Below are 52,794 nucleotides of genomic sequence, written 5' to 3'. Positions count from 1 at the left end.
GTGGTGAGTTCCTAGACAGCTCCCACCACACCGGAGGTCTTCGTCATGTTCAAGACCTGCCGAGTGTCAACAACGCTCGTGATCAATACACCTAGCAGGTGGAGCGCGTGGGACGGCCGGCGAAGCGGTCCGCGAGCCAGTTGCCGACCACCGGGGAGCGGGTGATCACGCCGCTGACGTGCTCGCCGATCCACACGGTGTCGAACTCGACGTCCGCGCCCGCCGCGCACCACTCGGAGCGCAGCCGACTGCCGACCGCGTAGGGGATCAGCTCGTCGGCGAGCGCGTGGTACTGGTAGACGGGCGCGGCCGGGGCGGTGCCTCCGAGCCGGCTCTGGTCCAGCCGGGCCCGCCAGTCGGGCTGGGCGAGCGGGTCGCGGGTGGTCAGGTCCGAGATCCGCTTGAAGGAGCCCGCGATAGCGTCGATCGCCACGCAGTTCTCCTTCATCCCGGCGACCAGCACCCTGCCCGCGGGGTTGAGGTAGGAGTCCAGCTTCAGCTCGGGGAAGGCCGCGTCCTGGCCGGCCGCCGCCATGAAGACGAGGCCGGAGCCGAAGGAGCCGTTGTTGAAGTCCGCCACCTTCAGCAGGTCGGCTGGCACGCCGCCGGTCGCGGTGCCCTTGACCTGGAGCTCGGGGGCGTAGGAACCCTGGAGCTCGGCGGCCCAGGCGCTGGCCTGGCCGCCCTGGGAATAGCCCACGATGCCGACGGGCCCGGTCGCCGACAGTCCGGCCTGCGGCAGGCGCTGGGCGGCGCGGGCGGCGTCGAGGACGGCGTGCCCGGCGGACGGGCCGACGGTGTAGGTGTGCACGCCCGGGGTGCCGAGGCCCTCGTAGTCGGTGACGACCACCGCCCAGCCGCGCAGGGTGAGTTGCTGGATGAGGTTGGCCTCCGGCGCGGTCCCGTACGGGATGTTGTTGCTCGGCGCGCAGGAGTCGCCCATGCCGACGGTGCCGACGGCGTACGTGATCAGGGGGCGGGGGCCGGTGCGGCCGTCCTGCGGGACGATGACGGTGCCGGAGACGACGTTCGGGGCGCCGTCGGCCGTGGTGGAGCGGTAGCGGATCTTCCAGGCCTTGGTGTGGGTGGGCTGGCCGGGCAGCGGGTGGAAGGCGGAGGGGGCACTGCTGACGACGTCCCCGGGCGCGCCCGGGGCGGCCGCGGTTCCGGCGCCGTCCTGGACGGCGCCGGCGGCGGTGAGGGCCAGGGCGGCCACGGCGGCGAGGGCGGTGCTGCGGAAGCGCGGGGGGTTTCGGAAACGCATGGGCGGCTCTCCCAACGGCTCGTTCCGTGCGGGGCAGGTGAGGTGAAGGTAGTGACCGACCGGTCAGGATGTCGCTGACTGCGCAGCTCACCTTTCCTGGCCCGGAGTGCGCCGACAGTCGGCACCCGGCACCCGGCACCCGACGGCCGACAGCCGACAGCCGCCGGGTGTCGGGTGCCGGCGTCAGCCGCCCGAGGCGATCCGGTAGGCGCCCGGCGTCGTGCCCGTCCAGCGGCGGAAGGCCCGGTGGAAGGCCGTGTCCTCCGAGAAGCCCAGGCGGGCGGCGAGTTCCGCGATGGGCTCCCCGCTCTCCGCCAGCCCCGCGATGGCGGCGTCCCGCCGGACGTGGTCCTTCAACTCCTGGAAGGAGGTCCCCTCCCGCCGGAGGCGCCGCCGCAGCGTCGCCGGGGAGACCGCCAGGCGCGCCGCCACCTCGCCGAGCCCCGGCAGCCGCGGCGAGCAGCGCAGTTGCCGGGTCAGGGTCCGGCGCACCTGCTCCGCGACCGTGGTCCCGTACTCCGGCCGCGACAGCAGGTCGAAGGGGGCCCGGCGCAGCATCGCGTCGAGCGCGGCCTCGTCCCGCACGAGCGGAGCGGTCAGCCAGTGTGCGTCGAAGGCGGCGCCCGTGCGGTCCGCCCCGAAGCGGACCGGGCAGTCGAAGAGCACCTCGTACTCGGCGGCGTGCGGCGGCGGCGGATAGGCGAAGGAGGCGTCCGTGAGGGGGATGCGGCGCCCGATCAGCCAGCTGCTCAGCCGGTGCCAGATGGCGAGCACGCACTCGGTCGTGAAGCGCTCCTCGTCCCGGGCGAGGTCGTTGCGCACCGTGAACCGTGCCTCGCCGCCCACCACGTCGAGCCCCAGCTCGGGCCCGCCGGGGAACAGCCCGTAGAAGACGGCGGCCCGCTCCACGGCCGCCCCCAGGTCCCGGCAGCCCAGGCAGGCGCAGCACATCATCGCGAAGGTGCCGGGACGGCTCGGGACCGCGCCCAGGCCGAGGAACTCGTCCTGGGTGACCCGGTACAGCGCCCGGAACAGCCGGGCGAACTGCGCCGGAGTGATCCGCGCCCGGTCGTCCCCCGGCAGGAGCGGCGGGATGCCCGCCTCCAGGAGCAGCGGCACGGTGTCGATGCCGCGGCGGCGGGCTCCCGCGAGCAGGGCCCGCACGTGGTGCACGGTGATCGTCCGCCTCCCCATGCCCCGACGGTAGCGGCCCGGACCGCGGGGCGATACGGACGCGGCGCCCCCGCCCGCCGCGGTGAGCGCTGCGGCCAGCGGGGCTGACGCCTCCGGTCATGCCGCCGGCCGGGCCGCGCTGCCTAGCGTCGGGGGTCACCAATCCCCGGGAGGGCACGCGATGGACGGTCGGCCGAGCACGCTGGCGGAGTTCACCCGGTGGACCGGGGAGCGCTACGAGCCGGAGCCCGCCCTGCGGTACCGGGCAGCGGCGCCGGACGGAGGGTGGCGGACCCGCACGTACGCCGAACTGGCCGCGGAGTCGCAGGCCGTGGGGCGGGCGCTGCTCGGACTGGGGGTCGCCGCGGGCGAGCGGGTCGCCGTACTGGCGCAGACCCGCCCGCAGTGGACGTACACGCACTTCGGGGTGCTGGCGGCGGGCGCGGTCCTGGTGCCGGTCTACCCGACGGCGGGGGAGGAGGAGCTCGCCTGGGTGCTGGCGGACTCAGAGGCGGTGGTCGTGGTGTGCGACGACGAAGCCCAGCGGGAGCGGGTCGAGGCACTGCGGGGGAAGCTGCCGGCGCTGCGGGCGGTGGAGCTCATGGACGGGCTGCCGTCCCTGCACCGGGCCCCGGAGGCGGAGCTGTCGGCCCGGGCGGCCGCCGTCACCCCGGAGGCGGACGCGTCGATCGTCTACACCTCCGGCACGACCGGGCTCCCGAAGGGCTGCCGCCTCACCCACGGGAACCTGGGAGCGGTCCAGGACGCGACGCTCCCGCTGGTCCGGGGCGGCCCGGGGGACTCCACGTACCTCTACCTCCCGCTGGCGCACCTGCTGGCCCAGCTGATCCAGTTCACGACGCTGCTGGAGGGCGGGGAGCTCTGCTACTACGGGGGCAGGATCGAGGACGTGCTGGCCGAGCTGGGGACCGTACGCCCCACCCACCTGCCGTCCGTGCCCCGCCTGTTCGAGAAGCTGCACTCGGTGGTGCTGTCGCTGGCGGAGTCCCGCGAGGGCGGCCGGGAGGGCTTCGAGGAGGCGGTGCGGATCGGCGTGCTGGCGGCGCAGGGCCGGCTGCCCGACTCGCTGCGGGCGGCGCACGAGGCCGCCGAGGAGTCCCTCTACGCCCCGGTCCGGGGCGCCTTCGGGGGACGGCTGAAGTGGGCGCTGACCGGTGGCGCCCCGATCGCGCCCGCGACCCTGGACTTCCTGCGGGCCTGCGGGATCGCCGTGTTCGAGGGGTACGGGATGACGGAGTCGGGCGGGGTCATCTCCCTCAACCACCCGGACGCGGTGCGGTACGGGACGGTGGGCCGGCCCGTCGCGGGCTGCGAGGTGCGGATCGGGGCGGACGGCGAGGTCCTGGCCCGGGGGCCGATGGTCTTCCCCGGCTACCACGCGAACCGGGCGGCCACGCAGGAGGCCCTGGACGCACAGGGCTGGCTGCACACGGGCGACCTGGGCGAGCTGGACGCGGACGGCTACCTGCGCATCACCGGCCGCAAGAAGGAGCTGATCATCACCTCGGCCGGGAAGAACCTGACTCCGACGGAGGTCGAGTTCGCCGTGCAGCGCTCCCGCTGCGTCTCGCGCGCGGTGCTGATCGGCGACCGCCGGCCGCACCCGGTCGCCCTGATCACCCTGGACGCCGAGGAGATCGCGGCCTGGGCCGCCCGCGAGGGAATCGACGCGGGCCCCGACCCGGCCGCCCACCCGGCGGTCCGCGCCCTGGTGGAGGGCGCCGTCGAGGAGGCCAACGCCACGGTCTCGCGGCCGGCCCGCATCCGGGCCTTCCACATCCTCCCGGAGGACTTCTCGATCGCCGCGGGCACCCTGACCCCGACGCTCAAGCTCCGCCGCGCGGCGGTCGCGCAGCGGTACGCGGCGGAGATCGAGCGGCTGTACGGGGAGTGAGGCGGCGCGGACGCCGCGGGGGAGTGCGCCCCCCGCGGCGTCCGCGTCGCCGCCGGGCCGGACTCCGCCGGCCCGCCGGTCAGCGGCTGCCGGTCACCCCGCCGAGGAAGGCGGTCCAGGCGTCGGCCGCCACCGCCAGTTCGGGGCCGGCGGCCACCTTGGAGTCCCGGACGTGGACGGCGGCGGGGCAGGCCGCGACCTCGACGCAGTTGCCGCCCTCGCCGTCGCTGTGGCTGGACTTGTGCCAGGGGAGGGCCACTTCGAGGCACTCGCCGCCCTCGCCGCTGCTGTAGCTCGACTTGCGCCAGGTCAGGGCCACTTCGACGCAGTTGCCGCCCTCGCCGCCGCTGTAGCTGCTCTTGAACCAGGCGCGGCCGGTGGCGTTCATCGGGTTTCTCCTAGCGTCTTCTCGATCAGGGCGAGGGACTCGTGGGGCGCGAGCGCCTGTCCCCGGATCGTGCCATAGCGCTCGCTCATGATCCGCACCTCGACCGGCTCGGTGATCAGGTGGGGGCGCCCGTAGGCCTCGTGATAGGCGATCTGCTGGCGGCCCTTGGGGTGCAGCAGGGTGAAGGAGCCTTCCATCGCGGTGTGCGCGCCGCGCCCGTACGGCATCACCTGGAGCTCGACCGTGCGCAACCGGCCGATGCGCAGGAAGCGCTGGAGCTGCTCGCGGTGCACCTCCGTGCCGCCGACCCGCCGCTCCAGCAGGTTCTGGTCCAGGACGAAGCTGAAGGTGGGCGAGGGCCACCGTTCGAAGACCTGCTGGCGGGAGAGCCGGTCCAGGACCCGCTTCTCGATCGTGGCCTCGTCCAGCAGCGGGCGGCGCTGCGTGAAGACCTCCCGCGCGTGCGCCTCCGTCTGGAGCAGGCCCGGCACGCCCTGGTGGCCGTATTCGTGCAGCGCCTGCGTCGCCGCCTCGGCCGCCGCGTAGCTCCGGAACCAGTCCGGGTGCCGCGTCCGCACCCGCTTCTGCGCCTCCTTGACCTCCGGGATCGCCGCCAGCAGGACGCCTCGGGCGCCGAGGACCGCGTCCGCCCGCTCCAGCAGGTCCGGCTGCGGGGTGCGCACGCCGCGCTCGATGGCGCCGATCAGGTCCTCGCCGACGTTCAGCCGGGCCGCCAGCTCCTTCTGGTGCAGGCCCGCCGCCTCGCGCAGGGCCTTGATCTGCTTGCCCAGGGCGCGGAAGAGGTGGGCCGTGCCGTCCGCCTCCACCGGGCGCTCGGGGCGCTCCTCGTGGTCCGCCAGGTCGTTCATACGCTGAACCGCCCTCATCCGTACGAGCCGTACACGCAGCCGTCGGCGCCCCTACGGCGCACCCGCGTCCCGCCGCGACTACTGGAAAGCGTAGAGCGCGGCGGCCACGCTCGGTGAGGTGACGATCGAAATCAGTGACATGGCACAGGTCTTCCGGCAGCGGTTCAGCTCCACCCGGCGCGGGGCCCGGCTCGCCCGCTGCCTCGCGCAGGCCCAACTCGTCTTCTGGGGGACGCCGTACGGCTCCCCGCTCTCCGCCGACGTGGGCCTGGTGGTGGGCGAGCTCGCCGCCAACGCCGTGCTCCACGGGCGGCTGCCGGGCCGGGACTTCGAGCTGCTGCTGGAGCACGACGCCCGGTCCGGCGCCGTCCGGGTGACGGTGAGCGACGCCCGGGGCGACGCGGAGCCGCCCGCGGAGCCGCCGCCGGTCGACCCGTGGTCGGCCGAGGGCGGCCGGGGGCTGCTGCTCGTGGCATCCGTGGCCCGCGCGTGGGGGGTGGTGGACCGGGGGCCCGGCAAGTCGGTGTGGGCGGAGCTCGGCGGTGTCGCGCCGACCGCCGACCCGGGGCGAAAAACCCCTGAGACGCGGGCAATTCGGGCGGAGTCCGCGGCGCCCTGACCGGTGGGGCGTGAGGGTCGGGTGAAGCCGAGACGAATGGTCCGTCACATCTGCCGGGGGAGCGGCGAGTCGCTCGCGAATACCTGATAGACAGTGGATATGAACGGCCCGACCGGCCGTAGAACCTTGACGGCTCCTGGGGGGATCGCCGCACTGTGAAGCCGCTTCACCGTCACCTCGTCAACACCTCGCGCAAGGTCCTGTGCACCGCCGCGCTCGCGGCCAGCCTGACCACCGCCGCGGTCGTGACCAGCCCGACGACCGCCGACGCGGGGGAGTCCGAGCCGACCCCGGACAGCCCGCAGGCCGCCGACCGCGGTGACGCCCGGCTGGACCTGCCCGACCTCGTCGCCGACCCGCCGGCGGCCCCGGGTGCTGCCGCCCCGGAGGGGGCCAGCGGCATACCCGGCACCGCCCTGGACGCCTACCAGCGCGCCGCGTCGTCCGTGGCCGCCGCGCTCCCGAACTGCAAGCTGCCCTGGGAACTGCTGGCCGGCATAGGCCGGGTCGAGTCCGTGCACGCCTCGGGCTACGGCCTCAAGGCCGACGGCTCCACCGAGAAGCCCATCCGCGGCCCGCGCCTCGACGGCAACGGCTTCGCCGAGATCCGCGACACGGACCGGGGCGAGTGGGACGCGGACACCGCGTACGACCGGGCCATCGGGCCGCTCCAGTTCATCCCCTCCACCTGGCAGACCTGGGGCGCCGACGGCAACGGCGACGGCAAGCGCGACCCCAACAACATGTACGACGCGGCGCTCGGAGCCGGCCTGTACCTGTGTGCGGGCGACCGCGACCTCTCGAACGCGGCCAAGCTCGACCAGGCGGTCCTCAGCTACAACCGGTCGCGCGAGTACGTGAACACGGTGCTCGGCTACATGCGGCAGTACCAGGCCGGCGGCGGCACCGCGGTCCCGAACCCGCCCGCCGGCACCTACCCGACGCAGCCGCCGGGCAGCCTGCCCACCCCGCGCCCGCCGGTCACGCCGCAGGCGCCGGTCACCCCGACGCCCCCGGTCAGGCCGACGACCCCGGCGAAGCCGACGACCCCGACGAAGCCGACCACCCCGACCACCCCGGCGAAGCCGACGACGCCGACCAAGCCGCCCGTGACGCAGCCGGAGAAGCCGGCCGCGCCCCACCTGTCCGAGCTGACGCTGCTCGGCGGCGCCGGGCTCACGGCCGAGCCCGGCGCGGCCTTCGCCGAGGTCCCCAAGGTGAAGCTGGTCCTCAGCGACGGCAAGCCCGCCGCCGGCCGGGACGTCGTCTTCACGGTCGAGTCGGACACCACCGGCGGCACCGCCTTCCCGAAGGCCCCGGGCAACTCCCTGGTCGTCAGGACGGACGCCCAGGGCACCGCGAGCGCCCCCGGCCTCACGGCGGGCACCAAGCCCGGCATCTTCACGCTGCGGGTCGCGGCCTACGACAAGGCCGGCAGCCTCACGGTGAACCTCACCGGTACGGTCACGGCGAAGCCGGTCGTGGACCTGCTGGCCCGGCCGAAGGGCGCCGAGCCGCTGACGGCCGTGGCCGGTGCGCGCATCGAGGGGATCGAGGTCCTCGCGACGGCGAAGGGCAAGCCGCTCGCCGTGACCGGGGTCCTCGCCGAAGTGGTGGAGAAGAAGAACGGCGCATGGGTCCCGGTGGACCCGGCGACGGCGAAGGGCCCGTACTTCGCGGGCGCCGCGGAGGGCAAGAAGGCGACCAGCCTGGAGCTGCCCGCGACCGGAGCCGACGGCAGGATCGCCCTGCCCGCCCTGCACACGGCGGCGGACCTCGCCCCGGGCACCTACCACCTCCGCCTGACCACCCCGGACGGCGTCACCCTCGTCCTGAACATCGCGGTCACCGCCCCGGCGGCGCCTGCGACGCCCACGCCGCCGAAGACCGCCTGAGCCGAAGGCCCGGCGGCCCGGCCGCGCACGTACGACACAGGGGGCCCGCACCGTGCAGACGGTGCGGGCCCCCTGTCGTACCCCGCCGCTCCGCCCCGGGAGGGCAAAAGGCAGGAGCCCCGCCGCTCTGCTCGCGCAGAGGGGACAGGGCTCCTTGGGTACTGCTTATCCAACCGCGATGAAGGTTGGCCCAGGCGACTAGGCCGGGGTGACGTTCTCCGCCTGCGGGCCCTTCGGACCCTGCGTGACGTCGAAGTTCACCGGCTGGTTCTCCTCCAGGGAGCGGAAGCCAGCGGCGTTGATCGCGGAGTAGTGGACGAAGACATCCGGGCCGCCGCCGTCCTGGGCGATGAAGCCGAAGCCCTTTTCAGCGTTGAACCACTTCACGGTTCCGGTAGCCATGAGCCCTCCTATGGGCCAAAGGGTCGCCCTGCTCCAGAACCTGCTAAGAAGTCTGAAAACTACAAAAGCCTGCGGGTCACATTCTCCGCAGGCTCCGTACTGCAAGGGAAACCGAACTGCAACTTGCGGATGAGCCTAGCATGCACCCTCGGGCCAGGACCAGAGGGAAAGATCACGTCACCCGGACGTTTGAGGACCGCCCGAACGCTGACGTGGCGCAGGGGGCTAGTCTCGCGATGTGGACGTCTATCGCAGCCGGCCCCGCGTCGGCCACATCCAGTTCCTGAACTGCCTGCCCCTCTACTGGGGGCTGGCCAGAACCGGCACGCTGCTGGACCTGGAGCTGACCAAGGACACCCCCGAGAAGCTGAGCCGGCGCCTCGTCGACGGCGAGCTGGACATCGCCCCGATCACCCTCGTCGAGTTCCTCCGCAACGCCGACCAGCTCGTCGCCTTCCCCGACCTCGCGGTCGGCTGCGACGGCCCCGTCATGTCCTGCGTGATCGTCTCGCAGGTGCCGCTGGAGCAGCTCGACGGCGCCCGCGTCGCCCTCGGCTCGACCTCCCGGACGTCCGTGCGCCTCGCCGAGCTGCTGCTTTCCGAGCAGTACGGGGTCCGGCCGGACTACTACACCTGCCCCCCCGACCTGGGGGTGATGATGCAGGAGGCCGACGCGGCGGTGCTGATCGGCGACGCCGCCCTGCGCGCCTCCCTGCACGACGCCCCCCGGCTCGGCCTGACCGTGCACGACCTGGGGCAGATGTGGAAGGAGTGGACCGGGCTGCCGTTCGTCTTCGCCGTCTGGGCCGCGCGCAAGGACTACCTCGCCCGTGAGCCGCTGGTCGTGGAGAAGGTCCACGAGGCCTTCCTCGCCTCCCGGGACGTCTCCCTGGAGGAGGTCGCCAAGGTGGCCGAGCAGGCGGCCCGCTGGGAGGCCTTCGACGCCGACCTCCTGGAGAGGTACTTCACCACCCTCGACTTCCGCTTCGGCCCCGACCAGCTGGCCGGAGTGCGGGAATTCGCCCGCCGTACCGGACCGACGACCGGATACGCGGCGGACGTCACGGTGGAACTGCTGAACACCGTCCGGCTGTAGCCGCGCAAAGCCCGGCACGGCGAATCCGGAGTTTCCCGGGAATTCCCTCCCCGGTGGCATTGCGGACGCGCTGCGGGAATGCGGACGGGGAATGCGGGACGGGTGGGACCGGGCCGCCGCGACGCCCCTGAACGGCGCGCACGGCCCCTGGCGTAGGCTGGATCGGTCCGGACCTTGACACACCGCCGAAAGGTGACGCACCGGTGACCGACCAGGCCGCTCTCCAGTCAGTCCTCGACCGCGCCGCCGCGGGGGGCCGGATCACCCCGGAAGAGGCGCTCGACCTCTACCGCCACGCGCCGCTGCACGCGCTCGGCCAGGCCGCCGACGCGGTGCGCCGCCGCCGCTACGCCGGTACCGAGCACATCGCGACGTACATCATCGAGCGGAACATCAACTACACGAACGTGTGCGTCACCGCGTGCAAGTTCTGCGCCTTCTACGCGGCCCCCAAGGACACGAAGAAGGGCTGGTCCCGCGACCTCGACGACATCCTGCGCCGCTGCGCGGAGACCGTCGAACTGGGCGGCACCCAGATCATGTTCCAGGGCGGCCACCACCCCGACTACGGCGTCGAGTACTACGAGCACCACTTCTCCGCCATCAAGAAGGCCTTCCCGCAGCTGGTCATCCACTCCCTCGGCGCCTCCGAGGTCGAGCACATGGCCAGGATCTCCGGGGTCAGTGCCGAGGAGGCCATCCGCCGCATCCACGCGGCCGGCCTCGACTCCTTCGCGGGCGCCGGCGCGGAGCTGCTGCCGGAGCGGCCGCGCAAGGCCATCGCCCCGCTCAAGGAGTCCGGCGAACGCTGGCTGGAGATCATGGAGATCGCCCACCGGCTGGGCGTGGAGTCCACCTCCACCATGCTGATGGGCACCGGCGAGACCAACGCCGAGCGCATCGAGCACATCTCCATGATCCGGGACACCCAGGACCGTACGGGCGGCTTCCGCGCCTTCATCCCGTACACCTACCAGCCCGAGAACAACCACCTCAAGGGCCGGACGCAGGCGACGATCTTCGAGTACCTGCGCATGATCGCCATCGCGCGGCTCTTCCTCGACAACATCGCCCACATCCAGGGCTCCTGGCTCACCGTCGGCAAGGAGGCGGGCCAGCTCTCCCTGCACTACGGCGCGGACGACCTCGGCTCGATCATGCTGGAGGAGAACGTCGTCTCCTCGGCCGGCGCCAAGCACCGCTCCAACCGCCAGGAGATCATCGACCTGATCCGCAAGGCGGGCCGCACCCCGGCGCAGCGCGCGACCACCTACGAGCACCTGCTGGTGCACGACGACCCGGCCGACGACCCGGCCGACGACCGCGTGGTCTCGCACATCTCCTCCACGGCCATCGAGGGCGGCACGGCGCACCCCGAGCTGAAGCTCATCTCGACGAACTGACCCCGCCGTGCTGACGCTCCACACCGCCGAACTCCTCGTCCCCGGGCCGGGCTCCGCACCCGTGCCCGGCGGCGCGGTCCTCGTCGAAGGGGACCGGATCGCCCGCACGGGGCCGTACCGGGAGCTCGCCGAGGCCCACCCGCACGCCCGCTGCCGGCGCTGGCCCGGGGTGCTCACCCCGGGGCTGCTGGTGCACGGGGCGGACGAGCTGCTGGAGCGCACGTACTACCCGGACGACCCGTACGAGACCGACGAGCTCGGCACGGACCCGATCCGCGGACAGGACGCGCTCGACGCCCTGAAGATGACGGAGCCGCGCTGGGGCAACAGCGCCCGGCGCGGCACCCAGAAGCTCCTCGCGCGCGGTGTGACGGCGGTGACCGGCCGGTTCACGATCCCGGCGGTGCGCACGGCCGTGGTCCGCTCGGGGCTGGCGATCCTGCCGCCCGCCGCGCACGGCGGACCGGCCGCCCTCGACCCGTTCGCCGGGAGGGCCAGTGCCGAGGAGGCCTTCCACGGGCTGCTGGAGCAGGGCGCCCCGGCCCGCTTCGCCGTCTTCGCGGTGGCGGACCCGCAGGAGCTGTACGCGCGGGGCGCGACCACGTGCGTGGCCACGGTCATCGCGGGACGGCTGCTGCACCGCCGTCGCTGACCGGCACGGCTCCGGCCCCGGGTCCGGCGCCGTCCGCCCGGAGGTCCTCACGGGCGAGCGCGGCCAGCAGGCAGGCCTGGAGGCGGCTGACACCGCCCAGCTTGGCCCGGATGTTGACCACGTGGAACTTGACCGTGCTGACGGACAGCCGCAGCGCGCCGGCGAGCTCGGCGTTGGAGGCTCCGGTGGCCAGGCACAGGAAGACGGCCGACTCCTGCTCGGTCAGCTGCACCCGGGCCGGGGCCGGCTCCCCGCGCCCGCCCCGCTCCCCCCGCTCCTCGTGCGCCTGGTTCCCCTCGTACGAGGGGAACCAGGCGGGGACGCTGAAGCTGACGACGCGCACGATTTCGACTCCCACCCCCCGGCCGGCCCACGCACGGGCCGGTCCCTTCGCCTAAGGGACGCTCGGGCCCGACAGATAAGTTCCACTCGCGTCGTACGGCCAGGCGTTGGCGGTGCAGCCGAGCAGCCCCCTGATCTGCTGCATCATCGCGGGAGCGGGACGGCCGGGACCGGGGCAGGTCTCGTGGTCGCGGCCGATCTCGTGCCCGACCTCGTGGTTGACGATCAGCGCCCGGTACTCCTCCACGGGCCCGCTGAACTGCGGTGACCCCTCCTGCCAGCGCTTGAGGTTCACCACGACGGTGTGGCCCGCCCGGCAGTTGGTCTCGCCGATCAGCTCGGGGGTCACCACCTCGCACAGCCGGTCGGTGGTCGTCGGCGTCGCGATCCTGATGGTGAAGTCCACCGGCTGGTCCGCGCCGACCAGGTGGAATCCGTACGCCGGATCACGGGTCCAGCCGCGCGCGTCGCCGAGGATCGCCTCGACGGAGCGCGCCGCGGTGTCGGGGTCGACCCCGGTGTTCTCCTCCACCTCCATCCGCCAGCGCAGCGCGGCCCCCGTGCCCTGGGGCTGCCCCGAGGCGCCGGAGGGCTTGAAGGTGCCCGGCCCGGAGGCCGGGACGGGCGCCGTGGCGGCCGGGGCTCCCGTCGCCCGGGGCGGCGCCGCCGGCGTGGGCGACGCCGGGGCCGCCGGCGGGGGCGCGGCGGCGGAGGAGCGCGCGGGGACGGGGGCGGCCTTGCCGCCCTGCGGGGCCGGGGCCGCGGAGCCGTCCCGCGCCGCGGGGGCCGGCCCGGTCCCCGGCTGCGCCGGGCCCGCCGCGGCGGCCGGCCGGCCGTCCGCGACGGTGGTCCGCTCGCCCCCGGGCACCACCGCGTAGGCGGTCGCCGTGACCGCGAGGAGCGCCGCGGAGCCGAGGAGCGTACGCCGCAGCCGCTTGCGGCGCTGCGCCCGGCGGCGGGCGCGCGGGCCGAGGTGGGAACGCCCGGTGGAACGGCCTGCCGGCATCGTGGAGCCCTCTGTTCGCAGTCGGCGGCGGCCGATGCCGGACCGGCCGCCCGGGGGGCCGCGATCCGGAAGGTGACCCTCACCGGGCCGCACCCGGCCAGTCAACGCGCCCGCGGGCCGCCCGCGTAACTGTCCTTCGGACCAGTTGTGCGGTTCGGGCCCGACGCGGACGGGTATAGAAGACGGCCGACGCGACCCGCCGCCGCCCCCCCGCCCGGTGGAGGCGCCGCCGAGGGGAGGGCCGCGGCCTGAGAGGATGGGACCGTACCCGCCGATCCGCATCGCACAGCGAGGGGCCAACGCCAGTGACCAGGGCATCTCTGGACAAGCAGCCGCACGAAGTCGCCTCCATGTTCGACGGGGTCGCGGCGAACTACGACCTCACCAACGACGTGCTCTCCCTCGGCCAGGCCCGGCTCTGGCGCAAGGAGGTCGCCAAGGCGGTCGGCGCCCGCCCCGGACAGAAGGTCCTCGACCTCGCCGCCGGCACCGCGACCTCCTCGCTGCCCTTCGCCGCGGCCGGGGCGTACGTCGTCCCCTGCGACTTCTCCCTCGGCATGCTCCGCGAGGGCAAGAAGCGCAACCCGTGGCTGCCGCTGACCGCGGGCGACGCGACGAAGCTGCCGTTCAAGGACGACACCTTCGACACCGTCACGATCTCCTTCGGCCTGCGCAACGTCCAGGACACCGACGCCGCCCTGCGCGAGCTGTACCGGGTGACCAAGCCCGGCGGCAAAGTCGTCATCTGCGAGTTCTCCCAGCCCACCTGGGGCCCCTTCCGCACCGTCTACACCGAGTACCTGATGCGCGCCCTGCCGCCGGTGGCCCGCGCCGTGTCCTCGAACCCGGACGCGTACGTGTACCTCGCCGAGTCCATCCGGGAATGGCCGGACCAGCCGGCGCTGGCCGCCCTGCTGCGCAAGGCCGGCTGGTCGAAGGCCGCCTGGCGCAACCTGAGCGGCGGGATCGTCGCGCTGCACCGCGGCGTCAAGGACTGACGCTGCCGTGGACGCCGCGCCCTTCGACTACGCGACGCTGCTGGAGCAGATCGCGCGGGACATCGCCCCGCTGGTCGGCAGCGGGACGCCCGCCGAGTACATACCGGCGCTCGCGTCCGTGGACCCCCGGCAGTTCGGGATGGCGCTCGCCGACCTCGACGGGAACGTCTTCGGGGTGGGGGACTGGCAGGTCCCCTTCTCCACCCAGTCCATCACCAAGGTCTTCGCGCTCGCCCTCGCCCTGGCCGGGGGCGGCGACAGCCTGTGGGAGCGGGTGGGCCGGGAGCCCTCCGGCAACCCCTTCAACTCCCTGGTGCAGCTGGAGTACGAGAACGGCATCCCGCGCAACCCGTTCATCAACGCGGGCGCGCTCGTCGTCACCGACCGGCTGCTGAGCCTGACCGGCGACGCCAGCAGCGAACTCCTCGACTTCCTGCGGCAGGAGAGCGGCAACCCGGACCTCGGCTTCGACGCCGAGGTGGCCGCCTCCGAGCAGGAGCACGGCGACCGCAACGCCGCCGTCGCCCACTTCATGGCCTCGTACGGGAACATCGACAATCCGGTGCCCGCCCTGCTGGAACACTACTTCTGGCAGTGCTCCATCGAGATGAGCTGCGCCGACCTGGCCCGCGCGGGCAGCCTCCTGGCCCGGCACGGACTGCGCGCGGACGGTTCGCGACTGCTGACGCGCAGCGAGGCCAAGCAGATCAACGCCGTGATGCTGACCTGCGGGACGTACGACGCCGCGGGCGAGTTCGCCTACCGCGTCGGACTGCCGGGCAAGAGCGGCGTCGGCGGCGGCATCGTCGCGGTCGTCCCCGGTCAGTGCACCCTGGCGGTGTGGAGCCCCGGCCTGGACGCGCAGGGCAACTCGGTGGCGGGCGTGGCGGCCCTGGACCGCTTCACGACCCTGACGGGCCTGTCGGTGTTCTGAGGGCCCACGGCCAACGGCCCACGGCCCGGCCCCCGGCCCCCCAGCCCCCGGCCCCGGCCGAGGGGACTCACCCCGCTTCGGGCGCCAGCTCCAGCACGTAGCGGCGGGCGTACCGGACGCCGTTCGGCAGCAGGAACCGCTCCGCCAGGGTCATGCCCAGCCGCTCCGCCACCGCGACCGAGCGCGCGTTGTCGTCGTTGACCATCGCGACCACCTGTCGGAGCCCCGCCTCGCGGACCCGCTCCACGGTGGCCAGCGCGGCCGCGTACGCGTACCCCTTGCCCCACGCGGAACGTCCGAGCCGCCAGCCGATCTCGATCTCCCCGACCGGCCCCCACGCCTTCTCCTCGGGCCACGGCTGCGCACCGGTGAAACCGATCACCGCGCCCTCCCCGTCCAGCAGGGTCCACAGGCAGAAGCCCAGCCGGGCGTCGTGCAGCCGCTGGCGGGCGGTGAGCTCCTCGTACACGGACAGCTCGGCGGGCCCGCCGAGGAACTCCATGACCTCCGGGTCGTCGAAGACCCGGTGCCAGGCACGGGCGTCCTCGTCGGTGGGCACGCGCAGCTGCACGGTGGGAAGCGGCCGGGTCGGCGAGGTGGTCATCGGAGGCACCCTTCGGATCGCGATCTCTCTCGCTGCATAGACTGCACATGTCCGGTGCCTTTGGGCACCCTTTATCGAGCCTTCGGGAGACCCCGCAGTGACCGAGCCCCTCTCCGAACACTCCGCGGACGTGATCGTCGTCGGGGCCGGGCCCGCCGGCTCGACCACCGCGTACTACCTCGCCAAGGCCGGATTGGACGTCCTGCTCCTGGAGAAGACCGCGTTCCCCCGCGAGAAGGTGTGCGGTGACGGCCTGACGCCGCGCGCCACCAAGCAGCTGGTCGCCATGGGCATCGACATCTCCGAGGAGGCCGGCTGGCTGCGCAACAAGGGCCTGCGGATCATCGGCGGCGGCCAGCGGCTCCAGCTCGACTGGCCGGAACTCGCCTCCTTCCCGGACTACGGACTGGTCCGCAAGCGCGACGACTTCGACGAGACCCTCGCCCGCCAGGCCCAGAAGGCGGGCGCGCGGCTGTACGAGCGCTGCAACGTCGGCGAGCCGGTGCGCGACCCGCGCACCGGCCACATCACCGGTGTGCAGGCCAAGCTGGGCGAGGAGAAGACCCCGGTCACCTTCAGCGCCCCGCTGGTCGTGGCGGCCGACGGCAACTCCTCCCGGCTGTCCCTCGCGATGGGCCTGCACCGGCGCGAGGACCGCCCCATGGGCGTCGCCGTCCGCACGTACTTCACCTCGCCCCGGCACGACGACGACTACCTGGAGTCCTGGCTGGAGCTGTGGGACCGGCGCGGCGCGCAGGACCGGCTGCTGCCCGGCTACGGCTGGGTCTTCGGGATGGGCGACGGCACCTCCAACGTCGGCCTCGGCATCCTCAACTCCTCCTCCGCCTTCAAGGAGCTGGACTGGCGCGAGGTCCTCAAGGCCTGGTGCGCCTCCATGCCGGAGGACTGGGGCTACACGCCCGAGAACATGACGCAGCCGATCCGCGGCGCGGCCCTGCCGATGGCCTTCAACCGGCAGCCGCACTACACCAAGGGCCTGCTGCTCGTCGGCGACGCCGGCGGCCTCGTCAACCCGTTCAACGGCGAGGGCATCGCCTACGCGATGGAGTCGGGCCAGATCGCGGCCGACGTCATCGTCCAGGCGCACGCCCGGGCCACCCCGGCCCAGCGCGAGCTGGCCCTGCACGGCTACCCGAAGGTCCTCAAGGAGACCTACGGCGGCTACTACACGCTGGGCCGCGCCTTCGTGAAGCTGATCGGCAACCCGAAGGTCATGAAGGTCGCCGCGCAGCGCGGCCTGACCCACCCGGTGCTGATGCGGTTCACGCTGAAGATGCTGGCCAACCTGACCGACCCGACGGGCGGCGACGCGATGGACCGCATCATCAACGGCCTCTCGAAGGTGGCCCCCCGAGCCTGACCGGCCGAGGCCGGGCCGCTCGCCGGGCAGTCGAGCGAGCGGCCCGGCTCGCGACGCGGGGCCGGGGGCCGTCACACGTTGACGATCTTCACTTTCGGCGAGCCGGGAAGCTCCTCGGCGGCCTTGCACAGCGCCGGTATGACCGGACGAGCCGCCTCCGTCTTCGCAGGGCACGCCCCGTGCACGCCGAAGGGCCGGTACTCCACCCCCGAGCGGGGGAGTACCGGCCCTTCCGGGCGCGCGGGCGCCCGGAGTACGGCTCAGAGGACGCGGACGGCGCCCGTGGGCTTGTCGTAGCTCATGGGGCGCTCCACGATGCCCGTGCCGGAGTTCTGCGCGCCGACGAACTTGCCGCCGCCGACGTAGAGGGCGACGTGGTACGCGCTGCCCTTGGCGCCCCAGTACAGGATGTCGCCAGGCTGCAGGGCGCTCAGGGACACCGAGGTGCCGTAGGAGGACTGCGCCTGGGACATGCGGGGCAGGGTGACCCCGGCCTGGCGGTAGGCGGCCTGCACGAGGCCGGAGCAGTCGAACGAGGACGGGCCGGTGCCGCCCATCACGTACGCCTTGCCGACCTGCGCGCGGGCGAAGTTCACGATGGCCGCGGCGGAGCCGGTGGCCGGGGCGGTGACGGTGCCGGTGCCCTTGGCGGGGGTGGAGCTCTGGCCGGAGCCGGACTTGGACACCGTGCCCGAGCCCGAGTCGGACGCGGGGGCCGAGACGGTGGCGAGCGAGGAGCGGGCGGCGTTGCGGGTGGCGCGCTCGGCCTCGGCCTTGCGGTCCGCCTCCTCCTTCAGCTTCTTCTCGCCGTCGGCCTTCTGCTGGGCCTCTTCCTTGGCCTTCTTCGCCTCGGCGGCGGCGCCGGTGCGGGCGCTCTCCTCCTGGGCGGTCAGTTCGCCCTCGACGGCGGCGAGGCGGGTGTTCTCGGCCGCGGTGGTGACGGCGGTGGAGACGTCGGCGCCCAGGTCCAGGTTGAGGACCGGCATTTCGAGCGTCGTCTCGGCCACGGGCTCTGCGGACGGGGACGCGCTCGCGGTGCCGGCCATGGCCAGGGTGCTGAGGACGCCACCGGCAACTCCGGCGCGGACCGCGAGCTTCGAGGCGCTGCGGCGGGGCTTCCGGTGGCTGGGTATGTGAGCGGTGTGGGACATGAGGACAACCGCTATCAGGACATCAGGGTTCCCTTCAAGAATCGTGGGGTGCGCCACAGTTGTGCGCGAGGGCCGCTAACCCGGCCCGCCGACGCTCTTATTGACGCCGTAACGGGCTAATCGGACACACCGTCACAGGGCTGTGATCATGTGGTTTCTGTAATAAGTCCGAATTGATCCACGGACTACCATCACCCCGGACAGTTGGCCAAGCCCCCTTTCGGAGGCGGCAATTCACCGTGACGCAGGTCACAGCATCGCCCCGCCGTGCGGACGCCGCGGCCCCGTTGCGGCCCCGCCGTGAAGCCGCCGGGGAGTTCGTGAACCGATGCACGCGGCCGGCGGTCCGTTCTGCCCCGCTTGCGCCCCGCGTCCACCTCGGTACGCGTGAGCTCCCCCGCCCGGGGGACGGTGATCCCCCTAGCATCCGCGCCACCACGTGGCCAATTTGCCTGCACTGGCCACCGTTTGATAGAGCGCATGTCCTCCTACCTGCGGTAACGCAGTCGGATGTCACCTTTGGTAACCGTCTGGATGCTTCACGTATGAAGATCACCACTCATCGGACTTCATGATCGTTCGTCTGGTGGTGGAGATCACAAACTCGTTGTCGCCCCCCGTGTCGCAGATCACAGACGAGCAGGCATAAGATGCGCAGCAGTCCGGCTTGTGAACTGCCTCACATGTGCACGATCTTGGCGAGGCGGTCCACGCGGCGCCGGCGGCGGTCCAACGGTCAAGGACGACTGGAAGGAGCGAGGAGCGTGAATGCGTACGCGCCCATCCTCGTGCTCGGCGCCCTCGGCGCAGGGTTTGCGATCTTCTCCGTGGTCATGGCCACGCTGATCGGCCCAAAACGGTACAACCGGGCAAAACTTGAAGCGTATGAGTGCGGCATCGAGCCGACTCCGATGCCGGCCGGCGGCGGTCGCTTCCCGATCAAGTACTACCTGACGGCGATGCTCTTCATCGTCTTCGACATCGAGGTTGTCTTCCTCTACCCCTGGGCCGTCACCTTCGACTCCCTGGGGATCTTCGGGCTCGTCGAGATGCTGCTCTTCGTGCTCACCGTCTTCGTCGCCTACGCCTACGTGTGGCGCCGCGGCGGCCTGGAATGGGACTGAGGGGCTGAATTTTCCATGGGACTGGAAGAGAAGCTGCCGAGCGGCTTTCTGCTGACCACCGTCGAACAGGCGGCGGGGTGGGTGCGCAAGTCATCCGTCTTCCCCGCGACCTTCGGCCTCGCCTGCTGCGCCATCGAGATGATGACCACCGGAGCGGGCCGGTACGACCTGGCCCGCTTCGGAATGGAGGTCTTCCGCGGCTCCCCGCGCCAGGCCGACCTCATGATCGTGGCCGGCCGGGTCAGCCAGAAGATGGCGCCCGTACTGCGGCAGGTGTACGACCAGATGCCCGCTCCGAAATGGGTCATCTCCATGGGGGTCTGCGCGTCCTCGGGCGGCATGTTCAACAACTACGCGATCGTCCAGGGCGTCGACCACATCGTCCCGGTGGACATCTACCTGCCCGGCTGCCCGCCGCGCCCCGAGATGCTGATGGACGCGATCCTCAAGCTCCACCAGAAGATCCAGGGCGGCAAGCTCGGCGTGAACCGGGAAGAGGCCGCCCGCGAGGCGGAGGAGGCGGCCCTCAAGGCACTCCCCACCATCGAGATGAAGGGGCTGCTCCGGTGAGCGAGACCCGAGAGCCGGAGAACGGCAGCAACGGCGGCGACGGCGGCGGCAGCGTCCCCGCGCCGAGGGGTCTGGGACCCGAGGTCATCGGCGTCCGCACGGGCATGTTCGGAGCCGCCGCCGGCGGCGACACCAGCGGCTACGGCGGACTGGTCCGCACCGTGGCCCTGCCCGGCGCGAGCAGCCGCCCGTACGGCTCCTACTTCGACGAGGTGGCCGACGAGCTCGAAGGCGCCCTGGAGGAGCAGGGCCTGGTCCCCGGCAACGCCATCGAGAAGACGGTGGTCGACCGGGGCGAGCTCACCTTCCACATCGCCCGCGAGCACCTCGTCCCCGTGGCCTCCACCCTGCGCGACGACCCGGCCCTGCGCTTCGAGCTGTGCACCGGAGTCTCCGGCGTGCACTTCCCCGGCGACAAGGGCCGCGAGCTGCACGCCGTCTACCACCTGCGCTCGCTCACCCACGGGCGGATCGTGCGGCTGGAGGTGTCAGCGCCGGACAGCGACCCGCACGTCCCCTCGCTGGTGGCGGTCTACCCGACCAACGACTGGCACGAGCGCGAGACCTACGACTTCTTCGGCCTGGTCTTCGACGGGCACCCCGCCCTCACCCGGATCATGATGCCGGACGACTGGCAGGGCTTCCCGCAGCGCAAGGACTACCCGCTCGGCGGCATCGCCGTCGAGTACAAGGGCGCCCAGATCCCGGCTCCCGACCAGCGGAGGTCGTACAGCTGATGTCCACTTCACACGCCTCCTCCCGGGAGACCACCGAAGGCCTCGTCTACACCGTCACCGGCGGCGACTGGGACGAGGTCGTCCAGTCGGCGGCCCGCGCGGACGACGAGCGGATCGTCGTCAACATGGGTCCCCAGCACCCCTCCACCCACGGGGTGCTCCGCCTGATCCTGGAGATCGACGGCGAGACGGTCACCGAGGCCCGCTGCGGAATCGGCTACCTGCACACCGGCATCGAGAAGAACCTCGAATTCCGGAACTGGACGCAGGGCACCACCTTCGTGACGCGCATGGACTACCTCACGCCGTTCTTCAACGAGACGGCCTACTGCCTCGGCGTCGAGAAGCTGCTCGGCATCACCGACCAGATCCCGGACCGCGCCACCGTGATCCGCGTGCTCCTGATGGAGCTCAACCGGCTCTCCTCCCACCTGGTGTGCATCGCCACCGGCGGCATGGAGCTGGGCGCGACCACGATCATGATCTACGGCTTCCGCGACCGCGAGCTGATCCTCGACATCTTCGAGCTGATCACGGGCCTGCGCATGAACCACGCGTTCATCCGCCCCGGCGGCCTGGCCCAGGACCTGCCCCCGGGCGCGGTCGACCAGCTGCGCGAGTTCGTGAAGACCATGAAGAAGAACCTGCCGGAATACGACAAGCTCGCCACCGGCAACCCCATCTTCAAGGCCCGCATGCAGGACGTCGGCTACCTCGACCTCACCGGAGCCATGGCGCTCGGCGCCACCGGACCGGTCCTGCGCTCCGCCGGCCTGCCGCACGACCTGCGCAAGTCGGACCCGTACTGCGGGTACGAGACCTACGAGTTCGACGTCCCGACCACCGAGACGTGCGACTCGTACGGGCGGTTCCTGATCCGCCTTGAGGAGATGCGCCAGTCCCTGCGGATCGTCGAGCAGTGCCTGGACCGGCTGGAGCCGGGCCCGGTCATGGTCGCCGACAAGAAGATCGCCTGGCCCGCGCAGCTCGCCATGGGCCCGGACGGCCTCGGCAACTCGCTCGACCACATCAAGAACATCATGGGCACCTCCATGGAGGCCCTCATCCACCACTTCAAGCTGGTGACCGAGGGCTTCCGGGTACCCGCCGGACAGGCCTACGCGGCCGTCGAGTCGCCCAAGGGCGAGCTCGGCGTCCACGTCGTCTCCGACGGCGGCACCCGCCCCTACCGGGTCCACTTCCGCGACCCGTCCTTCACCAACCTGCAGGCCATGGCCGCGATGTGCGAGGGCGGCCAGGTCGCCGACGTCATCGTCGCCGTCGCCTCCATCGACCCCGTGATGGGAGGCGTCGACCGATGACCGACATCCAACTGGGCATGCCGCAGCTGCCCGCCCCCGACTACCCGGCACAGGTGCGCGAACGGCTCGCGGCGGACGCCGCCGACGTCATCGCCCGCTATCCCGACAGCCGCAGCGCGCTGCTGCCGCTGCTGCACCTCACGCAGGCGGAGGAGGGGTACGTCTCGCGCACCGGCATCCGCTTCTGCGCCGAGGTGCTGGGCCTGACCACCGCCGAGGTCACCGCGGTCGCGACCTTCTACACCATGTACCGGCGCAAGCCCTCCGGGGACTACCAGGTCGGCGTCTGCACGAACACCCTGTGCGCCGTCATGGGCGGCGACGCCATCTTCGAGGAGCTCAAGGAGCACCTCGGGGTCGGCAACAACGAGACCACCCCGGACGGCAAGGTCACGCTGGAGCACATCGAGTGCAACGCGGCCTGCGACTTCGCCCCCGTCGTGATGGTCAACTGGGAGTTCTTCGACAACCAGACCCCCGCGTCCGCCAAGGCCATGGTCGACGACCTGCTGGCCGGCCGCCCGGTCGAGCCGACCCGGGGCGCACCGCTGTGCACGTACAAGGAGACGGCCCGCATCCTCGCCGGGTTCCCGGACGAGCGCGAGGGCGCGGTGGAGGCCACCGGCGGCGCCGGCCCCGCGTCCCTCATCGGGCTGCGCATCGCCCGCGGCGAGACCCCGCACACCTCGATCGTGCACCCGCGTGGCGAGGCGACCACCGAGGGAGGGGAGTGATGACCGTGTCCTCCGAGCTGGGCAACGGGGGTGCCCCCCGGTCGGACGCCGGGCACGGCACGAGTCCGGAGAAGCTCCTCGCGCCCGTCCTGTCGGCCTTCTGGGACGACCCGCAGTCCTGGACGCTGGCGACCTACCGCCGGCACGAGGGCTACGAGGGCCTGCGCAAGGCCCTCGCGATGACCCCCGACGACCTCATCGCCTACGTCAAGGACTCCGGCCTGCGCGGCCGCGGCGGCGCCGGCTTCCCCACCGGGATGAAGTGGCAGTTCATCCCGCAGGGCGACGGGAAGCCCCACTACCTCGTCGTCAACGCCGACGAATCGGAGCCGGGGACCTGCAAGGACATCCCGCTCCTCTTCGCCAACCCGCACTCCCTCATCGAGGGAATGATCATCGCCTGCTACGCGATCCGCTCGCAGCACGCCTTCATCTACCTGCGAGGCGAGGTCGTACCGGTCCTGCGCCGCCTCCACGAGGCGGTGCGCGAGGCGTACGAGGCCGGCTACCTCGGCAAGGACATCCTCGGGAGCGGGATCGACCTCGACATCACGGTCCACGCGGGAGCGGGCGCCTACATCTGCGGCGAGGAGACGGCACTGCTCGACTCCCTCGAAGGCCGGCGCGGCCAGCCCCGGCTGCGGCCGCCCTTCCCCGCCGTCGAGGGGCTCTACGCCTGCCCCACCGTGGTCAACAACGTCGAGTCCATCGCCTCCGTCCCCGCGATCCTGCACAGGGGCAAGGACTGGTTCAAGTCCATGGGGACGGAGAAGTCCCCCGGCTTCACCCTGTACTCGCTCTCCGGGCACGTCTCCGGCCCCGGCCAGTACGAGGCCCCCCTCGGCATCACCCTGCGCCAGCTCCTCGACATGAGCGGCGGGATGCGCCCCGGGCACCGGCTGAAGTTCTGGACCCCCGGCGGCTCCTCCACCCCGATGTTCACCGACGAGCACCTGGACGTGCCCCTCGACTACGAGGGGGTGGGCGCGGCCGGCTCGATGCTCGGCACCAAGGCGCTCCAGTGCTTCGACGAGACCACCTGCGTGGTGCGGGCCGTGACCCGGTGGACCGAGTTCTACGCCCACGAGTCCTGCGGCAAGTGCACGCCCTGCCGCGAAGGCACGTACTGGCTGGTCCAGCTGCTCCGCGACATCGAGGCCGGCAAGGGCGTCATGTCGGACCTCGACAAGCTGAACGACATCGCCGACAACATCAACGGCAAGTCCTTCTGCGCGCTCGGGGACGGCGCCGCCAGCCCGATCTTCTCCTCGCTCAAGTACTTCCGCGCGGAGTACGAGCAGCACATCACGGGCAAGGGCTGCCCCTTCGACCCCAGCAAGTCGACCCTCTGGGCTGACACGGAGGTGAACGCATGACCGTCACCACTCACACTCCCGCCGGTGGCGGCGAGGCAGCGGTACCGCCCGAGGACACAGTGTCCCTGACCATCGACGGCATCGAGATGTCGGTGCCCAAGGGGACCCTGGTGATCCGGGCCGCCGAACAGCTCGGCATCGAGATCCCCCGCTTCTGCGACCACCCCCTCCTCTCCCCGGCCGGCGCCTGCCGCCAGTGCATCGTCGAGGTCGAGGGCCAGCGCAAGCCGATGGCCTCCTGCACGATCACCTGCACCGACGGCATGGTCGTCAAGACCCAGCTGACCTCCCAGGTCGCCGACAAGGCCCAGCGCGGGGTGATGGAGCTGCTGCTCATCAACCACCCGCTGGACTGCCCGGTCTGCGACAAGGGCGGCGAGTGCCCGCTGCAGAACCAGGCCATGTCGCACGGCAACGCCGAGTCCCGCTTCGAGGGCCGCAAGCGCACGTACGAGAAGCCCGTACCGATCTCCACCCAGGTGCTGCTCGACCGCGAGCGGTGCGTGCTGTGCGCGCGCTGCACCCGCTTCTCCAACGAGATCGCGGGCGACCCGATGATCGAGCTGCTGGAGCGCGGCGCCCTCCAGCAGGTCGGCACCGGCGAAGGGGACCCCTTCGAGTCGTACTTCTCCGGCAACACCATCCAGATCTGCCCCGTCGGCGCCCTGACCTCGGCCGCCTACCGGTTCCGCTCCCGCCCCTTCGACCTCGTCTCCTCCCCGAGCGTGTGCGAGCACTGCGCGGGCGGCTGCGCGACCCGGACCGACCACCGGCGCGGCAAGGTGCTGCGCCGCCTGGCCGCCGAGGACCCGGAGGTCAACGAGGAGTGGCTCTGCGACAAGGGCCGCTTCGGCTTCCGCTACGCCCAGCGCCCGGACCGGCTCACCACCCCGCTGGTGCGCGGCACCGACGGGGTCCTGGCCCCGGCGAGCTGGCCCGAGGCCCTGGAGGCCGCGGCGAACGGGCTGGCCGGTGCGCGCGGCCGGGCCGGCGTGCTGACCGGCGGCCGGCTCACCGTCGAGGACGCCTACGCGTACGCCAAGTTCGCCCGGGTGGTGCTCGACACCAACGACATCGACTTCCGGGCCCGCGTGCACAGCGCGGAGGAGGCCGACTTCCTGGCCGCCTCCGTGGCCGGCACCGGCAAGGACCTCGACGGCACGGGGGTCACGTACACCTCGCTGGAGGCCGCGCCCGCGGTCCTGCTCGCCGGCATCGAGGCCGAGGAGGAGGCCCCGGGCGTCTTCCTGCGGCTGCGCAAGGCCCACCGCAGGCACAAGCAGCGGACCTTCGCCCTGGCCCCCTTCGCGACCCGGGGCCTGGCCAAGGCGGGCGGCACCCTGCTGGCCGCCGCCCCCGGCACCGAGCCCGCGTGGCTCGACGCGCTGGCCACCCGCAGCGGCCTGGAGGCCGGCGGCGCCGCCGCCGCCGACGCGCTGCGCGAGCCCGGCGCCGTCATCGTCGTCGGGGAGCGGCTCGCCGGGGTGCCCGGCGCGCTGACCGCCGCGGTACGGGCCGCCACCGCCACCGGCGCCAAGCTGGTGTGGACCCCGCGCCGGGCCGGGGAGCGGGCCGCCGTCGAGGCGGGGGCGCTGCCGTCCCTGCTGCCCGGCGGCCGGCCGGCCACCGACCCGCGGGCCCGCGACGAGGTCTCCACCGCGTGGGGCCTGGACGAACTCCCGCACCGCTACGGCCGCGACACCGGCCAGATCGTCGAGGCCGCGGCCTCGGGCGAGCTGGCCGCCCTGGTGGTCGCCGGCGTGGAGGTCACCGACCTGCCCGACCCGGCCCGCGCGCGCCTGGCCCTCAAGGAGGCCTTCGTGGTCTCGCTGGAGCTGCGGCCCGGAGAGGTCACCGACCACGCGGACGTGGTGTTCCCCGTCGCCGCGGTCGCCGAGAAGGCGGGCGCGTTCATCAACTGGGAGGGCCGGGTCCGCCCGTTCGAAGCCGCCCTCAAGCCCGACCAGATGACCCGGCGCCTGGCCCCCGCCGACTCCCGCGTGCTGCACATGCTGGCCGACGCGGCCGACCGGCCCATCGCCCTGCCCGACGTGCACGCCGTACGCCGGGAGCTGGAGCGGCTCGGACCGTGGGAGGGGGAGCTCGCGGCCGAGCAGGCCACCGACACGGTGCCACTGCCCCGCCCCGGAGCCGGCGAGGCGGTCCTGGCGGGCCACCGGTTGCTCCTGGACCAGGGTCTGCTCCAGGACGGGGACGAGGCCCTGGCCGGGACCCGGCACGAGGCCGCCGCCCGGCTGTCGGCCGCCACGGCCGCCGAGACCGGGGTCAAGAGCGGCGACGTCCTCGCCGTCACCGGCCCGGCCGGGACGGTCCGGCTGCCGCTGCGGATCACCGAGATGCCCGACCGGGTGGTCTGGCTCCCGCTGAACTCCACCGGCTCCGGCGTCCTCGCCGACACGGGTGCCCGCCCGGGCACCCTCGTACGCATCGGCCCGGCGACCCCGGCCGTCGCGGGCGACAGCACTGCGGAGGTGGGCGCGTGAACGCGGTACAGATCGCCGCGGAGGACCTTTCCCTCTTCGGCCGCGACGTCTGGTGGCTCGTCGTCGTCAAGGCGGTGTTCTGCTTCGCCTTCCTGATGGTGACCGTGCTGTTCTCCATCGTGTGGGAGCGCAAGGTCGTCGCCTGGATGCAGCTGCGCATCGGCCCCAACCGGCACGGCCCCTGGGGCATGCTCCAGTCCCTCGCCGACGGCGTGAAGCTCATGCTGAAGGAAGACCTGATCGTCAAGCGCGCCGACAAGGTCGTCTACGTGCTGGCCCCGATCATCGCGGCGATCCCGGCCTTCATGGCCATCGCGGTGATCCCCTTCGGGCCCGCGGGCAACGAGGTCTCCATCTTCGGCCAGCGCACCACGATGCAGCTGACCGACCTGCCGATCGCGATGCTCTACATCCTCGCGGTGGCCTCGGTCGGCATCTACGGCATCGTGCTGGCCGGCTGGTCCTCCGGCTCGACCTACCCGCTCCTCGGCGGCCTGCGCTCCTGCGCGCAGATGATCTCGTACGAGATCGCGATGGGCGCGGCCTTCGCCTCGGTCTTCCTCTACTCCGGGTCGATGTCGACCTCGGCGATCGTCGAAGCCCAGGCGGACCGCTGGTACATCATCCTGCTGCCGGTCTCCTTCATCATCTACGTCATCACGATGGTCGGGGAGACGAACCGGGCCCCCTTCGACATGCCGGAGTCCGAGGGCGACCTCGTCGGCGGCTTCAACACCGAGTACTCGTCGATCAAGTTCGCGCTGTTCATGCTCGCCGAGTACGTCAACATGGTCACCGTCTCCGCGGTCTCCGTCACCCTCTTCCTGGGCGGCTGGCGGGCCCCGGCGCCGATCTCCACGTACTGGGAGGGCGCGAACCACGGCTGGTGGCCGATGCTCTGGTTCGTACTCAAGGTGCAGCTCCTCCTCTTCTTCTTCATCTGGCTGCGCGGCACGCTGCCGCGCGTGCGCTACGACCAGCTGATGAAGCTCGGCTGGAAGGTGCTGATCCCGGTCTCCGTGGTCTGGCTGATGCTGGTGGCCACCGTCCGGGCACTGCGCAACGAGGCCTACGACTTCAGCGAGATCGTGCTCTACGTCGGCGGCGCCGTCGTGGCGATCCTGCTGCTCTCCTTCGTCGTGGACGTCTTCCGCGACAAGCGCGAGAAGGCCGCCGCGGAGAAGGCCGTCCACGACGCCGAGCCCTTCGACCCGCTGGCGGGCGGATTCCCCGTACCGCCCAAGCCCGGCCAGCACCTGGCACCCGTACCGCGCCGCAGGTCCCGCAGCGAGAAGGAGCTCATCGCCAGCGGCGGGACGCATTCCGACAGTGACCGAGAGGAGGCTTGAGAGATGTCCGACGACAAGTGGCAGAACCCGGTGGCGGGCTTCGGCGTGACCTTCAAGGCCATGTTCAAGAAGCGCCTCACCGAGCAGTACCCGGAGCAGCAGAAGACCACCGCCCCGCGCTTCCACGGACGGCATCAGCTCAACCGGCACCCGGACGGTCTGGAGAAGTGCATCGGGTGCGAACTATGCGCCTGGGCCTGTCCCGCCGACGCGATCTACGTGGAGGGCGCGGACAACACCGAGGAGGAGCGCTACTCCCCGGGTGAGCGGTACGGAGCGGTCTACCAGATCAACTACGCCCGCTGCATCCTGTGCGGACTGTGCGTCGAGGCGTGCCCGACGAGGGCGCTGACCATGACGAACGAGTTCGAACTGGCCGACTCCAGCCGCGAGTCGTTGATCTACACCAAGGAGCAGCTGCTCGCCGGCCTCACCGAGGGCATGGTCGAGGCACCGCACTCGGTCTTCCCCGGTACGCAGGACACGGACTACTACCGCGGACTGGTGACGGGCGCCGCCCCGGGCACGGTCCGGCAGGTGGCGGTCTCCAAGGGCGAGGTCCCGGCCGGTGCGCGGACCGAGGACGCCGCGCCGGCCGCCGCACACGGGGAGGCCGGGGCATGAGCGCCATCGCCGCCGCGGCCACCTCGCTCACCTCGACCGGTGAGGCCGTGCAGTTCTGGATCCTCGGCACCGTCGCCGTCGTCGGCGCCCTCGCGACGATCCTCATGAAGAAGGCCGTGCACAGCGCGCTGAGCCTGGCCGGGACGATGATCATCCTGGCGGTCTTCTACCTCGCCAACGGGGCCTACTTCCTGGGCGTCGTCCAGGTCGTCGTCTACACCGGCGCGATCATGATGCTCTTCCTCTTCGTGGTCATGCTCGTCGGCGTCACCGCCGCCGACTCCCTCAAGGAGACCATCAAGGGGCAGCGCTGGCTGGCCGCCCTGTGCGGGCTCGGCTTCGGCATCCTGCTGATCGCCGGCATCGGCAACGCCCGGCTCACCCACTTCAACGGGCTCGGCCGGGTCAACTCCGGCGGCCACGTCGAGGGCCTGGCCCAGCTGATCTTCACCAAGTACGTCTTCGCCTTCGAGATCACCGGCGCGCTGCTGATCACCGCGGCCGTCGGCGCGATGGTGCTCACCCACCGCGAGCGCACCGAGCGGGCCGCCACCCAGCGCGAACTGGCCGAGCGGCGCGTGCGGGGCGGCGTCCAGCTCCCGCCGCTCCCCGCCCCCGGCGTCTACGCCCGGCACAACGCGGTGGACGTCCCCGGCCTGCTGCCGGACGGCACCCCGTCCGAGCTGACGGTCAGCAAGACGCTCCGCGCCCGCGGCCAGATCCGGGACGTCTCCGCCGAGGCGCTGGACGACCTCAAGGCCCTGGAGCAGCAGTCCTCGGAGCGCCTCGGCCGTGAGGAGGCCTCGAAGTGAATCCCGTCAACTACCTCTACCTGGCGGCCCTGCTGTTCACGATCGGCGCGTCCGGCGTGCTGATCCGCAAGAACGCGATCGTGCTGTTCATGTGCGTCGAGCTGATGCTCAACGCCTGCAACCTCGCCTTCGTCGCCTTCTCCCGCATGCACGGCAACCTCGACGGCCAGATCATCGCGTTCTTCACGATGGTCGTCGCCGCCGCGGAGGTCGTGGTGGGCCTCGCGATCATCGTGTCGCTGTTCCGTACCCGCCACTCGGCCTCGGTCGACGACGCCAGCCTGATGAAGCTGTAAGGGGCGTTCACGTGGAGAATCTGATTGCGCTGCTGGTGGCCGCGCCCCTGCTCGGAGCGGTGGTGCTGCTCTGCGGCGGCCGGCGCCTGGACAAGGCCGGCCACTGGATCGGCACCCTGCTCGCGGCCGTCTCCTTCGGCATCGGCGCCACCCTGTTCACGGACATGCTGGGCCGCGGGGCCGAGGACCGGACCCTGCGCCAGTACCTGTTCAGCTGGATTCCGGTGGAGGGCTTCCAGGCCGACATCGCCTTCCAGCTGGACCAGCTGTCGATGACCTTCGTCCTGCTGATCTCCGGGGTGGGCACGCTCATCCACGTGTACTCGATCGGGTACATGGAGCACGACGAGCGCCGCCGCCGCTTCTTCGGCTACCTCAACCTGTTCGTCGCGGCGATGCTGCTGCTCGTCATCGCCGACAACTACCTGCTGCTGTACTTCGGCTGGGAGGGCGTCGGCCTCGCCTCGTACCTCCTGATCGGCTTCTGGCAGCACAAGCCCAGCGCCGCCACCGCCGCGAAGAAGGCCTTCCTGGTCAACCGCGTCGGCGACATCGGCCTGTCGATCGCGATCATGCTGATGTTCACCACCTTCGGCACCTTCGCCTTCGGACCGGTCTTCGCCTCCGTCGGCGAGACCTCCGAGGGCACCCTGACGGTGATCGGGCTGATGCTCCTGCTGGCCGCCTGCGGCAAGTCGGCGCAGGTGCCGCTGCAGTCCTGGCTCGGCGACGCGATGGAGGGCCCGACCCCGGTCTCGGCCCTGATCCACGCCGCCACCATGGTCACCGCCGGCGTGTACCTCATCGTCCGCTCGGGCGCCGTCTTCAACGGGGCGCCCGACGCCCAGCTGGTGGTCACCGTCGTGGGCGCGGTCACGCTGCTCTTCGGTGCGATCGTCGGTTGCGCGAAGGACGACATCAAGAAGGCCCTCGCCGGGTCGACGATGTCGCAGATCGGCTACATGATCCTCGCCGCGGGCCTCGGCCCGATCGGCTACGTCTTCGCGATCATGCACCTGGTCACGCACGGCTTCTTCAAGGCGGGCCTCTTCCTCGGCGCCGGTTCCGTGATGCACGGGATGAACGACGAGGTCGACATGCGCAAGTACGGCGGCCTGCGCACGTACATGCCGGTCACCTTCGTGACCTTCGGCCTCGGCTACCTGGCGATCATCGGCTTCCCCGGTCTGTCCGGCTTCTTCTCCAAGGACATGATCATCGAGGCCGCCTTCACCAAGGGAGGCACCCAGGGCTGGATCCTCGGCGGGGTCACCCTGCTGGGCGCCGGCATCACCGCCTTCTACATGACCCGCGTCATGCTCCTCACCTTCTTCGGCGAGAAGCGCTGGCAGCCCGACGCACAGGGGAACGCGCCGCACCCGCACGAGTCCCCGAGGTCCATGACCATCCCGATGATCGTCCTCGCGTTCGGGTCGGTCTTCGCCGGCGGGTTCTTCGAGATCGGCGACCGGTTCCTCAACTGGCTGGAGCCCGTGACCGGTTACGAGCACGGCCACCCGCCGGTCAGCGCCCTGACGGTGACCGCGGCCACCATGGCGGTCCTGGCCGTCGGTGTCGCGCTCGCCTGGTCGATGTACGGACGCAAGCCCGTCCCGGTGGTCGCCCCGCGCGGCTCCGTCCTCACCCGGGCCGCCCGCCGGGACCTCTACCAGGACGACTTCAACCACGTCGTGCTGGTGCGCGGCGGGGAGCACCTGACCCGCTCCCTCGTGTACGTGGACCACAGCCTGGTCGACGGGGTGGTCAACGGTACGGCCGCCGGCGTCGGCGGGCTGTCGGGCCGGCTGCGCAAGCTCCAGAACGGCTACGCCCGCAGCTACGCGGTCTCGATGTTCGGGGGCACGGCGATCCTGATCGCCGCGACCCTGCTGATGAGGGCGGTGTGAGATGAATGTCCCGCTTCTGACGGTGACGGCGGCGGTGCCCGCGGTCGGCGCGATCCTCACGGCGGCCGTTCCGGCCGCCCGCAGGACCGCCGCCAAGTGGCTCGCGCTGCTGTTCTCGCTGGCGACCCTGGCCCTGGCCGTGCTCGTCGCGGTCCGCTTCGAGCCCGGCGGCGAGCGCTACCAGCTGACCGAGTCCCGGAGCTGGATCGCCGACTTCGGGGTCCGCTACGAGCTCGGGGTCGACGGCATCGGGGTGGCGCTGATCGCGCTCACCGCGGTCCTGATGCCGTTCATCATCCTCGCCGGCTGGCACGACGCCGACCCGTCCCCGAGCTCTTCGAGCACGGGAGGCCCCAAGGAGACCAAAAACCTGCGCTGGCGGCCGACCCAGGGCTTCTTCGCCCTGATCCTCATGGTCGAGGCGATGGTGATCATCTCCTTCGCGGCGACCGACGTCTTCCTCTTCTACATCTTCTTCGAAGCCATGCTCATCCCGATGTACTTCCTCATCGGCGGCTTCGGCGACCGGGCCACTTCCTCTCGATCAGCCGCTGACGCGGCGGGCGGGTCCGAGCAGAACGCGGCCGCGCAGCGCTCGTACGCGGCGGTCAAGTTCCTCCTCTACAACCTGGCCGGCGGCCTGATCATGCTCGCCGCCGTCATCGGGCTCTACGTGGTCGCCGGGAACTTCTCGCTCCAGGAGATCACCGCCGCCCGCGCCGCGGGCACGCTCGACATGGCGACCAACACCGAACGGTGGCTGTTCCTCGGCTTCTTCTTCGCCTTCGCGGTGAAGGCCCCGCTGTGGCCGCTGCACACCTGGCTGCCGAACGCGATGGGCGAGGCCACCGCCCCGGTCGCCGTCCTGATCACCGCGGTCGTCGACAAGGTCGGCACCTTCGCGATGCTCCGCTTCTGCCTCGGGCTCTTCCCCGAGGCCAGCAAGTGGGCCACGCCGGTGGTCCTGGTCCTGGCCCTGATCAGCATCGTCTACGGCGCGCTGCTCGCGGTCGGACAGCGGGACATCAAGCGGCTCATCGCCTACGCCTCGATCTCGCACTTCGGCTTCATCGTCCTGGGCATCTTCGCGATGACCTCCCAGGGCCAGTCCGGTGCGACGCTCTACATGGTCAACCACGGCATCTCGACGGCGGCCCTGATGCTGGTGGCCGGCTTCCTGATCTCCCGGCGCGGCTCGCGGCTCATCGCCGACTACGGCGGTGTGCAGAAGGTGGCCCCGGTCCTCGCCGGCACCTTCCTGATCGGCGGCCTCGCCACCCTCTCGCTGCCGGGCCTGGCGCCCTTCGTCAGTGAATTCCTCGTCCTGGTCGGCACCTTCGCCCGGTACCCGGTCGTCGGGATCATCGCCACCACCGGCATCGTGCTCGCCGCGCTCTACACGCTGGTGCTCTACCAGCGCACGATGACCGGCCCCGTGAAGGAGGAGGTCCGCACCATGCCGGACCTGCGCCTGCGCGAGGTCCTGGTGGTCGCGCCCCTGATCGTGCTCCTGATCGGGCTGGGCGTGTACCCCAAGCCGCTGACCGACATCGTCAACCCGGCGGTGCAGCACACCATGTCGGACGTGAAGCAGACCGACCCGAAGCCGGAAGTGGAGGCGGCGAAGTGAGCACAGAAACCGCTGCCCGGAGCCTGTTCACCCTGGCGGCCGACGGACCGGTCGACCGGATTCCGGCGCCGGTCATCGAATACGCGCAGCTCGCGCCCACGCTGATCGTGGTGGGCGCGGCGATCGTGGGAATCCTCGTCGAGGCCTTCGTCCCCCGCAAGGCCCGCTACCCCGTGCAGGTGTTCCTCGCCGTCGCCGCGCTGGCCGCGGCCTTCGCGGCCGTCGTGGGGCTCGCCGCCGGCGGGTACGGAAGCGGCAAGGCGCACGTCGCGGCGATGGGCGCCATCGCCGTCGACGGCCCGGCGCTCTTCCTGCAGGGCACCATCCTGCTGGCCTCGGTCGTGGCGGTGTTCACCTTCGCCGAGCGCCGCCTGGACCCGGCGGCCCACGGCAGCCGGGTCGACTCCTTCGCCGCCCAGGCGGCGTCCGTACCGGGCAGCGAGAGCGAGAAGGCCGCCGTGAAGGCGGGCTTCACCACCACCGAGGTCTTCCCGCTGGCCCTGTTCGCGGTCGCCGGGATGCTGATCTTCCCGGCGGCCAACGACCTGCTGACGCTGTTCATCGCCCTGGAGGTCTTCTCCCTCCCGCTGTACCTGCTCTGCGCCGTCGCCCGCCGCCAGCGGCTGATGTCGCAGGAGGCCGCGGTCAAGTACTTCCTGCTGGGCGCCTTCTCCTCCGCCTTCCTCCTCTTCGGCATCGCGCTGCTCTACGGGTACGCGGGCTCGGTCTCGTACGCCGTGATCGCCGACGTGGTCGACGGCACCGTCACGGCGGTCGACCCCGCGCTGGCCGCCACCATGGGCAACGACGTGCTGCTGCTCATCGGCGGCGCGCTGATCCTGACGGGCCTGCTCTTCAAGGTCGGCGCGGTCCCCTTCCACATGTGGACCCCGGACGTCTACCAGGGCGCCCCGACCCCGGTCACCGGGTTCATGGCGGCGGCGACGAAGGTGGCCGCCTTCGGCGCCCTCCTGCGCCTCCTGTACGTGGTCCTGCCGGGGCTGCGCTGGGACTGGCGGCCGGTGATGTGGGGAGTCGCGATCGTCACGATGCTGGCGGGCGCGGTGATCGCCGTGACCCAGACGGACGTCAAGCGGCTGCTCGCGTACTCCTCGATCGCGCACGCGGGCTTCATCCTGGCCGGCGTGATCGCGACCTCGGCGGAGGGCGTCAAGTCCGTCCTCTTCTACCTGGGCGCCTACTCCTTCGTGACGATCGGCGCCTTCGCGGTGGTCACGCTGGTGCGCGACGCGGGCGGCGAGGCCACGCACCTGTCCAAGTGGGCCGGCCTCGGGCGGCGTTCGCCGCTGACGGCGGCGGTCTTCGCGGTGTTCCTGCTGGCCTTCGCCGGCATTCCGCTGACGTCGGGCTTCACCGGCAAGTTCGCCGTGTTCAAGGCGGCTGCGGAGGGCGGCGCCGGGGTGCTGGTCGTGGTGGGCGTGATCTCGTCCGCGATCGCCGCGTTCTTCTACATCCGGGTGATCGTGCTGATGTTCTTCAGCGAACCGAAGGCCGACGGCCCGACGGTGGCCGTCCCCTCGCCGCTGACGATGACGACCATCGCGGTGGGCGTCGCGGTCACGCTGGTGCTGGGCGTCGCCCCGCAGTACTTCCTGGAACTGGCCGGGCAGGCGAGCACGTTCGTCCGCTGACCCGCCCCGGTACGGCGCAGGGCCCGGCCCCCTTCGGGGGGTCGGGCCCTGCGGCTTACCCGGGGCGCCCGCGCTTCGGCGTGATGGCGGTGAGATCCAGATCGACGGGGAAGGGGACGGAGACCTTCAGGCGGTCGTGGAAGATCCCGGTGGCGACGTATGTCCGGGTGGCGGGATCGAGTTCGTAGACGTAGACCACGGCCCGGCCGTCCTTGTTCTCCACGCGCCAGAAGTGGGCGATCCCTGCCCGGGCGTACTTCAAGGGCTTGGTCTCGCGATCACGGGAGACCGATTCGGGGGACACGACTTCGATGGCGAGCCGAACGGATTCCGCAGGAAGACGCGTCTGATCCAGATCCTCGTAGGGCTCCTCCGGTACGACGATCACATCCGGTTCGGGCCGATTGTGACGATCGATGTCGATGGTGAACTCCCGCATGACCTCCAGGCCTTCCGGGGCTGCGGATCGCAGCCGACTTTCGAGGAAACTGACCGCGCGCCAGTGAAAGCGGGTTTGCGGACTCACGAAGATCAGGCTCCCGTCGATCAGCTCCGTGTGCGGAGGCAGATTCGGAAGCGCGTCCAGGTCGTCGGCAGTCCAGCCGCCTGCCGGCGGGATCGGCCAGCAAGGCCCTGGCTCCGGTACAGGCTGCGGCGCTGCGGATTCGACGCTCATCAGTGCTCCCATGAGGCGGAGTCTTGCGAGTGTGACCAGCGTATCGCCGGGAATCCGCGGCACGCCGCCCCTTCGGGTGAGTCATATGCGGGAAGCACTTGACGGCCGCGGCGGGCGCGGGCTAGTGCCCGTGCGCGTGTCCGGAGCCGCCCGCCGCCGGGGTCTTCTTGGGGCAGGTCAGCGCGGGGTTCCAGTTGTGGAAGAGGCCGGCCGGGTTCTTCTTGTACGCCCACATGTGCAGGTCGTAGTGCTTGGGCATGCCCGCCCAGTGGCCCGGCATGGGCCCGTCGAAGGGCAGCCCGAACATGCCGGGCCGGTCGTCGGCGGTCTTCAGGTCCTGGTCCCGGTCGGTGGACATCCACTCCACGGCCTGGAGCGTGCGGCGGCCGTTGCGGTCCTTCTCGGTGCTGTAGAGGAGCGCGGTCGGCTTCGCGGGGTCCTTCGAGCCCCAGTTGGCCTGCTTGACGTAGTGGTAGCCCATGGCGCCGGCCCCGAACGGGTTGGTCATGCAGCTCTCGCCCTTCGGGACGTACCCGGCCCTGAGGGCCTCCCGCTCGTCCGCGTACCGGGCCGTCGCCCGGATCGCCGTCGCCATGTCCTTCATCGCCCGGGGATTGCGCGGGTCGGGCGCGGGCCCCTCGACGCCGTGGGCCGGGGCCACGGCGACCAGGCCGAGCGACACGGCGGCGGCGCAGGCGAGAACGGCCTTCAGGCTGTGTACGGGCATGGCGGCTCCTCGGGGTGGGGTACCGGGTACGGGTTCCCGATGCGTCCGTCCACCATCGCGGGCCCCCGGGCGCGCCGCACGCGGGCCGCGCCCGAAGGGGGTGCGCGGCCCGCGTGACGGGGTGTCGGGTGACGGGGCGTCGAGCGCCCGGCGCGGCCCGCGCCGCCGTCCGGCGCCCGCGCCCCGTCCGGGCCCCGCGTCCGCTAGCGGGAGCCGGTGATGCGTCCGGTGACCTCGCCGAGGCCCACGCGGGTGCCGTCGGGGCCCGGGGCCCAGGCGGTGAGGGTGACGGTGTCCCCGTCCTCCAGGAACGTCCGCTTGCCGCCGGGGAGCTCGATCGCGTCGCGGCCGTTCCAGGTGAGCTCCAGCAGGGAGCCGCGCTGGTCCACCTCCGGGCCGCTGACGGTGCCGGAGCCGTAGACGTCACCGGTGCGCAGGGAGGCGCCGTTGACGGTCATGTGCGCGAGCTGCTGGGCGGCCGTCCAGTACATCGAGGCGAACGGCGGCCGCGAGACCTCCTGCCCGTTGATGGAGACGGTGATGTGGAGGTCGAAGCCGCCGGGCCGGTCGCTGCCCGCGTCGTCGAGGTAGGGCAGGAGCGGGAAGTCCCGGGCGGGCGGGGCGGTGCGGGCCGCGTCCAGGGCCTCCAGCGGGGTGACCCACGCGGAGACGGAGGTGGCGAAGGACTTGCCGAGGAAGGGGCCCAGCGGCACGTACTCCCAGGCCTGGATGTCGCGCGCCGACCAGTCGTTGAGCAGGAAGAGGCCGAAGACGTGGTCCTCGAAGTCGCCCAGCGCCACCGGGCGGCCCAGCTCGGAGGGGGCGCCGACGACGAAGCCGACCTCGGCCTCGATGTCGAGCTTGACGGACGGACCGAAGACGGGCGCCGGGTCGGCGGGGGCCTTGCGCTGGCCGCGGGGCCGTACGACGTCCGTGCCCGAGACGACGACGGTGCCCGACCGGCCGTGGTAACCGATGGGCAGGTGCTTCCAGTTGGGGGTCAGTGCGTCCCCGTCCGGCCGGAAGATCCTGCCCACGTTGGTCGCGTGGTGCTCGCTCGCGTAGAAGTCGACGTAGTCGGCGACCTCGTACGGCAGGTGCAGCTCCACCGCGTCCAGCGGCAGCAGGTGCGGCTCCACGGCGGGCCGGTGGCCGGGGTCGGTCACCCAGGCGGTCAGGGCGCGGCGCACGTCGCGCCAGGCGGTGCGCCCGGCGGCCAGCAGCGGGTTGAGGGAGGGCTGTCCGAGCAGCCCGGCGTACGGGGAACCGAGCGCGGCGGCGGCCGCCCCCGCGTCGAGCACGTGCCCGCCGATGCGCACGCCGATCCGGCGGCGGTCCTCGCCGGCCGTCGAGAAGACGCCGTAGGGGAGGTTGTGCGGCCCGAACGGGTCGCCCTCGGGGACATCGAGGGGGCTCTGCTGGGGCATGGGGTGCTGCCTCGCTTTCGACGCGGTCCGGGGGTGTCCCGGGGGCTGGTTGACACGTTACGTGGCTGGTGGGGCCTGCGGGAGGCCGGATTCGGGCGCTATTTGTAGGACTTGTCCAACGAGGTCCGTATCCTTGGCACGGTGACTTCCGCCCTCCCCTTTGACCTCATCGCCACCGACCTGGACGGGACTCTGCTGCGCGCCGGCGACACCGTCTCCGCCCGCTCCCACCAGGCGCTCGCCACGGCCCGCGCGGCCGGTGCCCGACACATCATCGTCACCGGCCGCCCGGTTCCACAGGTCCGGCACGTCCTCGAAGGCCTCGGCTACGCGGGGCTCGCGGTGTGCGGGCAGGGCGCGCAGGTGTACGACGCGGCGCACGGAGTCCTGCTGCACTCCGTCTCCATGGACCGGGAGCTGGCCGAGGTGGCCCTCGGCAAGATCGAGGCGGAGGTCGGCGAGGTCTACGCGGCGGTCAACCAGGAGGGGGTGGACGCCGAGATGCTCATGGGGCCGGGCTACCGGATGTGGCACCCCCACCTGCCGACGGTCCGGGTACCGCGCCGCTGCGACCTGTGGTCGGCCCCCATCACCAAGGTGCTGCTCCAGCACCCGGAGCTGGACGACGACGAGCTGACGCGGCTGGCCCGGTCGGCGGTCGCGGACCTGGTGAACGTCACGATGGCCGGCGAGCACACCGTCGAGCTGCAGCCGCCGGGCATCGACAAGGCCAGCGGGCTGGCGCGGGCGGCCGGGCTCCTGGACGCCTCTCCCGCCGGGACGATCGCCTTCGGCGACATGCCGAACGACGTGCCGATGTTCGCGTGGGCCGGGTGGGGGGTGGCGATGGCGAACGCGCACCGCGAACTCCTGGCCGTCGCCGACGAGCGGACGCTCTCGAACGAGGACGACGGCATCGCGGTCGTCCTGGAACGCCTCTACGCCTGACGTCCGCCCCCGCGGGGCCCCACCCCGCGCCCGCCCGGCCGGCGGTCCGGCCGGCCGCACCCATCGGAGCCCCGGCCGTACCCGCCCGGACGGCCGGTCAGCCCGCCGTGCGCGGGAGGCGCCGCTCCCACGTCCGGTGGAAGAGCACCTCCCCGCCCTCCCGGCACACCACCTCGTCGCGCGTCAGGAAGCCGCCCTCGTCGCACGAGATCTCCGACCGGGTCTCGACCCGCGCGTCCCAGCCCCGGTCGGGCCGGTGGAGGCGGATCCTCCACTCCGACCGGGTGGTGGCGGACAGCGCGTCGGCCTCCTGGATCTCGTACACCTCCACCGCGTCCTCGCTGAACTCCAGCCCGTCCGGATACACCCGCGTCCCCCCGTACCGGGGGTCCACCTCCAGCCGCCACGTCCCGCGCGCGACGTCCCGCACCACCAGCCGCTCCGGCCGCGGCTCGTCCAGCGTGGCCGGATACACCACCCCCAGCGGCGCGGACTGCTCCGGCGCCCCGAAGGCGATCTGCCCGTCCGCGGCGGACCGGGCCCGCACCGGGAGGGTCACCGCGCTGCCCTGCGGGTCCAGCGTCCAGCCGGCCTCGGAGCCGGCCCGCGGCCAGATCCACGGCCAGTACGCGGAGGACACCGACAGCCGGATGCGGTGCCCCGGCGCGAAGGAGTGCCCGATGCCGTTCAGCTCGAAGGTGACGTCCTCGTACGCGCCCACCGGCCACGGCGCCGCCCGGTCCCGGCCGTGGCGCGCGGAGAGGTTCAGCGCGCCCCGCGTGACCAGGGTCGAGGAGCCGTCCGGCGCCACGTCGCACAGCCGGGCCGCGACCTGCCCGTACGGCACGTCCATCCGCAGCCGCAGGGTCGCCGAGGGCCGCCCCAGGATCTCCACGGGCTCGTCCCCGCCCACCGGGAACTCGAAGCACGCCGACTTCGCGTCCTCCTCCCGCTGGTCCGGCGGCAGGTCGGCGTCGTTGCCGAAGGGGAAGAACCGGCCCGCGTCCAGCCCCGTGTGCTGGGGGGAGGCGACGTCCACCGGCGGGCCCTGGAGCGCGTACGGGACGGGGATCACGGACGCGGAGGGCCAGGCCCTCTCGCCGACCCAGCGGCCCGGCAGCTCCTCGTACACGGTGGCCGGCGGGTGCGAGTCGCTGATCCAGCAGCGCAGCAGCGGCTCGTCCAGCACGCCGTTGTCCTCGCCCTTGAGCCAGTGGTCCCACCAGCGCAGGGTCTCCTGGAGGAAGCCGATCGCCGGACCCGGCGGCAGCCCGCGGTCCGGGTACTGGTGCGACCACGGCCCGATCAGCCCGCGCACCCGGCCCGGCGGCAGGTGCTCGACCAGCCGCAGCACGGTGTCCCGGTACGGGTCGTGCCAGCCGCCCACCGCGAGCACCGCGGCGCCGACGGCCGCGTAGTCCTCGCAGACGCTGCCGTGGCGCCAGTAGTCGTCGCGGGTCTGGTGCGAGAGCCAGGTGTGGACGAGCGGCTCCACGCCCTCCAGGCGGTCCAGCCACTGCTCCCGCCAGCCCTCGCCCGCGTACTCGGGGTCCGGCGGCCGCGAGGCGAAGGCCAGCATGGTCGCCGCCCAGGCGTGCATGTCCACGGCCAGCACCGAGCCGCCCATGTAGTGCACGTCGTTGTCGTAGCGGTCGTCGGTCGAGCAGACGGTGACGACCGCCTTCAACGCCTCGGGGGCGAGCGCGGCGATCTGGAGGCTGTTGAAGCCGCCCCAGGAGATCCCGAACATGCCCACCGCCCCGCTGCACCACGGCTGTGCCGCCAGCCAGCCGACGACCTCGACCCCGTCGGCCAGCTCCCGGGCGTCGTACTCGTCCCCGGGGCGGCCGCCGCTGCAGCCGTGGCCGCGCACGTCCACCCGTACCGAGGCGTAGCCGTGGCCCGCGTACCAGGGGTGGCGCTGCCGGTCGCGGGGCGCGGTCCAGTCGGTGAGGCGGTACGGGAGGTACTCCAGCAGCGCCGGGACGGGCTCGTCCGTCACCGGACGCCAGATCCGCGCGTACAGCTCGACCCCGTCGGACAGCGGGATCCGGACGTCCTCACGGGTGGTCGCGTACGGGAAATCGGTACGGATGATCATCGGATCGGGTCGCCAATCGCCTGTGGACGGGGGCAAAACGCATTCTCCGCTTGAATCGGCTCCTCAAGAACATACCGGTGCGTATCGGGCGGTGCGCGGGTGGTGGCCGGACAGGCGCTCTCGGTGATCGAAATCGGACCGGATACGCTGGCTTGAGTGATGGCAGCGACACATCGACAATCCATGTGATCGTCAGCGTGATCGTCAGCAGACAGGAGTACCCCTCGTGACCGTCGTCGGGCCGTTCGGACTGAGCGTGCGGGACCAGGCTCTTGAGACCGATGTCCAGGCCGGACTGGCCGCCGTCGAGGCGGGTCTGCTCGAAGCCACCAAGAGCGAAGTCCCCTTCATCACCGAGGCCGCGCAGCACCTCGTGCGGGCCGGAGGCAAGCGGTTCCGGCCGCTGCTCGTCATGCTCGCGTCCCGTTTCGGCGATCCGTACGCGCCGGGGATCGTGCCCTCCGCCGTGGTCGTGGAGCTGACGCACCTGGCGACGCTCTACCACGACGACGTCATGGACGAGGCCGACGTGCGCCGCGGCGTGGACAGCGCCAACGCCCGCTGGGGCAACTCGGTGGCCGTCCTGACGGGCGACTTCCTGTTCGCCCGCGCCTCGCACATCCTGGCCGACCTCGGCCCCGAGGCGGTGCGCGTCCAGGCCGAGGCCTTCGAGCGGCTGGTGACCGGGCAGATCCTGGAGACGGCCGGCCCGCGCGACGGCCGCGACCCCGTCGCCCACTACCTCGACGTCATCGCGGGCAAGACCGGCTCGCTGATCGCCGTGTCCGGCCGCTTCGGCGCGCTGATGTCCGGCGCCGACGAATCGGTCGTCGACATCCTGACCCAGTACGGCGAGCGGCTCGGCACCGCCTTCCAGCTCGCCGACGACGTGCTCGACATCGCCTCCAACGCGCACGAGTCCGGCAAGACCCCCGGGACCGACCTGCGCGAGGGCATCCCCACGCTCCCCGTGCTGCGGCTGCGGGAGGCGGCGGCGCGCGACGGACGGCCGGAGGACCTGGAGCTCGTACGGCTCCTGGACGGCGATCTGACGGACGACGCCCGCCACGCCGAGGTCCTGACCCGGCTGCGGGCCCACCCGGCCCTGGAGCAGGCCCGCCGCGACACGATCCGGTACGCGCAGGACGCGCGCGCCACCCTCGCGCCGCTGCCGGAGTGCTTCGCGAAGTCGGCGCTGGAAGAGCTCTGCGACGCGGTCGTGCACCGCGCCGGCTGACGCCGGCCGCCCCTCCCCGCGGTGGAACGGGCCATTCCGTCACGACGACCCCTACGGGTCCGGGACGGGGTGGCCCGTTCCTTGTCATCCCACGGTCGTACGCGCAGTTGCGTCCGGGGACTGACGCGTCCGCGGCGCAGATTTGGTCAGATGGAGCCATCAACCCCACCAGATCGGGTGAGCGCGGCGACACGGCGGTCGCCGCAGTCGACACAGAGGGCAGGGCACTGACATGGCAGCGAACACGAAGACTTCTCGCAGGGTCGCCCGGTACGGCGTACCGGTGGCAGTGGCGGGCGTGGCCGCGGCGACCATCGCGATGGTCCCGGCCTTCGCCAACGCCGGGGGCCCCGACCTGCCCAAGGTGACGGCGCAGGAGCTCATCGAGAAGATCGCGGCATCCGAGGTCCAGCAGGTGTCCGGCACGGCCCGGCTCAGCACCGACCTCGGCCTGCCGAAGATCGCGTCCGGACTGCTGGGCGGCGGGGGCGTCACGGGCGGCTCCGCCGACCCGGAGGACAAGGTCGCGCAGCTGGCGAACGGCACGCACACCTTCCGCGTCGCGGCCGACGGCCCGGACCGCCAGCGGCTGACCTTCCTGGACGGCAAGGACGAGTACACCCTCGTCCACAACGGCGACGACGTCTGGGGCTACGACTCCCGGTCGAACGAGGCCTTCCACGAGAAGAACGCGGGGAAGTCCGCGGAGCACAAGACGGGTGACCGGCTGGCCGCCTCGCCGCAGCAGCTGGCCCAGGACGTCCTGAAGGCCGCCGGCCCGACCACGGACGTCAGCGTGGGCGACACGGCGCAGGTGGCCGGGCGGGACGCCTACCAGCTGGTGCTCAAGCCCAAGCAGGCCGGCTCCACCGTCGGCTCGGTCCAGATCGCCGTGGACGCCAAGAACGGCGTGCCGCTGCGCGTGCAGCTGCTGTCCTCCCAGGGCGGCAAGCCGATCGCCGACGCGGGCTTCACCCAGGTGGACTTCGCCAAGCCGGCCGCCGGCACCTTCTCCTTCACCCCGCCCAAGGGCGCCAAGGTGACCGAGGGCGCCGACGGCGCCGGCGCCGGCGAGGGCGGCCACGACAAGGGCCTGAAGGCGCTGGAGTCCTTCCCGGGCCTCGGCGAGCTGGCCGGCGGAGCGAACGGCAAGGGCGACGTGACGGTCCTCGGCGAGGGCTGGGCCACCGTCGCGCGCATCGACACCGGCGCGGGCAAGGGCCTGAAGGACCTGGAGAACGACCAGAACGCCCCGAAGGAGGCCAAGCAGTTCCTGAGCGCCCTCGGCGACAAGGTCTCCGGGAAGTTCGGCGAGGGCCGCGTCCTGTCGACCCGCCTGGTCAACGCCCTGATCACGGACGACGGCAAGGTCTACGTCGGCGCGGTCACCAAGGACCAGCTGGTAAAGACGGCCGACGCCGCCAAGTAGCCCCGCGCGCGGCCACGCGCACCGCAAGGGTGGCCCGGGACCTGTGTCCCGGGCCACCCTTGCGCCGTTGCCCTGCTGCGTACAGCGCGCCCGCTGTACGGTGGTCGCCATGTCGAGACACGTCACCATCCGCCTGAACGAAGAGTTCCACGAACGCCTGAAGGCGCGCGCGGCGGCGCTGGGGACGACGGTCACCGCGCTGATCACCGAGGTGACGGAGCGCGAACTCGACGACGACCGGAAGGACTTCCTCTCCGGCATCGACGAGTTCGCCGACCACTGGGGCTACTTCCAGGAGCGGTTCGGCAATTGAAGATCACCATGGAGTGGGCCTGGACCGCTCTGGCCCACCATCTCCCGTCCGACCCCGCGGTCTGGGACCCCTCGGGGGTCGCCGCCGCGGTCGCCCGGCACCAGAACGACCTCGTCCTGGTGCCCGAACAGCCCGCCCCGGACACCGCGTGGCGGGCCGCGGCGTTTCTGCACACCCTCGCCGTGTGCCCGGCGCTGGAGTCCCCGATGAACGAGTTCTACGCGGCCGCGGCCACCCGCTCGTACCTGCGGGTGGCCGGGGCCAGACAGCTGCCCTCGCCCGAGGTCCTCGGCGACCTGGTCGAGGCGGCCAAGTCGGGCCGGGTGGACATCGGGGCGGTGGCCGAGGAGCTGCGCGCCCGGATACAGGAGCCGCTGCCCGCCTCGTTCCAGGGCCGCGCCGAGGAGGCGTAGCCGTGGAACCGGCCGTCGGCTAGAAGGTGATCTTCCAGCTGTTGATGTACCCGACGTCCTGCGCGGCCACGTCCTTGACCTGGAGCTTCCAGACGCCGTTGGCCACCTCGGAGGAGGCGTTGACCGTGTAGGAGGCGACGACGTTGTCGGCCGAGTCCGAGCTGGAGTTCTTCAGCCGGTAGGCCGTGCCGTCCGGGGCGATCAGGTCGATCACCAGGTCACCGCGGTAGGTGTGGACGATGTTGACGTCGACCTTGGTGGTGGCGGGGGCGTTGCCCGTGACCCCGGAGACCGTGACCGGCGAGGTCACCGCGGCGGCGGGGGAGTCCGGGATGTTCACGTCCGCCGTGTTCTCGAACGACTTGCCGGGCGGGACCGGGGTGCCCGCCCCGAGGTTCCATATCGCGTACGCGACGGCGTCGGCGTTGCGGTCCAGGGCGGTGTCGTTGATGTTCGACAGGGAGTCGCAGGAGGAGTGGTAGCAGCGGTCGAAGGCCTGACCGGAGGTGCCGCCCCACTTCTGCGCCTGGGCCGCGGTCTTGCTGTTGCTGGCGCCGGTGAACAGGCCGCCGACCGGGATGCCCACGTTCTTGAAGGACGCGTGGTCCGAGCGGCCGTCGCCCTCGGTCTCGATCTCGGTGGGTACGCCGAGGCCCGCGTAGTAGTTCTTGAAGGTCTGCTCGATCGTCGGGTCGTCGTCGTAGACGAAGTAGCCCGGGTTCGGCGAGCCGATCATGTCGAAGTTCAGGTAGCCGGCGAACTTGGCCCGCTCGGCGGACGGCAGGTTGTTGACGTAGTACTTCGACCCGACCAGGCCCAGCTCCTCCGCGCCCCACCAGCCGAAGCGCAGGTGCTTGGTGGGCTGGAGTCCGGCGCGGGAGACGGCGAGCGCGGTCTCCAGGACGGCCGCGGAGCCCGAGCCGTTGTCGTTGATGCCGGCGCCCGAGGTCACCGAGTCGAGGTGGGCCCCGGCCATCAGGACCGAGTTCGGGTCGCCGCCCGGCCAGTCGGCGATCAGGTTGTAGCCGGTGGCGCCGCTGGAGGTGAAGGTCTGCAGCGTGGTGGTGAAGCCCGCCGCGTCCAGCTTGCCCTTCACGTAGTCGATCGAGGCCTTGTAGCCGGCCCTGCCGTGGGCGCGGTTGCCGCCGTTGTTGGCGGCGATCGTCGACAGCTGCGTGAGGTGGGCCTTGACGTTGGCCAGGGGGATGTCGGGCGGCGTCGGCGCCGCGGTGACCGCCGTGGGGGCGGCCAGTGCGGCGGGGGCGGTGGAGGCGATCAGGCCCGCGACCGCGAGGGCGGTCACGGCGGCGAGGCGCCGGGAGACGGACAGGCTCATGTGGGGGCTCCGGGATCCGCGGGGATGTGACGGAACGAGCGAGAGAGCAGGTGAGCGTCGGTGCGGCAGTGCGTCAGTGCGAGCCTGATGTTCAGCGAGAGCATGACAATCCGTCAAGACCACAATTCGGTCAGGGCTGTTCGGAGAACGGACGGTCCCCGGTACGGGAGTTCCGTACCGGGGACCGGGGGGAGGGCGGGGCGTCGGCGTGCGGAATGCTCAGGCGGGCTCGCGGGCCGGCGCCGCCGCGCCTCCGGGAACCTCCGCGACGGCGAGCAGCCGGGCCCGCGACCGGCGCGCGTTGCGCAGCGCGTCCCAGGTCAGGAGGGCGAGCGCGGCCCACACCAGGGAGAAGCCGACCCAGCGCTCGGGCGGCATGGCCTCGTGGAAGTACAGGACGCCGAGCCCGAACTGGAACACCGGGGCCAGGTACTGGAGCAGGCCCAGGGTCGACAGCGGGACCCGGATCGCGGCGGCCCCGAAGAACACCAGCGGGATCGCGGTGACGAGCCCGGTCGCGGCCAGCAGGAGCGAGTGGCCGGCCCCCTGCGAGACGAAGCCGGACTCGCCGCGCGCGCCCAGCCACAGCAGGTAGCCGAGCGCGGGAAGGAACAGCACGGCCGTCTCGGCGGCCAGCGACTCCAGCCCGCCCATGTTCAGCTTCTTCTTGATCAGCCCGTACGTGGCGAAGGAGAAGGCCAGGACCAGGGAGATCCACGGCGGCCTCCCGTAGCCGACCGCGAGCACCAGCACGGCCGCGAAGGTGATGCCGACCGCCGTCCACTGCACGCGGCGCAGCCGCTCGCCGAGCACGAGGACGCCGATCGCGATGCTGACCAGGGGGTTGATGAAGTAGCCCAGACTCGCCTCGACCACCTGGCCGGCGTTGACGGCCCAGATGTAGAGGCCCCAGTTCACGGTGATCACCGAGGCGGCCAGCGTCGTCAGCGCGAGTTTGCGCGGCTGGCGCACCAGCTCCCGTATCCAGCTCCAGCGGCGCAGGGCGAGCAGCGCCACCCCGACCACGGCGAGGGACCACACCATGCGGTGCGCGAGGATCTCGACGGCGCCGGAGGGCTTGAGGAGCGGCCAGAAGAGGGGGACCAGCCCCCAGAGCCCGTAGGCGCCGAATCCGTAGAGCAAACCCGTGCGCTGCTCGGTCTGTGGCTTCACGGGGCCTCCTGTGCGACTTCCGGCCAACCTCACGACCGTAGCGCCGCGCGGGTCGTATGTCATGCCCGTTCCAGGGAGATGCTCATGACACCGCAGGAGGCTCGCACGGTCGCGGCCGGCTCCGGGTCCCGGGCGGATCAGGCCGGGCCCTCGGGCCCGCCGGGCGGGCCCCGGGTCCCGGTCGGATCAGGCCAGGGCCGCGCGGATCGCCTCGGCCAGCGGGACCGTCGGCCGCCCGATCAGGCGGGCCAGGTCCCCGCTGGTGCCCGCCAGCCGTCCCCGGGCGATCGCCGCGTCCACGTCGACGATGATCGCCGCGAACCCCTCGGGCACCCCGGCGCCGGTCAGGGCCGCCAGCTGCTCCTCGGGCGTCACCTCGGTGTAGGTGACCTCGCGGCCGCTCTGCGCCGACAGCTCGGCGGTGTACTCCGCGAGGTTCCAGGCGGTGTCCCCGGAGAGCTCGTAGACACGGTTCAGGTGGCCCTCGCCGGTCAGCACCACGGCCGCCGCGGCCGCGTAGTCGGCCCGCGCCGCCGAGGCGACGCGGCCCCCGCCCGCACTGGCGAGGACCGCGCCCCGCTCCAGGGCGGAGGGGATCTGGTCGGTGTAGTTCTCGTGGTACCAGCCGTTGCGCAGGAAGGTGTAGGGGATGCCGGAGTCGAGGACGGCCTGCTCGGTGGCGGTGTGCTCGGCGGCCAGCTCGAAGTCGGCCTCGGGGCCGCCGAGGACGCCGGTGTAGGCGAGCTGGGCCGCTCCCGCGGCCAGGGCGGCCTTGAGCACGGCGGTGTGCTGGGCCGTGCGGCGCCCGATCTCGTTGCCGGAGATGAGCAGCACCCGGTCGCCCGCGCGGAAGGCGGCGGCCAGGGCGCCGGGGTCGTCGTAGTCCGCGACGCGGACGTCCACGCCGCGCTCGGCCAGGGCGGCGGCCTTGGTCCGGTCGCGGACGACGACGGCGACCTCGGCGGCGGGCACCCGGGTCAGCAGTTCCTCGACGACGAGCCGGCCGAGGGCTCCGGTGGCTCCGGTGACGACGATGCTCATGATTGCTCTCCTCGTGGGGGGGCGGGGCAGTAGTACCACCCTACGGTAAGCGCTAACTTTTCGAAAGCGCTTTCCTTTGGTGGTGCTTCCGGCGCTCCCCCTCGGCCGCGCCCGCGCCCCGGACATACGACGAGGCCCGGACCCCGGGTCGTCCGGGGTTCCGGGCCTCGTGCGGGGCGCCGCCGGGTCAGCCGACGACGGTCCAGGTGTCGTTGCCGCTCAGCAGGGCGCCGAGATCGCCCTTGCCCCGCTGCTCGACGGCGGTGTCGAGCTGGTCGGCCATGAGGGTGTCGTAGACGGGCCGCTCCACACTGCGGAAGACCCCGACGGGGGTGTGGTGCAGGGTGTCCGGATCGGCCAGCCGGGACAGCGCGAAGGCATGCGTGGGGCTGGTGGAGTGCGCGTCGTGGACGAGGACCCGGGACTCGTTCTCCGGGGTCACCGCGACCACCTCCAGGTCGCCGGTGGCCGGATCGCGGACCACGCCCTTGGCGCCCTCGGCGCCGAACCGGATCGGCTGCCCGTGCTCCAGGCGGATCACGGCGTCCTCGGCCCGGTCCTTGTCCTTGAGGACCTCGAAGGCGCCGTCGTTGAAGATGTTGCAGTTCTGGTAGATCTCGACGAGGGCGGTGCCCTGGTGGTCGGCGGCCTGCCGCAGCACCTCGGTGAGGTGCTTGCGGTCGGAGTCGACGGTGCGGGCGACGAAGGTGGCCTCGGCGCCGATGGCCAGGGAGACCGGGTTGAACGGCGCGTCGAGGGAGCCCATCGGGGTCGACTTGGTGATCTTGCCGACCTCGGAGGTGGGGGAGTACTGCCCCTTGGTCAGGCCGTAGATCCGGTTGTTGAACAAGAGGATCTTGAGGTTGACGTTGCGGCGCAGCGCGTGGATGAGGTGGTTGCCGCCGATGGAGAGCGCGTCCCCGTCACCCGTGACCACCCACACCGACAGGTCCCGGCGCGAGGTGGCGAGGCCGGTCGCGATGGCCGGGGCGCGGCCGTGGATCGAGTGCATCCCGTAGGTGTTCATGTAGTACGGGAAGCGGGAGGAGCAGCCGATTCCGGAGACGAAGACGATGTTCTCCCTGGCCAGCCCCAGCTCGGGCATGAAGCCCTGTACGGCGGCCAGCACGGCGTAGTCCCCGCAGCCGGGGCACCAGCGGACCTCCTGGTCCGACTTGAAGTCCTTCATCGACTGCTTCGCCTCGGCCTTGGGCACGAGCGACAGCAGCGTCCGGTGGGGAGCGTCGGTCACCTCAGTCATTGATGGCCTCCTCGAGGACCGTCGCCAGCTGCTCCGCCTTGAACGGCATTCCGTTGACCTGGTTGTACGACTGGGCGTCCACCAGGTATGTCGCCCGGATCAGGGTCGCGAGCTGCCCGAGGTTCATCTCGGGCACCACCACCTTCTCGTAACGCCCCAGGACCTCGCCGAGATTCCGCGGGAAGGGGTTCAGGTGGCGCAGGTGGGCCTGCGCGACGGGCCGCCCGGCCTGGCGCAGCCGGCGGACGGCGGCGGTGATGGGGCCGTAGGTGGAGCCCCAGCCCAGGACCAGGGTCCGCGCCCCGTCCGGATCGTCGACCTCCAGGTCCGGGACGCTGATGCCGTCGACCTTGGCCTGGCGGGTGCGGACCATGAGATCGTGGTTGGCCGGGTCGTAGGAGATGTTGCCGCTGCCGTCCTGCTTCTCGATGCCGCCGATGCGGTGTTCGAGGCCGGGGGTGCCGGGGACGGCCCAGGGCCGGGCCAGGGTCTGCGGATCGCGCTTGTACGGCCAGAACACCTCGGTGCCGTCGGCCAGGGTGTGGTTGGGGCCGGCGGCGAAGCGGACCCTCAGGTCGGGCAGGTCGTCGACGTCGGGGATCTTCCAGGGCTCCGAGCCGTTGGCGAGGTAGCCGTCGGAGAGCAGGAACACCGGGGTGCGGTAGGTGAGCGCGATCCGGGCCGCGTCCAGGGCGGCGTCGAAGCAGTCCGCCGGGGTCCGCGGGGCCACGATCGGGACGGGGGCCTCGCCGTTGCGCCCGTACATGGCCTGGAGCAGGTCCGCCTGCTCGGTCTTGGTCGGCAGGCCGGTGGAGGGGCCGCCGCGCTGGATGTCCACGATCAGCAGCGGCAGCTCCAGGGAGACCGCCAGCCCGATCGTCTCGGACTTCAGGGCCACGCCGGGGCCGGAGGTCGTCGTCACGGCGAGGGCGCCGCCGAAGGCCGCGCCCAGGGCCGCTCCGATGCCGGCGATCTCGTCCTCGGCCTGGAAGGTCCGCACGCCGAAGTTCTTGTGCTTCGACAGCTCGTGCAGGATGTCGGAGGCCGGGGTGATCGGGTACGAGCCCAGGTAGAGCGGCAGGTCGGCCTGCCGGCCGGCCGCGATCAGCCCGTAGGAGAGGGCCAGGTTTCCCGAGATGTTGCGGTAGGTGCCCGTCGGGAACGCCTTGGTCGCGGGCGCCACCTCGTAGGAGACCGCGAAGTCCTCGGTGGTCTCGCCGAAGTTCCAGCCCGCACGGAAGGCGGCCACGTTCGCCTCGGCGATCTCGGGCTTCTTCGCGAACTTGCTCCGCAGGAAGCTCTCGGTCCCCTCCGTCGGCCGGTGGTACATCCACGACAGCAGCCCCAGCGCGAACATGTTCTTGCTGCGCTCGGCCTCCTTGCGGGGGAGCCCGAAGTCCTTCAGCGCCTCGACGGTGAGGGTGGTCAGCGGCACCGGGTGGAGGTTGTAGGCGTCGAGGGAGCCGTCCTCCAGCGGGGAGGTCTCGTAGCCGACCTTGGCCATCGGGCGCTTGGTGAACTCGTCGGTGTTGACGATGATCTCCGCGCCGCGCGGCACGTCCGCGATGTTGGCCTTCAGCGCGGCCGGATTCATGGCGACCAGCACGTTCGGTGCGTCGCCGGGGGTCAGGATGTCGTGGTCCGCGAAGTGCAGCTGGAACGACGACACGCCGGGCAGGGTCCCGGCGGGGGCGCGGATCTCGGCGGGGAAGTTCGGCAGGGTGGAGAGGTCGTTCCCGAACGACGCCGTCTCCGAGGTGAAGCGGTCACCGGTGAGCTGCATACCGTCACCGGAGTCACCCGCGAATCGGATGATCACACGATCGAGGCGGCGGACTTCCTTGGCGCCCGGGCCGGCCGGGGCGCGCTGTCCACCGACAACCGCACCCCCGGCTCCGTCGGCCTGCTCGGCCGGGCTGCTGACCTGGCTGGTCACTGAACTGGACCTCCTTCGAGGCGTGGGCTCCCCCGGGATCCACCCTACGTCCGTAGGAGTGCGCTCCCGGGGAGCGACCACGTTCTGGACCGTCGGACCGCACCTTGAGACGATCCGACCGGTATGCCGTATCTGGCAGACTGTCAGTCGATCAGGACTTCAGGTAGGTGAGAACGGCCAGCACACGCCGGTGATCCCCGTCACTCGGCGACAGGCCCAGCTTCATGAAGATGTTGCTGACGTGCTTCTCCACCGCCCCGTCGCTCACCACCAGCTGCTTGGCCACGGCGGAATTGGTGCGGCCCTCGGCCATCAGCCCCAGCACCTCGCGCTCCCGGGGGGTCAGCCCCGCCAGCACGTCCTGCTTCCGGCTGCGGCCGAGCAGCTGCGCGACGACTTCGGGATCCAGCGCGGTACCGCCCCGGGCCACCCGCACCACCGCGTCCAGGAACTCCCGGACCTCGGCCACCCGGTCCTTGAGGAGGTACCCCACCCCGGTCGAGGAACCGGCCAGCAGCTCGGTGGCGTACTGCTCCTCCACGTACTGGGACAGCACGAGGACCCCGACGCCGGGGTGGTCGCGCCGCAGCCGCACGGCCGCCCGCACGCCCTCGTCGGTGTGGGTCGGCGGCATCCGGACGTCCGCCACCACCACGTCCGGCAGCGCGTCCTCCGCCGCCAGCTCCGCCACCGTCTTGATCAGGGCCTCCGCGTCCCCTACACCTGCGACGACGTCATGCCCCCGGTCGGTCAGCAGCCGGGTCAGGCCCTCCCGCAGCAGCACCGAATCCTCGGCGATGACCACCCGCACCCTGTCTTCCACGATTCAGCAGCTCCCGCATCCACTTCGCTCCCGCACTACCTGGCTCGGCCAAGCATCCCAGCCCCGGAGCCGGATCACGGCAGAGCCGGGACAACGGGTGTGCGTACGGGGGGAGTTTCCACATCCGGAGGGACCCGCACGCGGGGGCGGGGCGGCCGGGGGGCGGGGGCTCGGGTGGGCCTCCGGGGGGGCTCGGACGGGACTAGAGGGGGGCTCGGACGGGAAGTCAGGACTCAGGGGAACCAGGGCGGGGTCCGGGGGGACTCGGAGGGGGCTACGGCCGCCACGGCAGCTCGGCGGTGACCGCCGTCCCGCCGTCGGCGGGGGAGTCCACGACCAGCACGCCGTCCACCGCGTCCAACCGCTCCGTCAGGCCCGCGAGCCCGGACCCGTAGCCCGCGGCCGCGCCACCGCGCCCGTCGTCGCAGACCTGGATCAGCAGCCGCTCCCCGGACTTCCACACGTCCACCGAAGCCGACCGCGCACCGGAGTGCTTGCTGATGTTCTGCAACAGCTCCGAGACCGTGAAGTACGCGATCCCCTCGATCGCCGCCGCGGGCCGGGCCGGGAGCTCGACCGCCACCCGTACGGGCACCGCGCACCGCGAGGCGACCGAGGACAGCGCCGCGTCCAGCCCCCGGTCGGTCAGGACGGCCGGATGGATCCCGCGGGCCAGGTCGCGCAGCTCCCGCAGGGCGACCTTCACCTCGCCGTGGGCCTCGTCCACCATCCGCGCGGCGGCCCGCGGGTCCTCCCGCAGCTTCTCCTTGGCCAGCCCCAGATCCATGGCCAGCGCCACCAGCCGGGCCTGCGCCCCGTCGTGCAGATCGCGCTCGATGCGCCGAAGGTCGGCGGCGGCGGTGTCCACGACCACGCCCCGGTCGGACTCCAGCTCCGTGACCCGGGTGTCCAGCCGGGACGGCCCGAGCAGCGCGCCGACCATGACCCGGTCGACGGTGGCCAGGGCCCGGATCACCCAGGGGGCGGTGAGCGTGAAGGCCAGCCCGATCAGGGAGGTGGCGACGATCGCGGGGGGCGAGTCGAGGTAGAGGGAGTAGTCGTCGTTCTGGAACACCTGGAGGCCCGGCTGGTCGGTGAAGGCCGGGAAGACCCAGAACCACACCGGGTACAGCAGGAAGCCCCAGCCGTACGCCCAGAACACCAGTGCCACCACGAAGCCGAACACCGCCCACGGGAAGTGGACCAGGGAGTACAGCACGTGCC

At 72.0% G+C, this 52,794-nt stretch carries 48 protein-coding genes; 28 read left to right on the top strand and 20 right to left on the bottom strand.

Annotated features, from left to right (window positions below; all coding sequences use genetic code 11):
- Window positions 1-91: 91 nt before the first annotated feature.
- Both ACFWU6_RS23975 and ACFWU6_RS23970 read right to left on the bottom strand, forming a co-directional pair.
- Window positions 92-1,264 (bottom strand): lipase family protein, encoded by a 1,173-nt coding sequence (locus ACFWU6_RS23975; RefSeq protein WP_383982966.1) that lies wholly within the window; start codon window positions 1,262-1,264, stop codon window positions 92-94.
- A gap of 183 nt (window positions 1,265-1,447) precedes the next feature.
- Window positions 1,448-2,458: an AraC family transcriptional regulator ligand-binding domain-containing protein gene (locus tag ACFWU6_RS23970; protein ID WP_383813088.1), complete on the bottom strand. Its 1,011-nt coding sequence runs from the start codon at window positions 2,456-2,458 to the stop codon at window positions 1,448-1,450.
- Between the two features lie 160 nt (window positions 2,459-2,618).
- Here ACFWU6_RS23970 and ACFWU6_RS23965 point away from each other — a divergent pair, with 160 nt between their 5' ends.
- Complete coding sequence (locus ACFWU6_RS23965) at window positions 2,619-4,352, top strand: AMP-dependent synthetase/ligase (protein WP_383982965.1); 1,734 nt, start codon at window positions 2,619-2,621, stop codon at window positions 4,350-4,352.
- A 79-nt stretch (window positions 4,353-4,431) separates the two neighbouring features.
- Here the strand turns inward: ACFWU6_RS23965 and ACFWU6_RS23960 are convergent, their stop codons facing one another.
- Window positions 4,432-4,740 (bottom strand): DUF397 domain-containing protein, encoded by a 309-nt coding sequence (locus ACFWU6_RS23960; protein ID WP_383812953.1) that lies wholly within the window; start codon window positions 4,738-4,740, stop codon window positions 4,432-4,434.
- Complete coding sequence (locus tag ACFWU6_RS23955) at window positions 4,737-5,609, bottom strand: Scr1 family TA system antitoxin-like transcriptional regulator (protein ID WP_383812955.1); 873 nt, start codon at window positions 5,607-5,609, stop codon at window positions 4,737-4,739. The genes ACFWU6_RS23960 and ACFWU6_RS23955 overlap by 4 nt, the downstream gene beginning before the upstream one ends.
- 139 nt (window positions 5,610-5,748) lie before the next feature.
- Here ACFWU6_RS23955 and ACFWU6_RS23950 point away from each other — a divergent pair, with 139 nt between their 5' ends.
- Entirely contained in the window at window positions 5,749-6,228 is a 480-nt protein-coding gene (locus ACFWU6_RS23950; RefSeq protein WP_383982968.1) for an ATP-binding protein, read from the top strand.
- 155 nt (window positions 6,229-6,383) lie between these two features.
- A complete protein-coding gene (locus ACFWU6_RS23945; protein ID WP_383982963.1) occupies window positions 6,384-8,123 on the top strand; it encodes a lytic transglycosylase domain-containing protein in 1,740 nt (579 codons plus the stop codon).
- Between the two features lie 198 nt (window positions 8,124-8,321).
- On the opposite strand, the gene ACFWU6_RS23940 is transcribed toward ACFWU6_RS23945, so the two are convergent.
- Complete coding sequence (locus ACFWU6_RS23940; protein WP_383812958.1) at window positions 8,322-8,525, bottom strand: cold-shock protein; 204 nt, start codon at window positions 8,523-8,525, stop codon at window positions 8,322-8,324.
- Window positions 8,526-8,763: 238 nt separating this feature from the next.
- Between ACFWU6_RS23940 and ACFWU6_RS23935 the strand changes: the two genes are divergently transcribed.
- The 3 genes from ACFWU6_RS23935 to ACFWU6_RS23925 all read left to right on the top strand — a co-directional run bounded on the left by ACFWU6_RS23935 (window position 8,764) and on the right by ACFWU6_RS23925 (window position 11,676).
- Window positions 8,764-9,621 (top strand): menaquinone biosynthetic enzyme MqnA/MqnD family protein, encoded by an 858-nt coding sequence (locus ACFWU6_RS23935; protein ID WP_383812959.1) that lies wholly within the window; start codon window positions 8,764-8,766, stop codon window positions 9,619-9,621.
- Between the two features lie 203 nt (window positions 9,622-9,824).
- Window positions 9,825-11,024 carry a cyclic dehypoxanthinyl futalosine synthase gene (gene mqnC, locus ACFWU6_RS23930; protein ID WP_383812961.1) on the top strand — a complete coding sequence of 400 codons (1,200 nt, stop codon included), beginning with the start codon at window positions 9,825-9,827 and terminating at the stop codon, window positions 11,022-11,024.
- A gap of 7 nt (window positions 11,025-11,031) precedes the next feature.
- On the top strand, window positions 11,032-11,676 hold the full coding sequence (locus tag ACFWU6_RS23925) for a hypothetical protein (protein ID WP_383812963.1): 645 nt from the start codon (window positions 11,032-11,034) through the stop codon (window positions 11,674-11,676).
- On the opposite strand, the gene ACFWU6_RS23920 is transcribed toward ACFWU6_RS23925, so the two are convergent.
- The gene (locus ACFWU6_RS23920; RefSeq protein ID WP_383812965.1) at window positions 11,642-12,019 is read right to left on the bottom strand and encodes a response regulator transcription factor; all 378 of its coding nucleotides are present in this window, start codon (window positions 12,017-12,019) and stop codon (window positions 11,642-11,644) included. The genes ACFWU6_RS23925 and ACFWU6_RS23920 overlap by 35 nt on opposite strands.
- A 51-nt stretch (window positions 12,020-12,070) precedes the next feature.
- Window positions 12,071-13,024, bottom strand: a complete 954-nt coding sequence (locus ACFWU6_RS23915) for a DUF3152 domain-containing protein (RefSeq protein ID WP_383982961.1) — start codon at window positions 13,022-13,024, stop codon at window positions 12,071-12,073.
- A 305-nt stretch (window positions 13,025-13,329) separates the two neighbouring features.
- Between ACFWU6_RS23915 and ACFWU6_RS23910 the strand changes: the two genes are divergently transcribed.
- Together ACFWU6_RS23910 and ACFWU6_RS23905 are read left to right on the top strand one after the other, a co-directional pair.
- Window positions 13,330-14,022 (top strand): demethylmenaquinone methyltransferase, encoded by a 693-nt coding sequence (locus ACFWU6_RS23910; RefSeq protein ID WP_383807604.1) that lies wholly within the window; start codon window positions 13,330-13,332, stop codon window positions 14,020-14,022.
- Between the two features lie 7 nt (window positions 14,023-14,029).
- On the top strand, window positions 14,030-14,956 hold the full coding sequence (locus ACFWU6_RS23905) for a glutaminase (protein WP_383807607.1): 927 nt from the start codon (window positions 14,030-14,032) through the stop codon (window positions 14,954-14,956).
- 67 nt (window positions 14,957-15,023) lie between these two features.
- On the opposite strand, the gene ACFWU6_RS23900 is transcribed toward ACFWU6_RS23905, so the two are convergent.
- A complete protein-coding gene (locus ACFWU6_RS23900; protein WP_383982959.1) occupies window positions 15,024-15,560 on the bottom strand; it encodes a GNAT family N-acetyltransferase in 537 nt (178 codons plus the stop codon).
- A 97-nt stretch (window positions 15,561-15,657) separates the two neighbouring features.
- Between ACFWU6_RS23900 and ACFWU6_RS23895 the strand changes: the two genes are divergently transcribed.
- On the top strand, window positions 15,658-16,941 hold the full coding sequence (locus ACFWU6_RS23895; RefSeq protein WP_383807612.1) for a geranylgeranyl reductase family protein: 1,284 nt from the start codon (window positions 15,658-15,660) through the stop codon (window positions 16,939-16,941).
- A 260-nt stretch (window positions 16,942-17,201) separates the two neighbouring features.
- Here ACFWU6_RS23895 and ACFWU6_RS23890 read toward each other — a convergent pair whose 3' ends face one another.
- Window positions 17,202-18,092 (bottom strand): C40 family peptidase, encoded by an 891-nt coding sequence (locus ACFWU6_RS23890; RefSeq protein WP_383807615.1) that lies wholly within the window; start codon window positions 18,090-18,092, stop codon window positions 17,202-17,204.
- A gap of 764 nt (window positions 18,093-18,856) precedes the next feature.
- Between ACFWU6_RS23890 and ACFWU6_RS23885 the strand changes: the two genes are divergently transcribed.
- The 14 genes from ACFWU6_RS23885 to nuoN are packed head-to-tail and all read left to right on the top strand — an operon-like array spanning window position 18,857 to window position 34,729.
- Entirely contained in the window at window positions 18,857-19,216 is a 360-nt protein-coding gene (locus ACFWU6_RS23885) for an NADH-quinone oxidoreductase subunit A (protein WP_030010013.1), read from the top strand.
- Window positions 19,217-19,231: 15 nt separating this feature from the next.
- Entirely contained in the window at window positions 19,232-19,786 is a 555-nt protein-coding gene (locus ACFWU6_RS23880) for an NADH-quinone oxidoreductase subunit B family protein (RefSeq protein WP_030162005.1), read from the top strand.
- Window positions 19,783-20,523 (top strand): NADH-quinone oxidoreductase subunit C, encoded by a 741-nt coding sequence (locus ACFWU6_RS23875; RefSeq protein WP_383807620.1) that lies wholly within the window; start codon window positions 19,783-19,785, stop codon window positions 20,521-20,523. Before ACFWU6_RS23880 ends, ACFWU6_RS23875 begins: the two co-directional genes overlap by 4 nt.
- A complete protein-coding gene (locus ACFWU6_RS23870; protein ID WP_383807623.1) occupies window positions 20,523-21,845 on the top strand; it encodes an NADH-quinone oxidoreductase subunit D in 1,323 nt (440 codons plus the stop codon). Before ACFWU6_RS23875 ends, ACFWU6_RS23870 begins: the two co-directional genes overlap by 1 nt.
- Window positions 21,842-22,579, top strand: a complete 738-nt coding sequence (gene nuoE / locus ACFWU6_RS23865) for an NADH-quinone oxidoreductase subunit NuoE (protein ID WP_383807626.1) — start codon at window positions 21,842-21,844, stop codon at window positions 22,577-22,579. The genes ACFWU6_RS23870 and nuoE overlap by 4 nt, the downstream gene beginning before the upstream one ends.
- Entirely contained in the window at window positions 22,579-23,955 is a 1,377-nt protein-coding gene (gene nuoF, locus ACFWU6_RS23860; protein ID WP_383982957.1) for an NADH-quinone oxidoreductase subunit NuoF, read from the top strand. The genes nuoE and nuoF overlap by 1 nt, the downstream gene beginning before the upstream one ends.
- Complete coding sequence (locus tag ACFWU6_RS23855) at window positions 23,952-26,459, top strand: NADH-quinone oxidoreductase subunit G (protein WP_383807632.1); 2,508 nt, start codon at window positions 23,952-23,954, stop codon at window positions 26,457-26,459. The genes nuoF and ACFWU6_RS23855 overlap by 4 nt, the downstream gene beginning before the upstream one ends.
- Window positions 26,456-27,808: an NADH-quinone oxidoreductase subunit NuoH gene (nuoH, locus tag ACFWU6_RS23850; protein ID WP_383807635.1), complete on the top strand. Its 1,353-nt coding sequence runs from the start codon at window positions 26,456-26,458 to the stop codon at window positions 27,806-27,808. Before ACFWU6_RS23855 ends, nuoH begins: the two co-directional genes overlap by 4 nt.
- 3 nt (window positions 27,809-27,811) lie before the next feature.
- On the top strand, window positions 27,812-28,432 hold the full coding sequence (nuoI, locus tag ACFWU6_RS23845) for an NADH-quinone oxidoreductase subunit NuoI (protein WP_383807638.1): 621 nt from the start codon (window positions 27,812-27,814) through the stop codon (window positions 28,430-28,432).
- Window positions 28,429-29,244: an NADH-quinone oxidoreductase subunit J gene (locus ACFWU6_RS23840; protein WP_383807641.1), complete on the top strand. Its 816-nt coding sequence runs from the start codon at window positions 28,429-28,431 to the stop codon at window positions 29,242-29,244. The genes nuoI and ACFWU6_RS23840 overlap by 4 nt, the downstream gene beginning before the upstream one ends.
- Window positions 29,241-29,540, top strand: a complete 300-nt coding sequence (gene nuoK, locus ACFWU6_RS23835; RefSeq protein WP_008738417.1) for an NADH-quinone oxidoreductase subunit NuoK — start codon at window positions 29,241-29,243, stop codon at window positions 29,538-29,540. Before ACFWU6_RS23840 ends, nuoK begins: the two co-directional genes overlap by 4 nt.
- A gap of 11 nt (window positions 29,541-29,551) precedes the next feature.
- A complete protein-coding gene (gene nuoL / locus ACFWU6_RS23830) occupies window positions 29,552-31,447 on the top strand; it encodes an NADH-quinone oxidoreductase subunit L (protein WP_383982955.1) in 1,896 nt (631 codons plus the stop codon).
- Between the two features lies 1 nt (window position 31,448).
- The gene (locus ACFWU6_RS23825) at window positions 31,449-33,077 is read left to right on the top strand and encodes an NADH-quinone oxidoreductase subunit M (protein WP_383982953.1); all 1,629 of its coding nucleotides are present in this window, start codon (window positions 31,449-31,451) and stop codon (window positions 33,075-33,077) included.
- Complete coding sequence (gene nuoN, locus ACFWU6_RS23820; protein WP_383807653.1) at window positions 33,074-34,729, top strand: NADH-quinone oxidoreductase subunit NuoN; 1,656 nt, start codon at window positions 33,074-33,076, stop codon at window positions 34,727-34,729. Before ACFWU6_RS23825 ends, nuoN begins: the two co-directional genes overlap by 4 nt.
- A gap of 55 nt (window positions 34,730-34,784) precedes the next feature.
- Here the strand turns inward: nuoN and ACFWU6_RS23815 are convergent, their stop codons facing one another.
- The 3 genes from ACFWU6_RS23815 to fahA form a co-directional block, all read right to left on the bottom strand.
- A complete protein-coding gene (locus ACFWU6_RS23815) occupies window positions 34,785-35,405 on the bottom strand; it encodes a Uma2 family endonuclease (protein WP_383982951.1) in 621 nt (206 codons plus the stop codon).
- Between the two features lie 121 nt (window positions 35,406-35,526).
- Window positions 35,527-36,132 carry a hypothetical protein gene (locus tag ACFWU6_RS23810; protein ID WP_383807659.1) on the bottom strand — a complete coding sequence of 202 codons (606 nt, stop codon included), beginning with the start codon at window positions 36,130-36,132 and terminating at the stop codon, window positions 35,527-35,529.
- A 203-nt stretch (window positions 36,133-36,335) separates the two neighbouring features.
- On the bottom strand, window positions 36,336-37,559 hold the full coding sequence (fahA, locus tag ACFWU6_RS23805) for a fumarylacetoacetase (protein ID WP_383807662.1): 1,224 nt from the start codon (window positions 37,557-37,559) through the stop codon (window positions 36,336-36,338).
- A gap of 141 nt (window positions 37,560-37,700) precedes the next feature.
- On the opposite strand from fahA, the gene ACFWU6_RS23800 reads away from it, so the two are divergent.
- A complete protein-coding gene (locus tag ACFWU6_RS23800; RefSeq protein ID WP_383982949.1) occupies window positions 37,701-38,507 on the top strand; it encodes a Cof-type HAD-IIB family hydrolase in 807 nt (268 codons plus the stop codon).
- A 97-nt stretch (window positions 38,508-38,604) separates the two neighbouring features.
- Here ACFWU6_RS23800 and ACFWU6_RS23795 read toward each other — a convergent pair whose 3' ends face one another.
- Complete coding sequence (locus tag ACFWU6_RS23795) at window positions 38,605-40,608, bottom strand: CocE/NonD family hydrolase (protein WP_383982947.1); 2,004 nt, start codon at window positions 40,606-40,608, stop codon at window positions 38,605-38,607.
- A gap of 226 nt (window positions 40,609-40,834) precedes the next feature.
- On the opposite strand from ACFWU6_RS23795, the gene ACFWU6_RS23790 reads away from it, so the two are divergent.
- The 4 genes from ACFWU6_RS23790 to ACFWU6_RS23775 all read left to right on the top strand — a co-directional run bounded on the left by ACFWU6_RS23790 (window position 40,835) and on the right by ACFWU6_RS23775 (window position 44,000).
- The gene (locus tag ACFWU6_RS23790; RefSeq protein WP_383982945.1) at window positions 40,835-41,845 is read left to right on the top strand and encodes a polyprenyl synthetase family protein; all 1,011 of its coding nucleotides are present in this window, start codon (window positions 40,835-40,837) and stop codon (window positions 41,843-41,845) included.
- 232 nt (window positions 41,846-42,077) lie between these two features.
- Window positions 42,078-43,274, top strand: coding sequence for an outer membrane lipoprotein carrier protein LolA (locus ACFWU6_RS23785; protein ID WP_383807674.1), 1,197 nt, complete (start codon window positions 42,078-42,080; stop codon window positions 43,272-43,274).
- Between the two features lie 109 nt (window positions 43,275-43,383).
- Window positions 43,384-43,587, top strand: a complete 204-nt coding sequence (locus ACFWU6_RS23780; protein ID WP_383807677.1) for a hypothetical protein — start codon at window positions 43,384-43,386, stop codon at window positions 43,585-43,587.
- Complete coding sequence (locus ACFWU6_RS23775; RefSeq protein ID WP_383807679.1) at window positions 43,584-44,000, top strand: hypothetical protein; 417 nt, start codon at window positions 43,584-43,586, stop codon at window positions 43,998-44,000. The genes ACFWU6_RS23780 and ACFWU6_RS23775 overlap by 4 nt, the downstream gene beginning before the upstream one ends.
- Before the next feature lie 19 nt (window positions 44,001-44,019).
- Here ACFWU6_RS23775 and ACFWU6_RS23770 read toward each other — a convergent pair whose 3' ends face one another.
- From ACFWU6_RS23770 to ACFWU6_RS23740, 7 genes are all read right to left on the bottom strand, one after another.
- On the bottom strand, window positions 44,020-45,336 hold the full coding sequence (locus ACFWU6_RS23770) for a M28 family metallopeptidase (protein WP_383807682.1): 1,317 nt from the start codon (window positions 45,334-45,336) through the stop codon (window positions 44,020-44,022).
- 219 nt (window positions 45,337-45,555) lie between these two features.
- Window positions 45,556-46,509, bottom strand: coding sequence for an EamA family transporter RarD (rarD, locus tag ACFWU6_RS23765; RefSeq protein WP_383982943.1), 954 nt, complete (start codon window positions 46,507-46,509; stop codon window positions 45,556-45,558).
- A 186-nt stretch (window positions 46,510-46,695) separates the two neighbouring features.
- Window positions 46,696-47,550, bottom strand: a complete 855-nt coding sequence (locus tag ACFWU6_RS23760) for an NmrA family NAD(P)-binding protein (protein WP_383807687.1) — start codon at window positions 47,548-47,550, stop codon at window positions 46,696-46,698.
- 187 nt (window positions 47,551-47,737) lie between these two features.
- On the bottom strand, window positions 47,738-48,811 hold the full coding sequence (locus tag ACFWU6_RS23755; protein ID WP_383982941.1) for a 2-oxoacid:ferredoxin oxidoreductase subunit beta: 1,074 nt from the start codon (window positions 48,809-48,811) through the stop codon (window positions 47,738-47,740).
- On the bottom strand, window positions 48,804-50,747 hold the full coding sequence (locus ACFWU6_RS23750) for a 2-oxoacid:acceptor oxidoreductase subunit alpha (protein ID WP_383807693.1): 1,944 nt from the start codon (window positions 50,745-50,747) through the stop codon (window positions 48,804-48,806). The genes ACFWU6_RS23755 and ACFWU6_RS23750 overlap by 8 nt, the downstream gene beginning before the upstream one ends.
- A gap of 151 nt (window positions 50,748-50,898) precedes the next feature.
- Window positions 50,899-51,558 (bottom strand): LuxR C-terminal-related transcriptional regulator, encoded by a 660-nt coding sequence (locus tag ACFWU6_RS23745; RefSeq protein WP_374778376.1) that lies wholly within the window; start codon window positions 51,556-51,558, stop codon window positions 50,899-50,901.
- A 286-nt stretch (window positions 51,559-51,844) separates the two neighbouring features.
- Window positions 51,845-52,794 (bottom strand): sensor histidine kinase (locus tag ACFWU6_RS23740; protein ID WP_383982939.1); only part of this gene is annotated, 950 nt, incomplete at its 5' end.

Origin of the sequence: Streptomyces sp. NPDC058674 (assembly GCF_042716505.1) — a bacterium.
Taxonomy (GTDB): domain Bacteria; phylum Actinomycetota; class Actinomycetes; order Streptomycetales; family Streptomycetaceae; genus Streptomyces.
The sequence above is the reverse complement of the archived record's forward strand: the minus strand, read 5'-3'. Positions and strand labels throughout refer to the sequence as shown.

Bases quoted from the DNA above. Each gene is read 5' to 3' on its own strand.
- ACFWU6_RS23825 (WP_383982953.1), top strand. From the start codon at position 31,449: ATGAATGTCCCGCTTCTGACGGTGACGGCGGCGGTGCCCGCGGTCGGC.
- ACFWU6_RS23975 (WP_383982966.1), bottom strand. From the start codon at position 1,264: ATGCGTTTCCGAAACCCCCCGCGCTTCCGCAGCACCGCCCTCGCCGCC.
- ACFWU6_RS23815 (WP_383982951.1), bottom strand. From the start codon at position 35,405: ATGAGCGTCGAATCCGCAGCGCCGCAGCCTGTACCGGAGCCAGGGCCT.
- ACFWU6_RS23970 (WP_383813088.1), bottom strand. From the start codon at position 2,458: ATGGGGAGGCGGACGATCACCGTGCACCACGTGCGGGCCCTGCTCGCG.
- ACFWU6_RS23780 (WP_383807677.1), top strand. From the start codon at position 43,384: ATGTCGAGACACGTCACCATCCGCCTGAACGAAGAGTTCCACGAACGC.
- ACFWU6_RS23955 (WP_383812955.1), bottom strand. From the start codon at position 5,609: ATGAACGACCTGGCGGACCACGAGGAGCGCCCCGAGCGCCCGGTGGAG.
- fahA (WP_383807662.1), bottom strand. From the start codon at position 37,559: ATGCCCCAGCAGAGCCCCCTCGATGTCCCCGAGGGCGACCCGTTCGGG.
- nuoE (WP_383807626.1), top strand. From the start codon at position 21,842: ATGACCGACATCCAACTGGGCATGCCGCAGCTGCCCGCCCCCGACTAC.
- nuoF (WP_383982957.1), top strand. From the start codon at position 22,579: ATGACCGTGTCCTCCGAGCTGGGCAACGGGGGTGCCCCCCGGTCGGAC.
- ACFWU6_RS23785 (WP_383807674.1), top strand. From the start codon at position 42,078: ATGGCAGCGAACACGAAGACTTCTCGCAGGGTCGCCCGGTACGGCGTA.
- nuoI (WP_383807638.1), top strand. From the start codon at position 27,812: ATGTCCGACGACAAGTGGCAGAACCCGGTGGCGGGCTTCGGCGTGACC.
- ACFWU6_RS23950 (WP_383982968.1), top strand. From the start codon at position 5,749: ATGGCACAGGTCTTCCGGCAGCGGTTCAGCTCCACCCGGCGCGGGGCC.
- ACFWU6_RS23890 (WP_383807615.1), bottom strand. From the start codon at position 18,092: ATGTCCCACACCGCTCACATACCCAGCCACCGGAAGCCCCGCCGCAGC.
- ACFWU6_RS23960 (WP_383812953.1), bottom strand. From the start codon at position 4,740: ATGAACGCCACCGGCCGCGCCTGGTTCAAGAGCAGCTACAGCGGCGGC.
- ACFWU6_RS23855 (WP_383807632.1), top strand. From the start codon at position 23,952: ATGACCGTCACCACTCACACTCCCGCCGGTGGCGGCGAGGCAGCGGTA.
- ACFWU6_RS23870 (WP_383807623.1), top strand. From the start codon at position 20,523: ATGTCCACTTCACACGCCTCCTCCCGGGAGACCACCGAAGGCCTCGTC.
- ACFWU6_RS23760 (WP_383807687.1), bottom strand. From the start codon at position 47,550: ATGAGCATCGTCGTCACCGGAGCCACCGGAGCCCTCGGCCGGCTCGTC.
- ACFWU6_RS23915 (WP_383982961.1), bottom strand. From the start codon at position 13,024: ATGCCGGCAGGCCGTTCCACCGGGCGTTCCCACCTCGGCCCGCGCGCC.
- ACFWU6_RS23810 (WP_383807659.1), bottom strand. From the start codon at position 36,132: ATGCCCGTACACAGCCTGAAGGCCGTTCTCGCCTGCGCCGCCGCCGTG.
- ACFWU6_RS23900 (WP_383982959.1), bottom strand. From the start codon at position 15,560: ATGACCACCTCGCCGACCCGGCCGCTTCCCACCGTGCAGCTGCGCGTG.
- ACFWU6_RS23755 (WP_383982941.1), bottom strand. From the start codon at position 48,811: ATGACTGAGGTGACCGACGCTCCCCACCGGACGCTGCTGTCGCTCGTG.
- ACFWU6_RS23770 (WP_383807682.1), bottom strand. From the start codon at position 45,336: ATGAGCCTGTCCGTCTCCCGGCGCCTCGCCGCCGTGACCGCCCTCGCG.
- ACFWU6_RS23840 (WP_383807641.1), top strand. From the start codon at position 28,429: ATGAGCGCCATCGCCGCCGCGGCCACCTCGCTCACCTCGACCGGTGAG.
- ACFWU6_RS23940 (WP_383812958.1), bottom strand. From the start codon at position 8,525: ATGGCTACCGGAACCGTGAAGTGGTTCAACGCTGAAAAGGGCTTCGGC.
- ACFWU6_RS23965 (WP_383982965.1), top strand. From the start codon at position 2,619: ATGGACGGTCGGCCGAGCACGCTGGCGGAGTTCACCCGGTGGACCGGG.
- ACFWU6_RS23880 (WP_030162005.1), top strand. From the start codon at position 19,232: ATGGGACTGGAAGAGAAGCTGCCGAGCGGCTTTCTGCTGACCACCGTC.
- ACFWU6_RS23795 (WP_383982947.1), bottom strand. From the start codon at position 40,608: ATGATCATCCGTACCGATTTCCCGTACGCGACCACCCGTGAGGACGTC.